This window comes from Nocardia sp. NPDC052112, from assembly GCF_040680135.1.
Lineage (GTDB): Bacteria > Actinomycetota > Actinomycetes > Mycobacteriales > Mycobacteriaceae > Nocardia.
The window spans coordinates 1-57,671 of sequence record NZ_JBFAWD010000029.1 but is presented as its reverse complement, the minus strand read 5'-3'; the positions used below and the strand labels follow the sequence as shown (position 1 = coordinate 57,671).

Genomic DNA, 57,671 nt, shown 5'->3' with positions numbered 1-57,671 from the left:
TCTAATCGAACGCAAGTTACCGTCAATCTTGACGGTAAAGAGTGGAGGAACCATGCTGCCAGCCGGATTGGACCCGCGCACGCCGGTACTCGTCGGCGTCGGCCAGATCGTGCACCGCACCGGCGAGCCCGGACGGCCCGGACCGGTCGAACTCGCCACCGAATCGCTGCGCCGCGCGGGTGCCGACAGCGGCACTGGGGATCGGCTACTGCGCTCGGCCGATCTGATCGCGGCCGTGGCCCCGGTCAGCGGGCCGTATCCGGATCTCGGTGCGTTGGTCGCGGCGGAACTGGGCGCCGCACCGAAGCGCACATTGCAGTCCGCGCGGTTCGGCGGTGACGCGCCACAGCGCCTGGTCAATACCGTTGCGCAGGCCATCGCCGACGGACGGTGCGAGGTCGCGCTGATCGTCGGTGCCGAATCGGTCGCATCCTGGAACGCGGCCACCCGCACCGGGGCCACACTCGATTGGCCCGAGCAGGGCGACGATGTGCGGCCGGCCGAGCTCATCGGCACCGAACGCGGACCCAATACCGAGATGGAGACGGCGGCGGGACTGTGGGGGCCGATCTATTTCTATGCGTTGATGGAGACCGCGCTGCGCGGACGGCTCGGTCTGAGCGAGGCCGCGCATCGCGAGCGGATCGGGGGGCTCTGGTCGCGGCTCTCGGCGGTGGCGGCTCGGAATCCGTATGCCTGGCAGCCCGCCGAACAGTCGGTCGAGGATCTGGTGACGCCGACGCGCTCGAATCGGCTGGTATCGACGCCCTATCCGAAACTGCTCGTCGCGAATCTGTCCGTGGATCAGGGTGCGGGGCTGATCCTGTGCAGTGCGGCCGCGGCGGATGCGGCGGGCGTGCCGCGGGAGCACTGGGTGTTTCCACACGGTGGGGCGAGCGCCACCGACGAGTGGTTTGTCTCCGAACGTGCGGATATGTCCAGTTCACCGGCCGTCGCCGCGACCGGACGGGCCGCATTGTCGGGCGCGGGTATCGGCATCGACGATGTCGCGCACATCGATCTGTACTCGTGCTTCCCGGTCGCGGTGCAGGTCGCGGCCGAGGCGCTCGGGCTGCCGATCGACGATCCCGCGCGGCCGCTTTCGGTCACCGGCGGACTCACCTTCGCGGGTGGACCCGGCAATAACTACGCGACCCACTCGATCGCGACGCTGGCCGGCCGGCTGCGCGATGACCCGTCGGCCTACGGTCTGGCGAGCGCACTCGGCTGGTACATCACCAAACATGCCATCGGCGTCTACTCCGCTCGCCCGCCCGCGCGACTCTTCCGTGCCGTAGCACCGGAAGTGCCGGTGGCACGCCGTGATACGGCGCCCGGCTACACCGGTGCGGCCACGGTCGAGGCCTATACCGTCGCCTATCGCAAGGGTCCCGCGCCCGACCACGCCGACGAACCCGAGGCCGTGGTGATCAGCGCGTTGACTCCGGCCGGTGCCCGCATACTGGTTCGGGCGTCAGATGCGGAAACCCTCGCGGTATTCACCGACGGCGACCCGATCGGCGCGGCGGCCGATGTGACCGCCGCAGATACGCTCACGTTGCTCACGGAAGGGACTGTCAAATGAATTCAGCGTCGCACAGCGACCCCGTGGGGGGTGCTGGCCGGGAGACGGGTGGGCCCGATTTGGTGCTGGTCGAGAAGCGCGATGCGATCACGGTATTGACCGTCAATCGTCCGGAAGCCCGCAATGCCATAAACCTGGCCACCGCACAGGCGATCGAGGCGGCCGTCGACGAATTCGACGCCGACGATGCCGCGCGCGTGCTCGTGCTCACCGGTGCGGGTGGCACCTTCAGCGCCGGAATGGATCTCGTCGCGGCCGCCAAGGGGGAGATGCCGATAACCAAGCGCGGTCCGCTGGGTATTGCCGCGAAACCGCCGGTCAAGCCGATGATTTCGGCCGTCGAGGGATTCGCGCTTGCCGGTGGTTTCGAACTCGCGCTCTCCGGTGATCTCATTGTCGCCGCGAACAATGCCCAGTTCGGTATTCCCGAGGTCAAGCGCGGTCTGGTCGCCGCGGGCGGCGGCGTATTGCGGCTGACCCAGCGGCTGCCGCGCCCCGTTGCCGCGGAGCTGGCGCTCACCGGTGCGCGGATCGATGCCGAACGGCTCTATCAGCTCGGACTGGTCAACCGGCTCACCGAACCCGGTGCGGCACTGGCCGGTGCACTGGCATTGGCGGCCGAAATCGTCGCGGCCGCACCGCTTTCGGTGGCGGCGAGTAAGCGGATCATGGATGAATCGCCGGACTGGTCCGTCGCGGAGGGTTTCGCCAAACAGGGCGAGATCGCGCTGCCCGCGCTGTTCTCCAAGGATGCCGCCGAGGGTGCGCTTGCTTTCGCACAGAAGCGCGAACCTCAGTGGCAGGGACGCTGATCCGATGCCCGAACGCGTCCGGGAGACGCAGGCGCAGCGGCGCTCGCGCATGCGTACGCGGCTTCTGGACGCGGCGGTGGAAAGTCTGGTCGAGGTCGGCTACGCGGGTACCACCACGCTCGAGGTGCAGAAGCGGGCCGGGGTGCCGCGCGGCACGCTGCAACACCACTTCCCGACCAAGGCCGATCTGCTCGCCGGTGCGGTCGGACATCTGGCCGAGCGTCGATTCGCGCAGCTGACAACGGAATTCGAGGCGATCCCGGCCGATGCCGACTGCCTCGAAACGGCGGTCGAGCTGACCATGCGCATGTTCACCGGGCCGACATTCTGGGCGGCACTGGAAATGTGGGTCGCCGCGCGCACCGATCCCGAATTGCTCACGGCTTTCCTGCCGCTGGAGCATCGACTGTTCGACCTGATGCACAACAGCATTCGCGACATCTTCCGGCACGAGTTCCCGAACGACCCCCGCGTGCCGACCATTACCGAATTCACCATCGAGATCATGACCGGTCTCGCCATGCGGGTGCTGCTCACCGGCGATCTGGACCGCAACCGAATCCTGCAGCACCGCTGGGGAAATGCGGTCCGGATCCTGCTCGGCACGGCCGATCCGGCCACGCTGACCGATCCGCGACCGGTCAGGGATGCGGGCTGATCGTATCGAGCAAGGCCTGCGCGCATCCGGCCGGATCGTCGAAGAACGGCGTGTGGCCGCTGCCGTGCAGGGTGATGTGGCGGGCATTGGGGAGCACGGTGCGTGCGCGTGCGCGCTGGGTGGCGTAGGTCAGCAGGATGTCGCGGTTGCCCCACGCGATCGTGACGGGAATATCGGCCAGTGCGCCGATCTCGTGCAGCTTCGCATCGTCGAAGGACGCGAGGGCGGGTTCGAAGCCGGGTGCGTTGGCGGCGTCGCGGGCGGTATCGATGGCTACCTGCGGATCGATCGCCCACGGCTTGCCGAAGATCAGGGTCAGGAATACCGTGCGGCCCACGGCGGTACCCAGCACGGCGGGCAACTGCCGACGCAGCGTACGCGCCAGTTGGCGGGACTTGCCCAGTGACTGCTGGCACCACACGCGGCCGGGAGTGTCCCAGAATCCGATCGGGGAGAATGCCGTCACCGAGCGGGCCAGCCCGCGCGCGCCGAGGTTGAGCGCGATGAGCCCGCCCATCGAATTGCCCCCCAGATGCGGACGCTCGATGCCCAGTTCGGTGAGAAAGTCGAGCAGTGCGTCGGTGAGGGTGTCGACGGTGGTGCGCGCGATCGGTGCCGAACCCGCGAAGCCGGGCAGATCGACGGCGATGACGTCGAAGGATTCGGCGAGCTTGTCGATGATCGGCTCCCACACCTGCCAGCGGCTGCCGACCCCGTGCACCAGAACCAGCGGTTCCCCAGCGCCGGTCCGGTGGTGGTTCAACGTCGTCATAGCTGCGACCGTAACAGCCGGGACCGGTCGTCGGACCGAGATTTCCGGCCATGCCCCGGGCCGGATTTCCGCTGGCAGTCGGCGGAAACGTGGGTACGATAAATGGTATGGCAACGCGTAAGGTCACTCTTTCGCTGGACGAGGCATCCTGGGCCTTCGCCGAACAGGCGGCGGCCCGCGCGGGGATGTCACCGTCGGCGTGGATATCGAAGGCAGCGCGTCGTGAAGCCGTGCGGACCGGTGTCGGTCCGGTACCCGATGTGACGGCCCTGGCCGCGGCGGACGAGGCGGAGCTGGCCGCCGCCGAGGAGGCGATGCGTGCGCAGGGGTGAACTGTGGATCTATCACCCACACGGTTCGCCGCGGCGCCGTACTGTCGTGCTCATCAGCAGTGATGGCATCAATGAATCATCGAGGCAGTGGCTGGTCGCCGCCGAGGTGGTCGACGAGGATCCTCAGGACATTCTGGCTGTGCCCGTCGAGCGGCACGGTTGGGTGCATGCCGGGAATATCGGTCGCATCTATCGGGGCTGGTTGGCCGAGCCCATCGATGCGATGGAGGCGGATGCGCTGGACCGGTTGGACACCGCACTGCGCGCGGCCATGGACCTGTGACCCACTTCTGGATTGGGAAGCCGATCGCTCGGCTACCGTTCGGCGTCGTACGGCATTATCGTTGCGGCGCCACCGCGGTGGCCGGATATACAGACTGAATCGAGAAGAGGAATCAGGTGCGGACCTTCCTGATCGCCGCAGCGCTCGTCGCGCTGCCGGTACTGGCGGCGTGCGGTAACGACAAGGCCGCGGACCAGCCCGCGGTAACCCAAGCGGACCTCTCCAAATCGCTACAGGACAAGGGACTCAAGGATAAGAGCCTGGCCGACTGTGCCGCCAAACTCTATGTGGACCAAGGCATTTCGCAGGAGGGCCTGCGCAAGATGATCAGTGACGAATACGACACCAAGGTTGCCGACCCCAATAACTTCGGCATGAGCCAATCCGACGCCGACAAGGCGCGCGAAGCCAATACCAAGATCTTCACCGAATGCCGCGCGAAATAGCGAGTTGATCAGCCTACATGCGCCCCGCACCCGCCGGGTTCGGGGCGCATGGCCGAGCGCCTCCGATTCGAATTGCCGATCGGCACAGGCGATGGCATCCGCATCGCGGGTCGGCCGGCCTGATCGCTGAACTGCCGCCGATCGCACCGGGGCTGCGAAATCCCTTGCATAGGAACTAACTTCGTCGAGCTGACCACCGGTCCGGCTGTGTGTTCGGTCGATCCGGCAGCGCTGCCTCCAACGGGCAAGCCCGCTCGAATGACAGAATCCGCTGGTAGTGAACGGCTTTCGCCGACACGCCGGATAAGAAAAGACCCCCGGCAAGCTGCCAGGGGCCTCGTCCGAGCCGATGACGGGAATCGAACCCGCGCTGTCTGCTTGGGAAGCAGAAGTTCTACCATTGAACTACATCGGCACTGCGCTATGCGCGTCCGCGACTCTATCAGACCTGGCCATATACCGGTCAACTTCTTCGGGCCGGACCTGGTCGGGCTTTTGTACACCGGCCGAGATCCGCTAGACCACCCGCTCGAGTGCGCGCAGGTCCGCGTCCAGCTTTCGGAACAACCAGTAGACGGCGACGAACGCGAGTCCCGAGGCCGCGCACAACCCCAGCACCGAATCGCGCACGAGCGGAAGCTCCTCGGGTTCGAGGAAGCTGAATCCGGCCAGTACCGCGACCAGCGGCACCGACGCCGTTACCGCAAGATAGGCCGTGGTTCTTCGACGCAGCGCACGAAGATCGGTGGAATCGCGCGCTGTCGTACGGCCGTGGCGCAAATAGATGGGATAGACACAGCGGACGACGTAGAACGTCGAAAGGAAGAATGTGTAGGCAACCGAGATGGTGCCCGACACCAGCACGGTCAGCGCCGCATGGACCAGCAGCCGCACCGGAAGGTCGGTTAACCAATGGACCAGCAGCACCCCCGTCACAGTTGCGAGAACCGCGGCCAGCAGGGTGTTCATCGCGCACAGGTCGCCCCAGAACAGCGTTCGCGACCGCACCTGCGCGAGCATTGCCTCGTCGTAACGTTTACCTTCGCGCAAGCCGCGCGGAACCGCGATCAGATGACGTGACATGTATGCGTAGATGGCGACGGCCAGCGGCAAGGCGCAGAGCAGGAAGACGATGACGCCGTTGTCGAGCCGCGAGTTGGTGACATCGGGCAGGCGCTCTCTGATCAGATCCTGGACATGCGCGGCCATGTAGATCGTCGCCAGGGTGACACCGAACATCGACGACAGCCACAAAATGGGGGTGGGCCATCGCGAAAGTCGTTCCCGCCAACTGTTCGGCGGCGGATAGACGAGGTCACGGGCCCTGTCCTCGAGGCATAGGTCGAACTGCTGGGCCAATTCCGAACCGCACGAGTAGCGGCCTTCGCGATCGGGCGACAGACATTTCAACAGCACTCGGCACAGCGCCATGGGGCAGTCCGGCGGCAGATCAGACAGGAAGGTCGGATCGATGGGTCTGCGCCGCAGTTCGAGCATGCGGGCCAGTGATGTCTCCGATTCGCCCGCGCATGCTTCGTCCGCGAATGGACGCCGTCCGGTGAGCAACTCCCACAGCATGACCGCCAGCGCGAAAATATCGCTTCGGGTGTCGAGGTCGGCGGCGGTCGCCGACAAATCCGGATGGCAGGCTTCGAGCTGCTCGGGCGACATGTACGCCAGTGATCCGCCGAAGTACGCCAGGGGATTCGTGCCCTTGATGCGAGTGCTGAAGCTGACGTTGAAGTCGGCCAACTTCGGAATCCCCTCGGCGCTCAGCAGCACGTTCGCGGGTTTGATGTCTCGATGCAGCACCCCGCGTTCGGAGGCATGCTCGAGTGCGTCCGCGAGTCGGCGGCCCAGCCAGGCGACGGTCTCCGGCCACGTCAATGCGGCGGTCCGGGTTCGAATCGCCGATTCGGTGGGCCGGACCTCGCCCTTATCGGCAAGTACCTTGTCGACGGCATCCAGCAAGAGTTGCCCACTGCGTCGTGCCGCGGGCGTCGAGCGCTGTAAGCGCAGCACGTCGAGCAGCGTGCCGCCGGGTAGGTACTGCATATAGAGCAGCTTCAGGTCGCCATCGGCGATGAATCGCTGGTCGTAGATGCGCACGATATATTCGTGGTCCAGTTGGGCGAGGGTCTGGGGCTCGTTGCCGTGGTTGTGCGAGATCTTGACCGCGACCAGTCGCTGCATCGACTGTTGCCGAGCGAGGTACACCTGGGCGAAGGCGCCCGACCCGATCCGCATCAGGAGGTCGAAATCGTCGATATGGTCGCCGACACCGATGGCGTCGAGTGCGATTTGGGCACTTGGCCGTGCGATCATCGTGCTTTGGTAGTCACTGGTTTCCCGCGTGTGCCCGGGGTGCGCCGCCGTGGCGACGTCGGCGGCCATGGTGGCCGCCTCGGTTGCCGGCGAACTGCGGCGCCGAGCGTGGAATTCCTCGTAGACCAGTTCCGGCGGCAGCGGACCATCGCGCAGCTCGCCGAATTCCGCGCGGTAATCGACAAGTCGTTTGGGGAAGTGGTAGCGAAGCCAACGGTATTCGAGGTCGATCTTGATCAGTTCGATCAGTATCGTGCGCCGCTCGGCCGGTGACCGGGGCAGGTACGCCGACAGGTCGGGTGGCGACCCGGACGCCCAAGCCTTGGAAAACCGGGCAACAACAGCGGCCAGCGCGGTTCGGGTTCGTTCAGCTGTATCGACCGAATCGATCTGCTCGAACATCGGCAGCTCCGAGATCAGCCTCGGGCGATCACACGGTAGTGGCGGCCTCTCAGTCGCTCCACACTATCTCCCTTCCACCAACCTCCCTGCTCAAGCGTATCGCTCCGATGCCGAACGGTTGGGTGGTTGCCGTCGCGACCGGTCCGCATGCGGCGGCGTAGGGCCGGTTTCGGGCAGGCGCTACGCTCGTCGCCGTGCTGCTTTCCGATCGTGACATCCGTGCGGAGATCGCCGCTGGGCGTCTCGGCGTCGAGCCGCTCCTGGAAGACCTGATCCAGCCGTCGAGTATCGATGTCCGGTTGGATCGGCTGTTCCGGGTATTCGACAACACCCGCTACACCCATATCGATCCAGCGCAACGTCAGGATGAGCTGACCAGCCTGGTCGAGCCCGACGAGGGTGAGCCGTTCGTGCTGCATCCCGGTGAATTCGCACTCGGCTCCACGCTCGAGGTATGCACGTTGCCGGACGATCTGGCCGGTCGGCTCGAGGGCAAGTCGAGCCTGGGTCGGCTGGGTCTGCTCACCCATTCGACGGCGGGGTTCATCGACCCTGGCTTCAGTGGACATATCACGCTGGAACTGTCGAATGTCGCGAATCTGCCGATCACCCTGTGGCCGGGTATGAAGATCGGTCAGCTGTGCCTATTGCGCCTGACCAGCCCGGCCGAGAACCCCTATGGCAGCGCCACCACGGGATCGAAGTATCAGGGCCAGCGCGGACCGACCCCCTCCAGGTCCTACCTCAACTTCCCGCTGTCCACCTAGAAGTGCTGACGAGACCTGGCCGGAATCCACAACAGCGCCAGCACGATCACCGATATCGTCCAGCCCACCAGCAATGCCGCGTGCGCGCCGCCGGTGGGGAACAGGACCCAGACCACGAACCGACCGATGAACTGGCCGCCGAGCAGTAGTGAAATGGTGATCCGCGCCCAGTTCCGCCCGCGCAGTACCGGCAGTACGAGCAGGGCGTAGACCGGACCGCTGATCAGGTGGAATACCGTGCCGATATGCCACTCGAACGGCGGCCACAGCAGCACGATGATGTGATCGATCGCATGGATGCCGATCCCGAGGGCGGCGATTCGCACGGCTGTCGGTATCCCGGACATGGCCGCGACGCTACGGCGCGAACGGAGCTCCGTATTGGACAAAAGGGCCACGGACCAGTGGCCGCTCAGCGTGAATCCGCAAGGCGGAGTAGCCGTCCCGGCGTCGTGCCGGCGAAGCGCAGGAACTCCCGGTTCATATGGGACTGGTCGTAGTACCCGAATTCCTGGGCAAGAGCGCCGATCTCGACCGCCGAGCCGGCGGTCAATGCCGCCAGCGCTCCCGAAAACCGCAGCAGCGCCCCGTATGTCTTCGGCGACAACCCGACTTGCTCGGCGAAAACCCGGCGGAAATGCCGTCGACTCCAACCGCATTCGGTGGCCAGCTCGGGAATGGTCAAGCCGCCATCGGATCGGCGCAGCTGTCGCACCACGCCCGCGATCATCGGATCGATCGCAGCATCAGCCGATCGCTCCCGCAGATACCCGGCAACCAGCTCGAATCGCTCCGACCAGCAAGGACTTTCGGCCAGCCGCTCGGTGAACCGACCAACCGACCGTCCGAAGAACTCGGCCAAATCCACTGCGATATTGCGTATTTCATCGAGTGGAACCCCCAAAAGCCGCCGTGCCGCCAACGGTTCCAATTGCAGTTGCACGCTGCGCATTCGGCCGAAGTGTTCGGCCGACCCGGCCCGATCGTGCAATCCGATCACCAATCCGGTCGGATCCATCGCGCGCCCAGCGAACGTACCCTCCAGCGCGAAGACGATCTTCACCGTACCGCCCGGAATCTTGCGCCTGCGTATGGGTTTCGGCTCCAGCACATCGAAACCGAAGCATCGGATCACGTCGAGTCCGGGTAGGGCGGGGCCGTGGACGATGTGCCGGGCGTCGACCTGATAGGTCCCACGCAATTCCAGTGCCCTTTCACTGCCCATTCGCCCAGGCTAGAACGCGCGGAACCGGCTCGGAACACCCACCGGGTCCGCCCCTGTCGACTGCCGGTAGAGGGGCGGACCCGGTAGGCCCGGCGCCGGAGCGGCGGCGGGGACCGACGACGCATTCAGTCCCCGCCGCCCGCCCCCACCGCGAGTGCCGTCGTGATGACGACGGATAACGGTGGGAGCGTGTCGCCGCGACTCGGTGGATCGACCCAGAAGCACCCTTCCCGGGTCCACCGTCCGAGCCCGGTCGGCAACATCACGGCACTGCCGATGGCCGGTATGCCTATATCGAGACGGTTCAGCACCTCCAATACCTGCGCGCCTGGTCGGCTGTCCGGTTCGGCGAGGAAGCTCCACCGGATCTGCCTGGCCAGCATGGGGCCCCTCGTCCCCTGCTGTTCCAGTGCGACCCTGACCTTTTCGGCCCGAGTCGTCGGCAAATGGACAACACAGACCCGGCCGGTGATGGGCAGCATCACGAATCCGCCGCGTTCGGTGACCGGCAATCCGAACTCGTGCCGGTAATAGGCCACCCAATCGTCGACTGTTCTGAGTTTCTCCACATTCACGGCCAACTCCTTGCCTCCTCGTGTCCAAGGGTCCTGTCCCGGATGGCGTTTCGGGAATCGCCCACCCGCCCGCATTCCACTGCCCTTCCGCTGCCTCTGATAGCGGAAAGCTTTTGCGTATGGCCGCAGTCACATTCCACTCGTACTCTGGGAAGAAGTTCGTTCGGAAGGGATGACATCGTGGTCCGGCAGTGGTCAGGTAGGGAGGCCCGTGCCCTCCGCGATGCCAGGCGGATGAGTATCCGGGAGTTCGCGGCGCATCTGGGAGTGCACGAGCGGCTCGTATCGAAGTGGGAGGCCGGCGGTGCTCGGGTGCACCCACGTCCGATCAACCAAGCCGCCCTCGATACCTCCCTGGCCAGGTCCGACGAAGTTGTGCGGGCACGGTTCGCGGCCATGCTCGATCAGCCCGTATTCGATCGACCGGCCGTGCCCGAATTCGACAGGCGGGCCGAGTCCTCGGCCCGCGCCAATTATTCGAGTGACGCGGACCTTTTGGCTCTCATAGACGCCGGTGCGATGAGAGGTGATGCGTTAGCGGCGATTTCGGAGAGGGATCTGATCATGGCGGCTGCCCACGAGGCGAGCGAGCACGCCGGCCAGGCCGAGAGCACCAATGTGGGTGCCACCACCTTGGAACAGCTCGATGCTGATGTCACGCGCATCGCGAACGAATATGTACACGTCCCACCGGTACCGATGATGGTGGAGATGCTGCGAGTGCGACGCCGGGTGTACCGGCTGTTGGAGGGGCACCAGCGCCCCGCCGATACCAGCCACCTGTATCTGCTCGCCGGCACGCTGTCGGGTTTGCTCGCCAATGCGAGCACCGACCTCGGCTATCTCGATGCCGCGGGCGAGCAGATCAGAGCGGCCTGGGCCTATTCGGAATTGTGTGGCCACAACGGGTTGCGCGCCTGGACCCGCGGTATGCACGCGCTGATCGAATACTGGTCCGATCGGCCGCGCCGGGGCGTGCTGCTGGCGCAGAGTGGACAGGAGTTCGCCGAATCGGCCACGGCCAAGGTTCGACTATTGAATATCGAGGCCAGAATCTGGTCCCGGTTGGGCAGTGACGCCGATGCCGATCGCTGCATTCGGGCCGCCGACGATGCCCGCGAGGCGGCCGACACCGACTCGCTACACGACGAGGTCGGCGGCGTCTTCGGCTTCAACGAGGCCAAGGCCCATTACTACGCGGGCGCGACCTATATCCATCTCGGCCAGGCAGAGCCCGCCTTGGTCGCGACGCAACAGGCCATCGAGTTGTACGCGAACGGCCCGTCCGAGCGGCGTTCCTACGGCACCGAGGCCATGGCCAGGGTGGACAGCGCCGCGGCGCATCTGATCAACGGCAGCCTGGACGGTGCGGCCGCCTCCTTGGTTCCGGTGCTCGGTCTCGCCGAGGACAAGCGCATCGCGCAACTGGAGGAACGGCTCATCGGGTTGCGGCGGCGGATCGCCGGACCGGAATTCCGCGACGCCGTCGAGGCGCGGGTCCTCGACGAGAAGATCGAAGAGTTCTGCGGATCCACCGCGGCCAAGGGCATCCCGCCTGGCAACTCGTCGTCTTGATTCGGCGGAGCGCACTGGATCGACCCGCGGCGACAAGCACTGTCGACCACCACGGAGCGAGTCTTACAAGCCGCCCGTCTCCGGTCCGAGGCATCGAAGCGCATGCGCCGCATGTGCGAATCTGAATGCGCGCATCGGCTGCCGAACGCCCCACCCTCCCCGACCACCACGGAGCGAGTCTTTCGAGCGACCCGTTCGCGGCCCGTCTCGCGTCCGAGTCGTCGAAGCGCATGCGACGAAGTCGCGAGTCTCGACGGCTCGGACGCGAGACTGAAGGGGGCCGCGAACACGCCGCGGCCACGCGGCCAATAACACAGATGGCACCATAGGCAGGGTGAGTCCTAGCCATCTACCGCACCATCCGCCGCGCGTGCTGGAGCAATCCACGAAGCTGCAGAACGTCCTCTACGAAATTCGTGGACCGGTGGGTGCGCATGCGGCACGGCTGGAGGCGGAGGGGCATCGCATCCTCAAGCTGAATATCGGCAATCCCGCGCCGTTCGGATTCGAGGCGCCCGACGTGATCATGCGCGACATCATCGCCGCGCTGCCGTATGCCCAGGGCTACTCCGAATCGAAGGGCATCCTCTCGGCCCGGCGCGCCATCGTGACCCGCTATGAGCTGGTCCCCGGCTTTCCCGAACTCGATGTCGACGGTGTCTACCTGGGTAACGGTGTCTCCGAGCTGATCACCATCACCATGCAGGCGCTGCTCGACAACGGTGACGAGGTGCTCATCCCGGCACCCGATTATCCGCTGTGGACCGCCATGACCAGCCTGGCCGGCGGCACCCCGGTGCACTACCTATGTGACGAATCCAACGGCTGGCAGCCCGATATCGCCGATATCGAGTCGAAGATCACCGACAAGACCAAGGCGCTGTTGGTCATCAATCCGAATAACCCGACCGGCGCGGTGTACTCCACCGAGGTGCTGCAGCAGCTGGTCGACCTCGCGCGCAAACATCAACTGCTGCTGCTCGCCGACGAGATCTACGACAAGATTCTCTACGACGATGCCAAGCACATTTCGCTGGCGACGCTCGCGCCCGATCTGCTCTGCCTCACCTTCAACGGACTCTCCAAGGCCTACCGGGTCGCGGGCTACCGCTCCGGCTGGTTGGCGATCACCGGCCCCAAGGAGCATGCGGCTGGTTTCCTCGAGGGTATCGATCTGCTGGCCTCGACCAGGCTTTGCCCGAATGTGCCTGCGCAGCACGCGATTCAGGTGGCACTCGGCGGACACCAGAGCATCGAGGATCTGATCCTGCCGGGCGGGCGACTGCTGGAGCAGCGCGATGTCGCGTGGGAGCGACTGAATATGATCCCGGGTGTTTCCTGTGTGAAGCCGAAGGGTGCGCTCTACGCATTCCCGAAGCTGGATCCGAACGTCTATGAAATCCACGATGATTCGAAACTGATCCTGGATCTGCTGCTGCAGGAGAAGATCTTGATGGTGCAGGGCACCGGGTTCAACTGGCCGAATCATGATCATGTGCGGATCGTCACGCTGCCGTGGGCACGGGATCTCGCGGTGGCCATCGAGCGTTTCGGGAACTTCCTCTCGAGTTACCGGCAGTAGCGGCCGGGTGGTCCGAACCCACTCGCCAGCGTGCGCTGGGCTACCGGATCGCCCCGCTTCCGGGTCCAAAACCGACCCTGCGTACGGATATTTGCGAGTTTTGGTTACTAGCTAGCGCTAAACGAGACTTTTTGTGTACAGTGTCTCTTGGCACTTCGAGTGCCCGGTCAAGTTGTCTACCCCCCCTGGACAACCTGACCTCGGGTTAGGCTGCCTACCCCCCTGGGCGCCGACCTGCGGGCGGCGGAGACATCCCCCTGCTCTCCGCCGCCCCCTCCCGATTTCCCCCGGATACAGCATCGCGAAGCGATTCGATGAGGGGTGACGGGGTGGGCGTCTTTTATGGCTCCCGTTGTTCGCTGCCGGTCCGCGAAGCCGATCTTGAAAATGAAATCCTTTAAGCTCGCACCCGGGACTGCAGATGAAAAGGTAGGAGTCCGGTGAGCCAGCGACCGACAACACCGCGCGCGTCGCGCACAATGGGGCCGAGCGTCGAGGCGGCGTCATGAGCGATCACCACCATCACCACGACCACTCTGCTCCGATCGCGATCGGCGCGACCGCCGCCCGTGTTGTTGTCGGGCTGCTCGCCGCGATCGGTGTCGTGGTCGTCATTGCCGCGATCGTGCTGTGGCCGAGCAGCCAGCACATCGATATCCCGCTGCCGATGCAGAACGCGGGCGGTGGCGCGGTGCAGACCGAGGCCGGAACGGTCGTGATGCAAGACGTCGGTGCGTGCGGCAGCAGTTCGATCGGCAAGGTGTTCATCGACAAGCCCGAGCAGCCGCGCGCCGCCGGCTATACCTGTCAGCGCAGTCTGATCAGCATCGATTCGGGTCCGCACAAGGGCAATCACACCCTGTTCGAAATCGCGCCCGGCCCAGGACAACCCGACCTGCACGCCGGTGATCACATCCGGATCGTCCGGCAGACCGATCCGAGCGGGATGCCGTTGTACTCGTTCGAGGACTATTCGCGCGGGCTGCCGCTGACCCTGATCGTGCTGGCGTTCGTGATCGTGGTCATTGTGGTGGCGCGCTGGCGTGGGTTGCGGGCACTGCTCGGGCTGGTCTTCGCTTTCGCGGTGCTCGTGCTGTTCATGCTGCCCGCGTTGTTGGACGGCAAGCCCGCTATTCCAGTCGCGTTGGTCGCGGGCGCGATGATCCTGTACGCCGTGCTGTATCTCGCGCACGGCGTGAATCTGCGCACCAGTTCGGCGTTGCTCGGCACGCTGACATCGATGATCGTCGCGGCGGTGCTGTCCTGGATCGCCATCGAGATCACCCATCTGACCGGACTGTCCGAGGAACAGAACACCAACGTCGCCACCTACATTCAGCACGTCAGCATTACCGGCCTGCTGCTGGCGGGCTTCATTATCGGTTCGCTCGGCGTGCTCAACGATGTCACGATCACCCAGGCTTCGGCCGCCTTCGAACTCGCGGCCATCGACGAAGCCGCCTCGCGCCGCGAGGTTTTCGCCGCGGCCATGCGCGTCGGCCGGGACCACATCGCGAGCACGGTCTATACCCTGGTGCTGGCATATGCGGGTGGGGCGCTTCCGCTGCTGCTGCTATTCAGCGTAGCGGGCCGTTCGATCCGCGACGTCCTGACCGGTGACGCCGTCGCCATCGAAATCGCCCGCTCCTCCGTCGGCGGTATCGCGCTGGCCCTTTCGGTCCCGTTGACCACCGCCATCGCCGTCATGCTCGCCCGTCCCTTCGGACACAAGCCCGAGCCCGCGACGCCCACCCGACATTCACGTCACGCGAAGTCCGAGTCGTCCGCCTCGGCCCGGCGCTCCGGTGGTGCGACGCGCCCGGCGAAGGCGTCGAGCGGCGCGGTCACCACCGATACGACAGATACCGGACGTCGTCGGCGGATCTCGGATCAATCCTGGGACGAGTCGGGCACCGGCTCGAACAGGCAGGTCTCCTGGAACGACCAGCCCGCGAATCCCCGCGCATACGACCGTGATCGCGGTTATCGCAGCGCCGATGCATCGGACTATGAACGTGATTACGACACCGACCCGCGCGGCTACCGTCGCCCCGACCCTCGCGGGTATGGCGGCGCGTGGGGCGACGAGGGTCATCGGCACTGATTGCGAGTGTCGTCAACCACGCATACGCGTCGCGACCAAAGCCGGTAGGAGCCGCTCAGCGCGGCGCGGGTGCCGGGAAGGGGAAGATCTCGGGCGGAATGGTCGGCACCACGATCGGTGGAAGGCCAGGTACGACAATGGTATTCGGGCCGGGTGTGGGCGGGGCGTCGGTGGTTGTCGTGCCGCGGCGCGGGGGCGGGGCGGCCAGCGATTCGTTGGACTCGGTGGTGCTGGCCGGAGCGACGGCGATCTGTGGATCGAGGGTGGTGGTGCGGGGCGGGCTGGTCGGGGCGACCGAGGTGGGACGGTCACTGCTCTGCGAATCGCGCGTGAGAACCTGTGGACCGTAACCGAGTCCGAGGCCGATCGCGGCGACGACGGCCAGTGCGCTGACGGTTAGTACCGCACCATTGATTTCCCGCTTGCCGCGGCATCGCTTGGGCGGTGCGGACAGCCAGGCAGGCGCGAGCTCATCGTCATCGAGCATCGAATCCGCGGCGGGCGCGTGCTGCCGCGGGGTCGGGATGACCGTGCGCACCGGACGCGCCAGCAGGGCGGCACCGCGGGTGACCACCGTCTCCGGGCTGTCGGGAACGATGACCGGCACACCCATCCAGCGTTCGAGCACCTTGGCGATCAGCGGAATTCGCGCACAACCGCCGATCGCGAGCACACCGTGCACCGGGCGATCCGAGCGCACGATGACATCGCGCGCCATCCGCGCCGACGATTCGATCGCCAGCATGATGAGGGATTCGAAGTTCTCCTGGGCCAGCAGCACCAGACCCTGTTCGCTGGGTAGTGCCACGGCGGTATTCGAGGACAGTTGCTCCTTGGCCTCGCGGCACAGTGCGTCCAGGGCGGCCAGCCCCGCCGAATCCGGCGGATGCGCGATCCGGCCCGACGCGATCTGCTGTTCGCGGATCAGCGAATCCAGATAGTCGCCGCTGATATCACTGGTGCGTTCGCTGTGTCGGATCTCACGGGTCTGAGTGTCGACGACACTGACTGTCAGTCCGGAGCTGCCGAGATCGTAGACGACGAGCGAGGAGATGCCGCGAATATCCCCGGTGGCCTGCGCGAATTCGACCGCGGCGACGGTTTCGGGCACCAGTTCGTAGTTGGTGAGCTGCTGGCGTGCCATGGCCGCGCGCAGCGCCTTGGCGTGCTGCTCACTGCGGTAGGCGATCGCGGTGGCCTCGATGCCGGGCATGGATTCCAGCGTCACGCCGATCGCCTCGGCGGCCAGCTCCTCCACCTGGTGTTCGACGACCGGAATGGTCTGCAGATCGAAGGAATGCGGTGCGATGGGGCCGTGGGGGCTCGCAGTGTGTGGTCGCGCCATACGGACGGCGCCGGCCCCCACCGAAACTCCCAGAACCGAACTCATCAGCTGCCCATCCCGTTTCACACATCACGACATGCGAGCCTGCGCCGTCCGCCGGTGGATCGGCCCGCTCTCGGGACCCTACCGTCGACGTCCGACAGACCCGAAGGCAGGACCTGATCGTCCCGGCGTCGCCCCCGCGTCGCAGGCAACTCTACGGCGTGCCGAGTCCGGCGTACACCCATCCGGCATCTCTCCAGGTGGCACGATTGAGACAGTTCCGACCGTCGATGATCGACCGCTTGCGAACCACCGGATCGAGGTCTTGCGGACGCAATGCGACGAATTCGTCCCACTCGGTCAGCACCAGCACCACATCGGCGCGATCACACGCCTCGGTCACCGAGGTCGCGTAATTCAAGGTGGGGAAGACCCGGCGCGAATTCTCCGCCGCCTTCGGGTCGTACACCGTCACCACCGCGCCGTGCAGCTGGATCATCCCGGCCACATTGAGCGCGGGTGAGTCACGCACATCATCGGATTCGGGTTTGAAGGCCGCGCCGAGCACCGCCACATTGGCGCCGAGCAGCGATCCGCCGCAGGCCCGTGTGGCCATATCGACCATCTTGGTGCGGCGGCGCATATTGATGTTGTCGACCTCGCGCAGGAAGGCCACCGCGTGATCGGCGCCGAGTTCGCCGGAGCGGGCCATGAACGCGCGGATGTCCTTGGGTAGGCAGCCGCCGCCGAAACCCAGTCCGGCATTGAGGAATCGGCGGCCGATACGCGCGTCGTAGCCGAGTGCGTCGGCCAGCATGGTCACATCCGCACCGGTCGCCTCGCAGACCTCGGAGACGGCGTTGATGAAGGAAATCTTGGTCGCGAGAAAGGCATTCGCGGAGACCTTGACCAATTCGGCGGTGGCCAGATCGGTCAGCAGGAACGGCACCTCGGCCGCGATCAGATCCGCGTAGATCTCGCGCACCAGATCCTCGACCCAAGCCGCGCCCGCGCGCTCTCGATCCACACCGAGCACCAGTCGATCCGGCCGCAGCGTGTCCTTCACCGCGAAACCTTCTCGCAGGAATTCCGGATTCCAGGCCACCTCGACCTCGGCACCGGTGAGTGCGCGGGCCCGCGCACCCAATGCCGCGGCGGTCCCGACCGGCACCGTCGACTTTCCGACGATCACCGACGGCCGCTCCAGCAGCGGTGCGAGCGTATCGACCACGGCGTGCACATATTTCAGGTCCGCGGCGTACTCGCCCTTCTTCTGCGGCGTCCCCACCCCGAGGAAATGCACCTGGGCATGGTCGGCCGCCTCCGCGTACGAGGTGGTGAACCGCAGCCGACCGGCGTCCAGGTTCCGGCGTAGCACCTCCTCGAGCCCGGGTTCGTAAAATGGCACCACACCATCGGACAGCTTCGCGACCTTGCCCGGATCGATATCCACGCCGATCACATCGTGTCCGAGCTCGGCCATGCACGCCGCGTGCGTGGCCCCGAGGTACCCGGTTCCGAAGACTGTGCATCGCATGATCGATTGATAGGTCCCGCCGATGGCCGCCCCACGTCAGCGAGGCAATGGCCTCGGCAACAGCAGATGTACAGGTGGCGACATGAATTGCCGATAGCCGTGCTGACCTGCGCGAACTCATCTGGTGACGGCCCGGTTACGATCGATCTCGTGCGACGCCAGCGCAAAATCCGGGCCCGCAGCGCCTGGGCGGCATTCGGCGTTGCGGTGGTGGCGCTGGTCGTGGGTCTGTGGCCGGTCTATGTCCGGCCGCAGGTCGATGCGCCCGCGAAAGCCGATGCGATTCTGGTGCTCGGCGGCGCGCACGATGGCCGCGAAAAGCTGGGACTGCGGCTGGCCAGCGCGGGTTACGCGCCACGGGTGCTGTTCTCCGACCCGTATGAAAACAGCCCGCTGATGAATCGAATCTGCCACAGCCACTACAGCTTTCAGGTCACCTGCTTCGATCCGTCGCCGCGCACCACACGCGGTGAGGGCCGCGAACTCGCCGACCTCGCCGCATCGGAAGGTTGGCGTCGAGTCATCGTCATCACGTTCACTCCGCATATCTCGCGGGCCCGCTACATCCTCGGGAAATGCTGGGACGGTCAGGTGCTGATGGTGGACTCGCGGCCGCGTCTATCGATCGTGAGGTGGGCCTACGACTACATCTACCAGTCCACCGGATATCTCAAGGCAGCCTTCGAAGACTGTTAGCACACGCAAGTGCAGGCAGGTGGCATCAGTTTGATTTCCGGGGTGAGACCGACGTACATTGCGTCTCGTGGGGCCGCACGGCGACCCGATGCAATGACCCGGGAGGGTAGATGGATTACGACTGGTCAGCGGCCGATCTGGCCTTTCGCGACGAGGTTCGCGCATTTCTCGACGAGAAGCTGACGCCGCAGCTGCGACGAGCCGGGCGCTTGGCGACAAGCGTGTACCCGGACCACGAGGCGAGCATGCGGTGGCAGCAGATCCTGCACGAGCACGGCTGGGCCGCACCGGCCTGGCCGGTGGCACACGGCGGATGCGATTGGAGCCTTACCCGGCACTACATTTTCCATCGCGAGTCGACATTGGCCGGTGCGCCGTCGCTCTCGCCGATGGGCATCCGGATGGTCGCGCCCGCGATAGTCGCTTTCGGTACGCCCGAACAGCAGGCCTTTTATCTGCCACGCATCCTGACCGGGGAAATCTTCTTCTGCCAGGGCTACTCGGAACCGGAGGCCGGTTCGGACCTGGCCGCGCTGACCATGGCAGCCGTCGACGACGGTGCCGATTTCGTCTGCACCGGCAGCAAGATCTGGACAACCCATGCCACCGAGGCGAATTGGATCTTCTGCCTGGTCCGGACCTCACGTGCGGGGAAGAAGCAGCAGGGCATCACCTTCCTGCTCATCGATATGACCACGCCGGGCATCGAGATTCGCCCGCTGGTGATGACCTCCGGCGAACAGGTGCAGAACCAGGTCTTCTTCGACAACGTCCGGGTGCCGAAGTCGAATGTGCTCGGTCGGATCGATGACGGCTGGACCGTGGCGAAATATCTGCTCGTGCACGAGCGCGGCGGTGCGGCCGCGCCGATGTTGCAGGTCATGGCCCAGGATGTGGCCACCGCGGCGGCCGAGCAGACCGGGCCGGACGGCAATCGGCTGATCGATGACGCGGCGTTCGCGGCGAAGTTGGCGGAGGCTCGAATTCGCACCGAGGTACTCGAAATCCTGGAGTACCGCACGCTTTCGGCGATGGCGAAGGGCAAGACCCCGGGTCCGGCATCCTCGATGCTCAAGATCCTGGCCACCGAATTGAGCCAGCGGCTCACGGAATTGGCGCTGGAGGCAGCCGGTCCGCGCGGGCGGGTCTATCAGCCGCATGCCACCGCGCCAGGTGGGCCGATCGCCGAATTCACCCCGCCCGCCGACGGTTATCGCAGCGGCGCGGACTGGCAGGCCGTCGCGCCACTGCGCTACTTCAACGACCGGGCGGGCTCGATCTACGCGGGCAGCAACGAAATTCAGCGAAATATCCTCGCCAAGGCAGCATTGGGGCTCTGATGGACTTCACCTTCACCGATGAGCAGGAACTGCTGCGCGACGCGGTGGCCGGATTCCTCGGCGCCCGTTACGAATTGGCCGAAAGCCGAGACGCCGCGAAATCCGATGCCGGTTGGCAACCGAGCGTGTGGCGCGGATTGGCCGAGGAGCTGGACATTCTCGGCGCCACCCTGCCCGAGCGGGTCGATGGTATGGGCGGCGGTCCGATCGAGCTGATGATCATCACCGAGGAACTCGGCCGCGCGCTGGTCGTCGAGCCGTATGTCGACACCGTGGTGGTCGGCGCCGGTCTGTTGAATCGCGCCGGTGGTGAGCGCGCGGATTCGGTACTGCGCCAGATCGTTTCCGGTGCGGCGCGGACCGCGTTCGCGGCGCTGGAGCCGAACTCGGGTCAGACGCTGCACGACATATCGACCACCGCGCGTCGCGATGGTGACGCGTGGGTGCTCGATGGTGTCAAAACCGTTGTGACCAGTGCGCCGTTGGCGACGCATCTGCTCATTACCGCGCGCACCGCCGGTGCTCGGCGCGATAAGGACGGCATCTCGCTATTCCTCACCGCATTCGATGCCGGCAATCCCCCAGCCGGTGTCGCGGTGCATTCGTATCGGACGATCGACGACCGGGTCGGCTCCGATATCACGTTCACGGGTTTCCGATTGCCCGCCGATGGGTTGTTGGGCACCGAGGGTGCCGCGTGGGACGCGATCGATGCCACGGTGGACGAGGCGACCGCGGCCATCGCATCCGAGGCCGTCGGGTGCATGCGAAAGGTATTGGCGGACACCGTCGACTATGCCAAACAGCGGCAGCAGTTCGGTCAGCCGATCGGCGGTTTCCAGGTGCTCCAGCATCGCATGGTCGATATGTTCATCGAGCTCGAGCAGGCCATTGCCGCGGTGTATCTGGCCGTGTACTCATTGGGTGCGCCAGCGGCGGACCGGGCGCGTGCGGTCTCGGCCGCGAAGGTCACCATCGGTCGGGCCGCGCGCTTCATCGGCCAGAATGCCGTGCAACTGCACGGTGCGATGGGGATGACCGAGGAGCTCGCGATCGGCCACTACTTCAAGCGCCTGACCGCGATCGAATACGAATTCGGTTCCAGTGACCAGCATCTCGCTCGCTATGTGGCACTGACGAGGCCGTAGACGTGACGGACGGGTGCGCCCCGAAAACGTGGCGAGTGAGCGGGCGGCGCGATGCGATGCCCCGACCGCTCAAACGTAGTGAGTACGAGATCGTATTTATCACCATCGAAGCGCAGAAGGGCTGGACCGACTGCCTCGCGGCTGCACGTAACGCCATGGTCGAGGTGTGGTAGCCGCTCACGCGTGAACCGGAAGTGCGATCAACGCGGCTCTATTCGCTGAAGGGCGAGTTGCACTACGGCGTCAACCAGGGGCGAACCTTCGAGCGGTATCGGCACAAGTTCACCGACAGTGGCAGACTCGGGTATTTCGTCGAATAACGAACCGCTGTGGTGCTTCGCGCGAGACAGCGATCGGCCCGGGTGCGCACTACTGCGCACCCGGGCCGATCGCTTATTTCCGCTTACCCGTCAGTTCTTGCGGCCGGGGGCCTTGGCGCCGGATTTGAAGCCGAGGCCGCCGGGCTTGGCGGGTGGGGGTGCTACCGGGGGGGAGCCGTTGCCGTTGGCGGGCTGGTCCGGTTCGTCGGCGGGTTGCGTTGCGGCCTCCGGGGTTGCGGGGGTCGGTTCGGCGGGGGCCGATGGTGCCGGGGAGGCCGCGCCGGGGGCCTTCGGGCCGGGCCGTTTGAAGCCGGACTTCATGGCCAGGCCCTTGGCGGGGATGGACGGCTTGGTTTCGGTTGGGGTCGAAACCGGTTCGGTGGCGGGGGTTTCCGCTGCCGGGGCCGCTTCGGCGGGGGCCGAGGCTTCCGGTGCCTTGGCTCCGGGTGCTTTTGCCGCGCCCTTCATGGCGAGCCCCTTGCCCGGTGCCTTCGCCGGACCCTTCATTGCCAGACCCTTGACCGGCGGTGCTGCCGGGGCCTCGGCGGCGGGTGCTGCTTCGGTGGCGGCGTCAGGAGTTGCCTTGGCTCCAGGTGCTTTCGCGGCACCCTTCATGCCGAGGCCCTTGCCCGGTGCCTTGGCGGGGCCCTTCATCGCGAGGCCCTTGACAGGTGCGGCCGGAGCAGCCTCCTCGGCGGGAGTCGCCTTGGCTCCCGGTGCTTTGGCGGCACCCTTCATGCCGAGACCGCCACCGGGTGCCTTCGCGGCACCCTTCATACCCAAACCTCCGGGTGCCTTGGCGGCACCCTTCATGCCGAGTCCACCACCGGCCGGAGCCGCCTTCGGTTCGGCGGGCGCCGCGGCGGCGGGGGCCGGTTCGGGTTCGGCGGCAACCGGTTCCGGCTCGGGGGCCTGCTTCGGTTGCTGCACCACGGTCAGGTTCTCGGTGAGCTTCGACGGGTCGACCCGGTCGATGGCGTCGAGCATCAACTGCGCGACATCGACGACCTCGACGCCCTGGCCGACCTCGCCGCCGTCCTTGCGGGCGGTGACACCGTCGGTGAGCATGACGCGGCAGAACGGGCAGCCGGTCGCGATCTTGGACGGTTCATTGCCACCGTTCAAGGTGGACAGCGCCTCGTCGACGCGATCGATATTGATGCGCTTACCGAGTTGCTCTTCCATCCACATCCGCGCGCCACCGGCACCACAGCACATGGAACGTTCGCCGTGGCGCGGCATTTCGACGAGGGTGGAGCCGGAGGCCTCCATCAACTCGCGCGGTGCGTTGTAGACCTTGTTGTGTCGGCCCAGGTAGCACGGGTCGTGGTAGGTGACATTCTGCGATACCGAGGCAACCGGGATCAGCTGCTTGGTACGCACCAGCCGGTTCAGCAGCTGGGTGTGGTGCACCACCTCGTATGTGCCACCGACCTGGGGGTATTCGTTGTTCAACGCGTTGAAGCAGTGCGCACAGGTCACGACGATCTTCTTGCGCGACTGCTCGACACCCTCGAACACCGAGTTCAGCAGTTCGATGTTCTGCTGCGCGAGCTGCTGGAAGAGGAATTCGTTACCTGCCCGGCGCGCGGAGTCACCGGTGCACGTCTCGTCGGCGCCGAGCACCATGAACTTGACGCCCGCGGTGGCCAACAGCTCCGCGACGGCCTTGGTGGTGCGCTTGGCGCGGTCCTCGTACGCACCCGCGCAGCCGACCCAGAACAGGTACTCGTACCCGTCGAAGGAGTCCGCGTCCTGGCCGAAGACCGGGATCTGGAAGTCGAGTTCGTTGATCCAGTTCAGCCGGTCCTTGGCGTTCTGGCCCCACGGATTGCCCTTGTTCTCCAGGTTCTTGAACAATCCGGCCAACTCGGAGGGGAACTCCGACTCGATCAACACCTGGTAGCGCCGCATATCGATGATGTGGTCGACGTGCTCGATATCGACCGGGCACTGCTCGACACACGCACCACAGGTGGTGCAGCTCCACAGCACCTCGGGATCGATGATGCCGTTGACCTCCGCATCGCCGACCAGCGGACGCTCCGCCTCGGCCTTTGCCACCTCGGAGATCTTGGCCAGCTTCTTCTCATTGGGCTTGCCGTCGCCGTCGACCAAGCCGATCTCGTCGCCGCCCATATCTTTGCGGCCACCGGCCAGCAGATAGGGCGCCTTGGCGACGCCGTGGTCGCGCAGCGACATGATCAGCAGCTTGGGCGACAACGGTTTACCGGTATTCCAGGCCGGGCACTGCGACTGGCAGCGACCGCATTCGGTGCAGGTGGTGAAGTCCAGCCAGCCCTTCCAGGAGAAGTCCTCGACCCGGCCGGCGCCGAAGGTATCGACATCCGGGTCGGCGGTCTCCATATCGACCGGCTTGCCCTTGGACATCATGGGCTTCGCGGCACCCAGTGCGACGCCGCCGTCGTCCTCACGCTTGAAGTAGATATTGAAGAAGGCCGCGAACCGGTGCCAGGCCACACCCCAGTTGATATTGCGACCGACCAGCAGCAGGAAGGTGCTGCCCGAAACCATCTTGATGAACGCGAAGACGGCAACCATCGCCACACTGGACGGCAGCAGCTCGGCCACCTGCATGGTGAAGAAGTCGGTCCACACCTCGGAGTGGCCGTAGGTGGCGATCTTGCCCGCCTTCACCATGACCATGCCGATGCCCTCGAGGAACACGATGGCCTCGATGACATACGCCGGTCCGAATCGGGAGCCGCTGAATCGCGACAGCCGCGCGGGCACTCGTGGGTGGTTGAGCTGGCGAATGGCGATCAGCACCAGGATGCCGATCACGGTGCCGATGCCGAGCAGTTCGTCCCACAGATGGTAGATGCCCCAGCTGCCGATGATCGGCCAGTGGAATTCGGGATCGAAGGTCTGTCCGTATGCCTCGAAGTACAGGATGAAACCGCCGAGGAAGCCGATCATCACCAGCCAATGCGCCCAGCCCACCGTGCGGAATTTGTTCATCCGGGTGTGGGCCAGAAATTCGACGATCATCGTCTTCAGGCGCGGGAAGAATGGTCGCCAGCGATCCGGCGCGGGTTGGCCGATCATGATCGCGCGGGTCATTGTGCCGACGCCACCGACGAATGATGCCCAACCCAACAGGCTGAACGCCACACCAATCGTGCCCAGCGTCACTGTCAGGGCATTCATGTCGCGACCTTTCTTTAGAGGCAACACGAGCGTGGGCGGCGATCTGTCCGCCCGGTTGGCTCGTATCCTAACTGCCAGTAAGTTACCCACCGGTAACTTAATTGTCTATCGTACGATCGGCGGTTGGTTCGTGCCCCTTCTTCCTGGGGCTTGACGCGAATTCCGCCTGTGAGGGATCTCACGAAGATCGTGCGATCCAGGTGTGGGTTCGGGCGACAACCACCGTAAACACTGCACGGTGCCCGCTCGGCGCTAAGGACAGGCTTAGTCACGCTCAGATCACAGTGTGAAAAACCGATCTCGCATCTTCATGTCGGTTCGATTACGCTCACGACGTTCTGTTTGCTGTGCTTGTCTTCACACTGCTCGGGGAGAATCCGGGGTCCGACCACCTCGGGTTGATGAGCGCTCTCGCGTGTACGGAGGCGGCTCGCGGACAACCTGATGATGGATTGGAAACTGAATGAATCTCCGCAGCACCACCGCGGCTGCCACGATAGTCATCGGCGCCATGACTGTCGGATTCGGAGTTGCTCACGCCGAGCCGACCCCCGCGGTCGCTCAACCGATCAGCTACTCCGTCAAGCTCGTGGACAAGACTGTCGTCACGACGCTCAAGGGGGGAACATTCGAGCTGACGAAGTCCGACGAGGAATTGACGGAACCGGACCTCTACACCGTCAAGGACGAGCTCGGTAACGCCGTCGTCTCGGTGCCGCTCGACGTCAATGTCGACCAGACCCCGGTCGATGTCAAGCCGGTCGTCAAGGACGACGGTAAGGTCCTCGAACTGACCCCTGACCAGAGTGTCAAGCTCGATCAGAAGGTGAATACGGTCAACGCCGTCGCCAAGCCGATCGCCTCCCCGGAGGAAGACCAGAAGGCGATGAACGAGTTCTCCACTCAGTTCGGCATCGCCACGGCGGTCGGCGGCTTCGTCGGCACCGCCGTCGGTGTCGTCGCCGGTGGCGTCATCGGCTGCATCCTCGGCCTGCCGTTTCTCGGTGTCGGCTGCATTCCGGCCGCGATCGCGGGCGCCGGGATCGGTGGCATCCTCGGCACCCTCGCCGTCGGTGGTCCGATCCTGACCCTCGCGGGCATCGACCTGGTCAACACCCTGCAGGCGTCGCCCGGCACCACCAAGTTCGCCGACAAGGCGGTACCGGCCCAGCAGCCGGCGTCGGCCCAGCAGCCTGTGCCGGCCCAGCAGCCGAACTGATCTCGATCGAACTCGACCGGTCCGCTCCCACCAGGAGCGGGCCGGTTGTGTTTTCAGGCCTGGCGTAGGTGCAGATCCAAAGTACCGCTGAAGGTTTCCTCGTCCCTGCGCCGCCCGAAGCGGCCGAAGGAACGCTCAGCCATCTCGAACGAACCGTCCTCGCGCACCAGCAGGACCGTGCTCGCCCTGGTCCCGTGCAATGCGTTGGCGATGAATCTGGCCGAAAGCGTGCGCTCGCGTCGCAGCGGAACACCGGTGTGCGGCAGCAGATCGTCTGGCGCCTCAGTGCGATCTGCCAGCACCTCGAAGTAGCGCTCCACATTGCCGGGATCCGATTCGACCACCGCGCGCAGATCGGTGAGGCCGCCGCGCACCTTGGGCCAAATGGGTTGCGGCGCTTCGAATGCGGCCGAGGAGCCCGGTGCGGCCGAGGTGATGGACATGCCGTTGGATACGCCGTGGAAGCCCGGCGTCAGCTCGCGGGGCGGTAGCGCACTGCGGTTGGAATGCCACCACAGCGATTCGAGATCCGAGACCAGCACGTTGTAGCCGTTGTAGTCGTCGGGGGCGGCCGTGACATCGAGTACGTACTTTTCCGGGCCGGGTAGTTCACCGGTTCGCCGGTCACCGGTGCCGCGCAGGAAATCCATCAGCAGCGCCCCGCGCGAACGTGCGTCGCCGCGTTCGTCTTTCGGATTGCGCACATTGGTCACGGTGGCAAAACGGTTGCGGCCCTTGTCTTCCCGAGACAATCCGAGCCAGGTACCCGGCGGATCGCCCGCAACCTTGCGCAGCGCACCGAGATCGCGTCCGGCCAGTAGCCCGGGTACCTCGGACCACCATCGCATCGACTCGGTCGGGCGGGAGTAGAACTCGTCGCGGTTGGCCGCGACGATCAACCGATACTCCGGATGGGCCCGCCAACCGATCAACACCAAACACATGTATTCCAGGATGCCGGAAGGTCGCCGGGCCCCACAGGGCATTGGTGCGCACTCGGGCAACGCAAGTTCAGTGGATCGCGTCGAGGACAGCGAAAAGGCCGACAGCGTCGCCGCTGCCGGCCTTTCGAGGGGCTGGTGTCAGTTGTTGACCTTCAGGCCCGGATTGTCCGAAAGGACCACGCTGACCGGCTGTGCGAACAGCTGGGGCGTATTGCCGGTGAGGGCGCCGATCAGATTCGGGATCTCGCAGATCGGGAAGTCGGCCACCGACGATGCGCTGGAGATACCGAGTGCCATCCGGCCCGAGACGATCGCACCGCCACTGTCACCCGGCAGGGCGCAGATATTGGCCGAGAAGGCCTGGGTGAGCTCCCGGTCGCCGACCTGCACGGTCTGGTCCACCGCGTTCACGATGCCGCAGCTGAAGCCGGTACGCGCACCGGACTTGCAGACCGGAGCACCGACCACCGGAACGGCGACGCCCTCGACCGCGACCGGCTGGCCGGGCTGGCGCACGAAGTTGTTCGTGAACCGGTCCCTGGCCTGATCGTTGATCCGGATGATCGAGTAGTCCTGGGCGCCGAGCACCGACTTCTGGAACGTGCCCACCTGCGCACCCGGCCGATCACCGGCCAGCTCGTAGACGCCGGCAGCATTTCCGGAGCCCGCCGACGCGATGTCGGGGTTGCAGTGGCCCGCGGTGATATTCACGACGTTGCCGTTCCGGTCGGTGCCGTTGAAGCCGAGCGAGCAGCGCAGCGACGTCCGCCCGGCGATCGAGGCGAAGCCGTCGCCACCGGCCAGTGGACCGGTCTGCATGGCACCCGCGACCGGAGTGGTCTGCAACTGCTCACCGGCGACCGGCGGGGCCGTCACGATGACCCGCGCGGGATCGACGAAGTTCGGCATCGGCAGGCCGGCCTGCTCGACCCGGACCGCGATGCTGTTGTTGACGGGATCGACCACCACGCCGCGCACCAGCGCGGAGACCGCCTCGGGCTGCCCCTCCAGCCAGCGCTCGAACGCGCTCTTCTCACCACGCAGCGCCGCCTCGCTCTTGGCGACATTGTGGACCTCGAAGCCGGCCGACGTGGCCGCCTGCCGGGCCTCATCGGCGCCGGGGCCCTGTGCCAGGGCCACGACCGCCCTGCCACCGTCGTCGAGCCACGAACCCGCGAAGACCTGCGGGAACTGGCGCTGCGCCGTGGTGGCGAAGGCCGCGAGCTGCTGGGCCAGATCGGCCCGGTGCAGGTACTCCTCGGGGGAGATCTTCAGATCGCGGCTGACCGCGGCGATCAGGTCGGCGGGCAGGGCCGGCTGGTCGGGTTGTGCGTTCGCTACTGCCGCCGTTGGACCGAACAGCAGAATCGCCGCCGAAGCGGCGATTACTGCTTTTCGGACCCGGGTCTGTCGCGCAGCTGATCGGAACTGACCTATACGTGGCAGGAGCATGCCCATACCTTAAAGTGTCGGGCCGGTTATGCCTACTCGAGTCGGGATGTTGTTCGGCCCACTAACCGACCGGCCGTCGGTTTGTCGGAAATACGGTGTCCGACAAGCCCTCTCACCCGGCGTTCGGACGGGTCCGCAGCGCTATGCCGGTGCCGACGCCGCCGCCCGCGGACGCGTCGATATCGGCCAGGATCGAACGGATCGGAATTCCGAGCGTCGCGGTGCCGCCGTACTGCGCGAGGGCGATATTGGCCTCGTTGCAGTCGGGTGCGTCGGCCGCATTGGAACCGCTGGTGATGCCGAGGGCCAATGTGCCCGAGACGATCGCGCCGCCGCTGTCGCCGCCCAACGTGCAGGCCGAGCTGGCGAAACCACGCACGGTCTTGCTCACGCCCTCGGCGGTGTACAGCTGGGTTTCGACCCGATCGGCCACCACGAACCCGCAGGTGAAGGTGGAGGACTGGCCCGACTTGCAGACCGGTGCGCCGGTGACCGGCTCGGCGGTACCGGTGATGGTCAGTGTGGTGCCGTTGGCGCCGCGCACCGACGGCTGGTCCATGCCCGCGTTGACCGAGCGCTCGTTGAGCTTGATGACCGAGTAGTCGAGTGCGGTCGGGCCGCCGAGGCGCGCCGTGACGAAGTTGCCGAGCTCGATGCTGTTCGGGATGTCCTTGATATTGGGCAGGTAGACCGCGGCGTGCTGGTCGTCCTTTTCCAGGTTGGGGTCGCAGTGGCCCGCGCTGATATTCAGCGCGTTACCCGCCGAGTCCACACTGTTGAAGCCGAACGAGCAGACATCGACGCCGCGCAGCGAGGTGTCCTTCAGCGAGGTCGGCGCGGTGATATAGGTGTCGCCGCCCATCGGCCGGCGCTCGACAGGGCCGCCGCTGTTGGGCGAGAGGATGACCTTGACGTTGGCGACCAGCGTCGGCAGGTTCAGCGCGTGGCCGACCGGCGTATTGGCGACCGACAGCACCAGCTGGCTGTTGAGGAAGTCGACCGCGACGGAGTTGATCGACTGGGAGATCTCCTTGGGCAGCGTGTTGATCCACTGATTCAGGTGCACCAGCGAGTTTTCCAGGCTGTTCGCCGAGATCGGGGCCAGATGGGTCTGGTAGCCGTCGGCCGCGGCGATCTTGGCGGCGTCGACCGAGGTGACCGCGACGACCGGTTTACCGTCGCTGCCCAGCCAGGCGCCGGCGTAGGTGTCGGGACGTTCGTTGCGGAACGATTCCGCGTATTCGCTGAGTTCCTGAGCCTCGGCGGAGCGTTCCAGATACTCCGCGGGCGTCATCTTCAGATCGCGGGAGATGGCTTCCACGAGATCGGGCGGCAAGTTCTCGGCGGAAAGCTGCCCTGGTGCCGCCGGTTCGGCCGAGGCGGCGGTGGTGACGAGCAGGGGTGCGATGAAAACGGTCGCGGCGAATCCGATCGTGGCAGCCTTGACCGCGGCGCTGCGCGCCACCAACTTGCGCATGAAGTCCCTTCGTCGGCACGGGTGTGCCAGCTACATCCGTGGGCCATGGCCTGAATCCGTTGGCGCACAGTCTTCGTCCAGCAACAGACCTGATGGCCGCAAATCCTCCGACTACACCGGTCAGCCGATCACTTTAAGGCACAAACCCGGGTAGGTCGCTGCGAAATCAACCAGGAGGTGCCATCTCGTACGGAAATGGCTGCTGCCACGGCAGCTGCGTCCAGGTCGGCGGCGTCCACATGGGGAAGCCGGGCCGGGTGGTCGTGGTCCGGCCCGGTCGGGTGGTGGTCGGTGGTGTCGTGGTGGTCGGTGCCGGCGTGGTGGTCGGTGGTGTCGTGGTCGGCGGCTCGGTGGTCTCCGGTTCGCTGCTGGTGATGACCACGGGCGGTTCGGCGGTCGGCGGCTCGGTGGTCTCCGGTTCGGTCGTCAGGTCCACCGGCGGCTGCGGGGTCGGGCTCGTGGAGACCTGGTCGGATTTGGCGTCGCGCACCGGCGGCACCGGGGTCGAGCCCGGATCACGGAACAGCACGGCTACGCCGATGCCGCCGAGTATCAGGCCGATACCGACCGCGACCGCGATCAGCAGCGGTGTGCCGCGGTCTTTCTTGTTCTTGGGGGTTGCGGCGGGGGGCGGCTCCGGTGTGGTCGCCTCGACCGCGGTCGGCGCGACCAGCGGTGCGGCGACCGGCATCGCCGCCGAATAGGCCTGCCGCTGGACCTCGGGCGTCGGCACCGCCGGGATGACATCGGTGACGACGGTCGAGTTCTCGGCATTGCTCGGATCCGGCGGGGTCGCGCCCGCCGGGGTCGCCAGCACCGCGGCCAATGCCGCGCGCGCGGCGTCGTAGGCATAGGACAGCTCCGGTGCGACGGCATCGCTGCCAGGGAGGTCGCCCTCGCTGACCAGCAATACCGACTTCAGACCCAGGTAATCCAGTGCGTCGCGGAGCGAGAGCACGTACTCCGACGGCCAGCCCGCCGGATAGGTCGCGTAGAACTCGGCGGCGCCGTTGAGATGTTCGGCGGTCAGATTGATCAGGCAGAACAGTGCGGTCGCGACCAGATCCTCGGCCCGGTACGCCGCACCGTCGTCGACGGAGATACCGGCCGGATCGCCGACCGACGAGGCGAAACCGGTGATCGAATGCGTTTGACCGGCCGGGACCGGTCCACCGAGAACGGTGTCGCCGTCATCGGACATGTGCAGGATCGACTCGCGCACGACGAACGTCGGTTCGCCGTTATCGGTGATTATGGCCGCTGTGCAGTTGTCCTCGGCGATGCGCAGGCCCACCCCAGTGGCCATCCTCAAATACCTCGCTTCGGCGTCACGGATCGGCCCGCACCCCGATCACACCAGCAGCGAGCCGTGTCCCATGGCGCGGAGCATCGACAATAACTCCGAACGGGAACGAGCACCGATCCGGCGTCGGATACGCGCGACATGATGTTCTACCGTCTTGGCGGAAATATACAGGCGAGCGCCGATCTCCCGGTACGTCAAACCGAGTAGGACCAGTTCGGCGACCTCGCGTTCGCGTTCGCTGAGAATCGCCGCGTCGGCAACCGGTCCCGGCGTGGTGGCCGGCCCGTCGCCCGACGCCGCGGTGGGTGCGGTCGGGCGGACCGCGGACTCCTGCGGGCGGGCGTCGGCCCGGACGGTCCTGGCCAATTTCAGCAGTGCGGTCGCGGTCGCGGAATCGGCCGCGGCGAGCGCGGCCTCGCTCGCGAGCCGGGCGGCATCCCAGGTCAGGCCGATCTCGCTGAGTCCGGCCACCGCCGACTGCACCGGGGCCACGGCGACCTGACCGCGCAGCACCAGCACCCAGGTGCGGCCGGCGTCGGCGAGGATCGCGCCATGGCGGTCACCGGCCTCGGCCGCGGCCTTGAGCAGCCGCGCGTGCGGGAGCAGTTCCTCCGGGCTCTCGTGGGCGATCGCGGCCTGCACGCCGTACCAGTGGAAGGCATTGGCCCAGGCGGGTGCATGGTCGAGTCGGCGCAGCAGCGCGAGGCAGGCATCGACCAGCGGGGCGATCCGGCGCTCGTCGCGCAGCCGGATGCCCGCGAGCCACAGTTCGCCGATCGGCAGCAGGGTCAACAGGTCGGCGTCCACATCGTCGAAGAGCGGATAGGCGGCCTGCCAGGCGCGGGTGAGTGCGGCGTGGTCACCGCCGCGGCGGGCCAGACCGACCGCGACACCGTGTGCGAGCAGGCGGTCACGGATATCGAGTGAGTCCATTTGCAGCGCGGCGACGGTGGTCGCGGCGGCCTGCTCGTCGCCCCCGAGCATCGCGGCCCAGGCGGTGAGCACCTGCAACTGATGGCAGCGCAGGCCGCTGGTGGCGGCCCGGCGCAGCGCCTCACCGGCGCGGCGCGGCTCGCCTGTGCTCAGGCACAGCAGTGTCGCGATGGAGACCGCGGTACACGGCAGGAACCGATCGGTGCCCGCATCGGCCTGCGCGGCCTGGATGAGCGCGGATACGGCTGCGGCGGTACCGGTTTCGTGGTCGACGATGGTGCGTGAGAGTGCGGTGGCGATCAGGCGGGCGTGCGCATTGGCCTCGGTGGGTGGCCACTGCGTCGCCGATTCGGAAAGCTGCGCGGCGGCGGCCACATCACCGGCGAGATACTGCACGGTCGCGCCGACCGCCCAATCCGCGCCGACCCGATGTGCGCCGAGCCAGGAATACAGCTGAGCGGCTCGCCCGACCAGACCGCGGCGGGTCAGCACCGCGGCGCAGATGCGCACGGCCGCAGTGAGTTCCGCGCCGGTGACGCCCGGACGGGCCAGCAGCGGTTCGGCCAGTCGCATGGCCGTATCGCCGTCGCCGGTGCATGCGGCCGCCTCCGCCCAGCGCAATGCGATCAGGTCGGGATCGGCACCGGCCGCCGCCGCGGCGGCGTAGTAGCGCACGGCCTCGCGTCCCGCCTTTTCGGCCGCGGCGCAGAGGAATTCGGCGAGGCGCTGGTCGCGGACACCGGATTCGGCGAGCAGCAGCGCGGTATGATCGCGCAGCAGGCCCGCGTCCAGTCGCGCGTTGAGCAAACGGCGCTGCACGGCCACGAAACGGCGATCGCCGAGCAGTGTGCGCAGCGGTGCGATGGCGGGCTCGAGCAGCAGATCGGCATCGGTGACCAGCGCGCTGGCCCTGGCCCGGTCGATAAGGTCTTGGGCCGCGGCGGTATCCACGCCGAGCACCTCGGTGAGTTCGGTGGAGTCCAGGCCGGTCCCGGTGGTCGCCACGACCAGGGTTTCCAGCAGATCCGGCTCGAGATTGTCCAGCAGTGCGCGGGCCCAAGCGGCGACGGAGTCGTCGACGGCGCGGATTCCGGCATCGAGGCGGGCCGAGCAGGCGGCGGTCAGCGCGGCGACCACGCCACCGCGGCTGCCCGCGGTCTGGCGATGGATGTGCTGGGCGACCGGGCGCGGGACCGCCATGCCCAGCTCGCGGGCGAATGGTGCGATATCGGAGACGCCGAGTGCCCGCAGATCGGCCACCCGGCCGCGGCGGGCGATGGTGTCGGCGAGGGTGCGCAGCTGCGGATCGTGCGGACGCGGCTGGGTCGCGACAATGACGGTATAGCGGCCGGATTCGATGGTCGCGCAGAGGGATTCGAGATCCGATCCGCTCAGGGTGTGGGCGTTGTCGATGATCAGGGCCGGGCGCGGAGTGCGTGGGTGCGCGCCATCGGCGCGGTGGATCGTCCGGTCATCGGTCGCGTTATTCGGGCGTTGGATGGTGCTGGCTTTTTCGGCGGTTCGGGCCCGATGTCCGTCATGTCCGTCGCCGGTGATGTGGGCCGCGCCGTTGCCCGGTCTTCGGTTGTTGTGCGAATCGCCGTGGCCGGGTCGGCGTCCGTCACCGTGGTGGCCGTCCGCCAGCGCATGCGCTCCGTCGAGCGAATCGGCGTGCAGCACCAAGTGTTCGGGCATCACGGGATCGTCTTGGAACGGGATGCCGTGGGCGCGCAGCCGAGCCCGGATCACCGAGAGCAGGGTGGATTTGCCGGAGCCGGAGCGGCCCCGTATCAGATAGACGACCGGTTCCCGGTCCGCGGAGTCCAACTCGCGGAAGATCTCGCGCGCGCAGGGCAGCGTGTCGAAGGCGATATCACCCATTTATCTGCCTCCGGGGATCTTGGGCAGTGCGGATACGACGCCGCCGACGGTGTCGCCGAGCGTGTCCACGGCACCGGTCGGCAGCGACGGCACAGTCGGGACCTGCACCTGCGTCTGCGGAGCGGGCTGTGTCTGTGTCTGTGTCGCGGGCTGTGTCTGTGTTGCCGGAGCTTCCGCCGACGGCTGCGTGGCCGGTTGGCCGGAAGCGGCTTGGCTCTGGGCGGGCTGGCCGTCGGTGGACTGGCCGGGGGTGGGCTGGCTGCTCACCACGGCGACGGTGCTCGTTGCTGCGGAATCCGATTGTCCCGCAGCTGGTTTCGGCTTCGGGCTGCCGACGGGTGAATCCTTCGCCGATGTCGGCGCCGAGCCGGTGGAGTTGCCGTCATCGGTCGCCGCGACGACGGATGCGCCCGGTGTGGTCGTCGGATCGCCGCTCGCCGGTGGGTTCGGGCCGGATTGCGCGCCGGTGCCGATAGCGACTGTGCCGGTCGCGAGTGCGCCGAGCACCAATGCCGCGCCGGCGATGATGGCGGCGCGCTGGCGGCCGCTGAGCCTGCGGCGGGAGCGGGCGCTCGTACCGGGCAAGCTCTTGCTGGACACGGTCTCGACGTTGGAAAGGCCGCTCGTTACGGCACCGCTGGTCGGGCGGGCGCTCTTCCCGGACTTTTCGATCTTCTCGATCGGCCGCGGCACGGTGGGCAGTTCCTCGGTTGTCGCGTTGGAGCCCATGGCCGCCATCGGTGTGCGGTCCACAGTGACGGACAGCAGGTCCACGCCCAGCTCGGCGGCGCCGAGCGCGCTGGTGAGCCGCGGCTGCGGCGCCGCGACGACCGGGAGTCCGAATTCGGTGGAGATCAACTCGGCCACCAGCGGGATCGCGCCGCCGCCGCCGGTCAGCAGTACCCGGCCGATATCGCCGATATCGACTCCAGCGCGATGTATCGCGTCACGAATGAGATCGAGTGAGGTAAGCAAGGGGCCGCGCAGTAGGTCTTCGAGTTCGCCGCGGACCAGTCGGATGTTTTCGGCATGGTGATCGGCCGGGTTCAAACGGACCGGAACAACCGTCGCGGTATTTGTGGAAAGCTCTTCTTTCGCATATCGGCAGCGATCGCGCAATGCCGACAATTCCCGTTCGACCACCGGGTCGAACGGATCGAAATCATTTCCACCCAAAGCGTTAGCCAGGACGTAGCGCATGGTCAACAGATCGAATTCGGCGCCGGCGACATCGGTGCTGCGCAATGGAGCGCCGAGCACAGCCGCCTGCGCACCGGTACGGACCACCGAGACGGTAAGACCGGATGCGCCGAGGTCGTAAACGACAACCGTGTCGTCGCCGAGCGGGCCCTGCGCGGCCGCCAGCCAACGCACCGACGCGGTGGGCTCGGGAACCAGCGTCACCTCGCGCAGACCCGCCCGATCCAAGGCGGCCCGCTGCACATCGACGGTGTGTCGCGACCACCACGCCGGATGGCAGGCGACGATGGCAGGGGCGGCGCCCGCGCCGATCTCATCGATCAGGCAGCGGACGGCGGTGGCCACGAGATCCGCTGCGGAGTGGGCGGTTCCGTCCTCGGCGAGGATATCCACCGGATCGCCGACCCGCGCGAGGAAGCCCTCGAGTACTACGTCACTGGAGTGCCTGCCGGTGGGGCGGGCACCGCTGCCGAAGGTGGGTGCCGCCTGCGGGGTGAGGTGCAACACGCTCGGATGGGTGATGACAGTGTCGCCGGAGTGGCCACTGTCATAGTCGCTGCCGTCCTCCGGCGTCGCCACGGCGACCGAATTCGACGCTCCGACAGTGATGCCGAGCGCCAGACGCTCTGTCATTCGAGAACCCCGTTCGAAAACTGTGTGGCCCGGTAGTCGCTGTTGTGTAGATGGGAAGCCGGAGTGGACCTGCCAGCCGCAACACTTCTGTCGGTTGCTGGGCATCAGCCGTTACTCGGTCGGAGAAGGTGCGGGGAAATTCCCCTAATGGTTCGGGTCCCCCTAACCAGAACCGGCGGTGCGTAGTAGGGGTGCGCCCCGTTTCGGAGTAACGCCGAGCGTCCCTAGCGTGAAATGCATTCCAACGACTGCGGATCGCCAGGGTCCGCTCATCCAGGAGATGATTTCGATGACACCCAACGCGATTCTCGAGTTCATTCTCAACCTGCTCCGTGACCATGAGGCCGCGGTGGGTTATTGCGCCAACCCCGGACAGGCGCTGGCAGCTGCCGGTTTGCCCGCCGTGACGCCGGAGGATATCGCCGCCGTCGCCCCCATGGTCGCCGAATCGGCCCTGATCGCGGGCGGCTCCCAGCTGTCGGCGATTGTGGCGGCCGGTGGTACGGGGGCCGTCGATGCCGGTGCCGCGACCAGTGCCAATGCCGCCGCCGCGGTCGGACTCGGTGCGGCCGCCGACTCCGGTGTGGATCTCGGCACCGATATCGACCTCGGCGCGGACCTCGGCGTCGGCGCCGGGCTCGACCTGGGTGCCGGGCTCAATGGTGCGATCGGTGCCGGCCTACAGGCCGGAGCCGACCTCGGTGCCGGCCTCGGCAGCATTATCGGTGCGGGCGCGGATCTGACCGCCGGTCTCGGCGGCGCCATCGGCGCCGGCGTGCAGGCCGTGACCGGTCTCGGCGGTGCGTTGGGCGGTGCGCTCGGTGCGGGTGAGCAGGTCGGTGCCGATCTGACCACTGGTCTGGAGGGTGCGCTCGGAGCCGGAGCGCAGATCGGCACGGGTCTGGACGTCGCTCTCGGTGCGGGCCTGGACGGCGGCGCGCAGGTGATTTCGGGCCTGGAGGCGGGCCTCGGCGGCGCAGCGGGCGGCGGTCTCGGCGCCGGGCTGAACGGTGTCGTCGGAGCAGGCACCCAATTGGAGGCCGACCTCGGCGGTGCCGTAGGTGCCGGTGCGCAAGCGGGTGCCGATCTGGGTGCGAGTCTTTCGACCGGCGTCAGCAGCGTCGTCGATGCGGGTACCCACGCCGCAACGGGTCTCGACGCTGAGCTCGGTGCTGGTCTGGGCGGTGTTGTCGATGCGGGCGCCCACGCCGCAACGGGTCTCGAGGCCGGCCTCGGTGGTGCGGTCGGTGCGGGTGGTCAGGTCGGTGCTGGACTCGGAGGTGCCGTCGGCGCAGGGGCGCAAGCGATTTCGGGCCTGGAGGCGGGCCTCGGCGGCGCGGTGGATGCCGGTGCGCAGTCAGCCGGTGGTTTGGATGCCGGGTTGTCCACGGGAATTGGTGGTGCGCTCGGCGGTGGTGCGCAGTTGGGTTCTGAGCTCGGTGGCAGTTTGTCGACTGCTCTGGGTGGCGTGGCAGGCGGCGGTGCCCAGGCGGGCGCTGATCTGTCCACAGGTGTCAGTGGCGCGGTCGGCGGCGGCGCGGATCTGGGGACCGATCTCGGTGCCAGCCTGTCCACCGGTCTCGGCGGCGCTGTCGATGCCGGTGCACATACGGGTGCTGACCTGGGCGGCAGCTTGTCTACCGGTCTGGGTGGTGCGCTCGGCGGTGGTGCGCAGTTGGGTTCTGAGCTCGGTGGCAGTTCGTCGACTGCTCTGGGAGACGCGGGTGCCCAGGCGGGTGCGGATCTGTCCACAGGGCTGAGCGGTGCAATCGGTGGTGGTGCGCAGGCCGGTGCGGATTTGGGTAGCGGCTTGTCTACCGGTCTGGGTGGTGCGGTCGGTGGTGGTGCGCAGTTGGGTTCTGAGCTCGGTGGCAATGTGACGAGTGGTTTGGAGGGCGCGGCGGGTGCCGGTGCCCACGCGGGGTCGGAACTCGGTGGTGGCTTGTCGGCAGGGCTCGGCGGTGCTGTTGATGGGGGTGCGCAGGCGGCGAGCGGTCTCGGAGCGGGGTTGTCCACCGGGATCGGTGGGGCTGCGCAGACCGGTGCGGGGCTTGGGGGCGGGGTGTCCGCCGGGGTGAATGGTGTTGTTGATGCTGGGGCGCAGGCGACTTCGGGAATCGAAGGGGCCTTCGATGCTGGGGCGCATGCGGGTAGTGAGCTCGGTGGTGGGCTGGAGTCCGGTTTGGGTGGTGCGCTCGAGGCCGGTGCTGGGCTCGGTGGTGGGGTTTCGAGTGGGGCTTCGTCCGCGATCGGTACCGGTGCTCAGGTGACAACGGGGCTGGAGTCGAGTTTGGCTACCGGTGCGGCGCTCGGTGCGGGTGCTCAACTCGGTGGTGGGTCGGCGAGCGGATTCGGTGGTGCACTCGGCGGTGGTGCGCAGATCGGATCGGGTCCCGGTGGCGCTGTTGACGCTGCTACGCAGGCAACGGGCGGGTTCGCCAGCGCCATCGGTGGCGCGAGTGGTCCGGGCGGCGGGTTGTCCACCGGACTGGGTGGTGCGGTCGGTGCCGGGACGCAGGCCGGTGCGGATCTGTCCACAGGTGTCAGTGGCGGTGCACAGGCCGGTGCCGATCTCGGTGGCAGCTTGGCATCCGGACTGAGCGGTGCGCTCGGTGCCGGTGCGCAGGCGGGTGCCGATCTCGGTGCGGGGCTGTCCTCGGGTGTGGGTGGTGCGGTCGGTGCCGGTGCGCACGCGGGTTCGGAACTCGGTGCGGGGCTGTCCTCGGGTGTGGGTGGTGCGGTCGGTGCCGGTGCGCACGCGGGTTCGGAACTCGGCGCGGGGCTGTCCTCGGGTTTGAGCGGTGCTGTTGATGCCGGAGGCCACACCGCTACCGGTCTGGAGACCGGGCTGTCCACCGGAGTTGGTGCGGCCACCGGGCTCGGTGGCAGTGTTTCTACCGGGGCGCAGGGTGCGGTCGATGCCGGGACACATCTCGGGTCGGGGCTGTCGACCGGAGTTGGTGGCGGTGTTTCTACCGGGGCACAGGGCACGGTTGACGCTGGAACACATCTCGGAACAGGTCTGGATACCGGCCTTTCCAGCGGAATCAATGGCGGCGTCCAAGCCGGCAGCGGACTGGAGACCAGCCTCGGCGGTGCCATCGATGGTGGTGCGCATGCCGGAACCGGTTTGGCGACAGGGCTTTCCACGGGCGGCACGGCGGATGCGGGGCTCAGCGGCGGACTCTCGTCGAGTGTCGATTCCACGGTGCACTCGAGTGTCGGTGGCGCGGCGCAGGGTAGCGCGGGCGGTGCCGCGGATCTGGGCGGTCACGCCGGTTCGGCACTGACCGGCGGCGCCTCCTCGACCGTCGGGTCCACCGCGAATACCTGGTCGTCGTTGGACGTTTCGAATGCCTTCGGTTCCGGACTCGACAGTTCGGCCGGTTCGCAGCTGGACACGTCGGTCACCGGACACAGCGATTCCAGCCTGTTCACCGATACTCACGGGGGTACCGATCTGGCCGGACATGCCGGCGCCGATCTCGGCGGCGACGCCTTCCTGCACTAAGAGGTATCTGCGCCAGCAGATATTTGTACGAAAGAGGTTCGATGGGGACACCCGCAGTGAATGCTCAACCGCCCGCGGTACCGCTGCTGACGGTACTCGGTGAAACCATCGCCGCGGCGCGCGCCGCGGGTCGCAATGATCTGGTCGGTCGCCTGGAGATGGCGGGCGAGCGGGTCCGCGATCCGCGGCGCCGCATCATCATCGTCGGACAACTCGGTCAGGGCAAGAGCTGTTTCATCAATGCCCTGTTGAATCTCGAGATCTGCCCGGTCGGCGATGACGCGACCACCGCCGTCCCGACCTTGCTCGCCCACGGTCCCGAACCGCACGCCGAACTGGTGTTGGCCGGTCCGAGCGGCACCGAGGAGGCGCGAGTTCCACTGCCGATCGACGAGATCGGCACGATCACCGCCCGCACACCGCAGGCACATGGCCGACGGGTGCTGCGCATCGAGGCCCAGCTCCCGCATCCGCTGCTTGCCGATGGCATCGTCCTGGTGGACACTCCGGGCGTCGGCGGGCACGGGAGTTCCTATGCGGCAGGCGTGCTCGGCCTGGTCGCCACTGCCGACGCGGTTCTGGTGCTTTCGGATGCCTCCACCGAACTCACCGAACCGGAACTGATCTTTCTGCGGCAGGTTCGCGAACTGTGTCCGACCACCGCACTGCTGCTCACCAAGACCGACCTGTATCCGCATTGGCGCCAGGTACACGAGGCCGACCACGGCCATCTGAGCCGTGCGCGAGTCGAGGTGCCGATCATCCCGGTTTCCGCGGTACTGCGCAGGCACGCGATGCTGTTACAGGACGAACAGCTCGGCCGCGAATCCGGCTTCGGGGTGCTGTATCAGTTCCTGCGCGATCAGGTGGTGGCCCGCGACCAGGCGGCGACCCTGGTCGCGGTGGCTCACGACATCCAGTCGGCCGCAGAGCATTTGGCGCTCGCGCTCGGTAGTGAACTGGTCGCGCTGCGCGATCCCCGCCAAGGCGCGATGGCGGTCCGCGAGCTCCAGTTGGCGAAGGCCACCGCCGAGGATCTGCACCGGCGCACTTCGGCCTGGCAGCTGACCCTCTCCGACGGCATCACCGACCTGGCCGGCGATGTCGATCACGATCTGCGCGAACGTCTGCGCGAGATCGCCAGAACCGGTGAGGAATGGATCGATAAACACGATCCGGGCCGCCATTGGGACCGGATCGCCGAATGGCTCACCGGCGATATCGACTCCGCGCTCGGTGACAATCTTCTCTGGACGCATACCCGCGCCGTGGAACTCGCCGAGCGGGTCGCCGAACACTTCACCGAGATCGGCATGATGGAACTGCCCGATGTCAGCTCCGGCCTGCATGCCGAGGACAGCCGCGCCGGCGGGGGTACCCTCGCCGATCTCGAGCCCGATATCAGCTTCGGCAGCAAAATCCTGGTCGGCATGCGCGGCTCCTACGGCGGTGTGCTGATGGTCGGGCTCGCGACCACTTTCGCCGGCCTCGCGATGCTCAACCCGATCTCTATCGGCGCCGGCGTCCTGGTGGGCGGCAAGGCCTTCCGCGATGACAAGCAGGCCAGGCTGGCCCGGCGCCGCAACGAGGCCAAGGTCGCCATCCGGCGCTTCATCGACGACGTCGCGTTCCAGGCGGGCAAGGAATCCAAGGACCGCCTGCACCGCATCCATCGGGCATTGCGCGATCACTACACCGGCGTCGCCGAGCGCAGCCTGCGCTCCATCGACGATTCGCTGCGGGCCGCGCAGGAGGCGGCGAATATGGAAACGGCCCGCCGGACCGAGCGCTGTGCGGTGCTCGACCGGCAGCTGCACATGGTCGCGGAGCTGCGACGCTATGCGGATGCTATGCAACCTGCCATCACCGCGCCGCGGAAAGGGGCCGCCGGTACGGTTACCCCGTGAGAAGAGACGTGACCCGGCATGATGCTCGGCGGGCGCCCGGCATCGTCGCCGAGGCGCATCAGCTGGTCGCCGCGGCCAGGCAGGCATTTCCCCGCGAGCCGCGACCGCGGGCGCTGCTGGCCGACTGTGCTCGCCGCCTGGATCAACCGCTGCGGGTGGCGCTGGCGGGTTCGTTGAAGGCGGGCAAGTCGACCCTGCTCAACTCGCTGGTCGGCCAGGATATCGCCCCGACCGACGCGACCGAATGCACACGCGTGGTCACGTGGTACCGCAACGGCTCGACTCCGAGCGTTACGGCGCATGCCCTGGACGGCTCGACCGCGAATGTGGTGGTGCGCCGCGGCAGCGGCACGCACGGGCTCACCTTCGATTTGGAACGACTGAACTGGAATGCGCCGGGACCGCGCGAGGTCGACCATCTCGAGGTCGAGTGGCCCGCCGCCGCACTGGCGAACACCACCATCATCGATACTCCGGGGACATCGTCGCTGTCGCGGGAGGTGTCATTGCGGACCGCGCGACTGCTCACACCTGGTGACGCCGACGGCGACCGCGGTACGGCGGCGGTCTCGATTCCGGGTGCGGACGCGGTGGTCTATCTGTTGCGCCGCCTCGACGACGCCGATATCCGGTTCCTCGAGCAGGTCGGCGCCGGAACTGCTGGTGCACAGGGTATTTCGGGTCCGCTGGGGGTAATCGGTGTGGTCTCGCGTGCCGATGAGATCGGCGCGGGCCGCATCGACGCACTGCATTCGGCTCGCGATGTCGCGGCGCGTTTCGCGGGCGAGTTGGAGCGAACGGGACTGTGCCAGGCTGTAATTCCGGTCGCTGGTCTGCTCGCCTTCGCCGCGGCCACCCTGCGTCAGCAGGAATTCACCGCCTTCGAGGCGCTGGCCAGGGTGCCGGTCGACGAGCTGAGTGCGGCACTGCTGTCGGCGGATCGGTTCGCGCGTCCCGATATCGCGCTCCCGGTCCCGCCCGAACTCCGCGGCCAGCTCGCGGCGCGTTTCGGGCTGTTCGGAATTCGGATGGCGGTCACCTTGATCCGACTCGGCGTGCGCGACTCCGCCACGCTGGCAGCGGAATTGACCGACCGCAGCGGTGTGGACGAACTCCGCTCCGTTCTCGACGTCCAGTTCGGCCAGCGCGCCGACCAGCTCAAGGCGCATTCGGCCCTGACCGCCTTGGCCAGGGTCCTCACCGCATACCCGGGCACTCCCGCCGACCAGCTGCTGCCCCGAGTCCGCACGCTGCTCGCGGACGTGCACGGTTTCGCCGAACTCCGCCTCCTCGGTCGCCTGCGCACCGATGAATTGGCCCTGCCCGCCGCGGATCTCGCCGAATTGCACCGGCTGATCGGCGGCTCCGGTGTGGCCCCGCATCTGCGCCTCGGCCTGCCCTTCGACACCGACCCGGCGGTACAGCGCGCCCACGCCCTCGCCGCCGTGCGCAAATGGCGTGCCCGTGCCCGCCATCCGCTGGCCGACCAGTTCACCACCACCGCCTGCCTCACCGCGGCCCGTAGTGCCGAAGGAACGTTGCGCCTGCTGCCGGAGTAATCATCGGCGCGCGCGATCTCTGACCGGCTGCGGTCGGCTGATATCGATTGTGCGGCGGACGTTGGCGGACTTTGATCTGTCCCGGACACCCGCTGCTGGTGCTGCGAGTGGATCAGTTCGCGTGCACCCAGGTCACATGGCCACATCACCAGGCTTGCGACCGGCGCGGCCGCAGATCGGGCGCGCCGGGGGCACGACTGCGCCAGTGGGCACTGGCGGTTTCCGCCTTCGAATCCGAGCAACTCGACTACGACTACCGCGATATCGAACAGCAGAAAAAGATCCTCGCCGACCGGTTCGCGGATCAAGGCTGGGAGGTGCCGAAACTACTCGCACATCTCGACGCCGCCGAGGATTTCTACTTCGACGCCATGGCCCAGATCCGCATGGACGACTGGTCGAAGGGCCGCGTCGCACTGGTGGGCGATGCCGGCTATTGCGCATCACCGCTGTCCGGCCAGGGCGCGGACCTTTCACTGGTCGGCGCATACATCCTGGCCGGTGAACTCGCCGCCGCGGGTGGTGATCACACCATCGCATTCACCCGCTACCGCGCGGAAATGCTGCCGATGGTGCAGGCCTGCCAGACCTTCGCCGAGGGGGTCGCAAATGGTATGCACCGCCGAGCGATTCGATGATCCGCATGCGCAATCTCAATGTCCGGCTGCTGCCGTATCTGCCATGGCGGGGTCTTATCGGCGGTGCGCCGCAGAAGGTCGCACGTATGGTCGTCGCCAAGGATTACGCGGTGTGATTCCGCCGCGGGTGTGGACCCGCGACCCCTGGGTACGTCCCGGATATCGAACCCAGGAGCATGCGATGACTCGAGCAGATGTGGTGAAGGCTTTGCTGGACCGGGCGGGTACCGGCTATGCGGCCGAGGCCGGTATCACCCTGGCGGATACACCCGCTCCGCTGTTCCAACTTCTCATGCTCGCCGAATTGCTCAGCACCCGGATCTCCGCCGATATCGCCGTCGCCGCGGCCAAGGAACTGGTGAGCACCGGATATCGCACCGCGGATCGGGTCGCGGACGCCGATTGGCAGGAGCTCGTCGACGCACTCGACCGCGCCCGTTACAAGCGCTATGACGAGAGTACGGCCTCGCGCTTGGGCGCGAACGCGTCACGCGTGCTGGACCGCTACGGCGGCGATCTGCGCAAGCTCGCCGACGAAGCCGAACACGACCCGACCCGCGCCGCCGAACTGCTGCAACAGTTCCAGGGCATCGGCCCGACCGGCAGCGATATCTTTCTGCGCGAGGTCCAGGATGTGTGGACCTGGGTCCGACCGCACTTCGACGAACGCGCGCTGCGCGGTGCCGAACGCGTCCGGCTGCCGACCGATCCGAACCGCCTGGCCGATCTGGCACCCCGAAACCACGTCGCCGACCTCGCCGGCGCACTGGTCCGTGTCGCACTGGACCGCGAGATCGCCGATCAGGTGCTCGCCACCACCTGAGGATCAGGTGATCTGCACCTTTACCCGCAGACCGGCCGCGGCGATCATATTGACCAGCGCGTCCAGGCTGAACAGCTGCGTTCGGCCGCCGAGCAGATCGGAGATCCGCGCGGTGGTCACGCCTAGGTGCTCGGCGGCGACCTCCGGACTCCAACCGTTGGCTGCGATCCGGTCGGTCAGTTCGAATATCAACTGCGACCGCAGCCGCATATTCTCGACGTCGCCGCGGATGTCGTCGATCGCATCCCACACGATGTCGAAGATCTTCTCGGCCATGCTTAGCCCACCTTCTCGAGCTGTTCGAGGACGTATGTGCGCTGCTGGTGTACAAGTGGAGAGACCGTGCCCATCGTCGCAGCAGGTGCGGCCAAACGGCGGCAACTCCGCCGAACCCGCGTATTTCCGGACCCGGCGAAGGAAGGTCGTGAGGTGATGTCGGACCGTGACACGCAACCATTCGCCCAGGTGAGCCTGGCCGCGGGAGCGTTATTCGTGCGCGGTGAGGAGCTGCTGCTCGTCCATTCGGTCGATCGTTGTGATTGGCACATTCCAGGCGGCATAGTCGGGCCCGGCGAATCTCCAGCCGCGGCCTGTCGCCGGGTGATCCGCGATGAACTCGGCCTGGACAGCCCGCCGCAGCGACTGCTGGTGCACGACTGGGCGCAGAAGCCCGCGGGCGACAAGATCGTCTACATCTTCGACTGCGGTGAAGTCGGCGACGAATCGGCCATCCGACTGCGGGAAGGCGAACTGGACCGCTGGCAGTGGGTCCGCGTCGACACCGTGGACACCTTCGCCGGACCCGAGTTGGCCCGCCGCATCTGGCAGGCCTTCCGTGCCCGCATGGAGGGGCACGCCGTCTACCTCGAACACGGCCTGCCCGCGCTCGGCTACCCGGACACCGCGGCGGCCGCGCCCTCGTGGCTCGATAGGCAGCCCGACCGCGACCGGCATCTCGGCTGAGCGTCAGGGTGTCGTCGCGGCACTGGCCGGGTCGATGAGGATCTTCGCGTGCTGTTCCGGATCGGCCAGCGCGGTGAACGCATTATCGATACCGTCCAGCCCGACGGTGCCGGTGATCAAGCGAGCCGGATCGACCTTTCCGTCGGCGATCATATGCAGTGTGTCGCGGAATTCACCAGGGTCGTAGCCGAAGGCGAAGCGGAGTTCGATTTCCTTGTTGATGGCCATCGCCGGTTGGAAGCGATCGGTCTCCATGCAGACGCCGACCACGACAACGCGCGACAGTGGCGGCGCGGCCGCGAGGATCTGATCGATAATGCCCGGCACGCCAACGCATTCGAAGACGACCGGACCGACCGGACCCGCATTGAGCGAGTGCGCCAGCCGGAAGACATACCACCACGGCAGATTCGGGACCCGGCGTAGGCGTTCCATGGTGTCGAAGCCGAGGCTGAGAATGTCGGTGACACCATTGATCCGCCCGCGCTTCGGCGCTGCCTCCCACGGTGATTCCGTCGCGGGATCGACGACGATATCGGCGCCGCAGCCGACGGCGAGTTCGCGGCGGCGCGGTGAGAAATCACTGGCGACGACGGTGCGCACGCCCGCCGCCTTCAACATGCTGATGACCGCCAAACCGATAGGGCCGCAGCCGATTACGAATGCCGCCTGGCCCTTGCTGACGCGCCCCTTGCGCACCGCGTGCCAGGCCACGGCCATCGGTTCGGTGAGTGCGGCATGTTCGGCCGAAAGTCCGTTCGGGATAGGCATTGTCATGGATTCCTGCACCACCACCTGCTCGGCATAGGCACCGGGCGCGGCCGTCGAGAGCCCGGTCAGCTGCGGTGCGCCGTCGTGCCGCACGATCGGCAGCGCCACCACCGGTGTACCCGCCCGCCAGCGTTTGCGGCAGTCCGGCCCGTAATCGACTATCTCGCCGCTGAATTCGTGTCCGAGCACCACACTCTGATCCGAGCGCATGAATTGGTCGTATCCGGTGCGTGCGGCCAACCCGGCCATCTCGTCGGCGTGGGTGCGGGCATGCAGATCGGACCCGCAGATGCCGCATCGCGACACATTGATCAGCAGCTGCCCGCGCCCGGGTGTCGGTGTCGGCAATTCCTCGACCGAGAACTTGGTATTGGTGACGACGGCGGCCCTCATTGACGGACTCCTCGGATCGGCGGCGCACGGTGGGGCGGCTGCAGCCTCCCCTTGCCGCCACCCTACTGCCGCGCCCGTCGGACGCAGCGGAAATGGCGCGTCTGGATCAGACAGTCGCGTTGTCGAGGGTTGGCGGGCGCGAATCCGAACCCGCACGCGCTTCGATCGCCGCCCTGGCGGAGCCGGCTGATCCGTGGGTGGCGATCTCGGAGCCGGATGTGGAAGGCGGTCAGCTGGTGCGAGCAAACGACGGCGGTTCCCGCGCGCGAATGCGGGAACCGCCGTTTCGGTATTACTGGCGTTCCAGCGTCGGGATCACCACATTGTTCAGGTATTCCTCGATGCCGCGTCCGCCGCGCCGGGCTTCGTGCACGGTGACTTGCTGTACCGCTGCCTTCTGCTTCAGTGCCGCGCGCGAATCCGATTCCACGCCACCGCCGATGATCAGGTCGGTGATCTCGCCGGTATCGAGTACGCGCAGCGCTTCGGCGTCGGAGGTGGTACCCACGGTGGCAAAACCATTGGCCCGCAACAATTCGGCGGCGGTGTCGACGACGTGCTGTGCGCGGCCGATCGCAAGTACTTTCATCTCAGGCTCCTGTCGGTGCCAGTTCCAGCGGATCGTCGATTTCGTGCTGTTCGAGCCGTGCATCCTTGGGGAGCGCGAGGAAGCCGAGGCACATGAGGGCCAGTAGGCCGATCCCATACCACAGCGTGTAGCGGAAGGTGTTGGCGAAATTCACCGCGTTGGCCCGTTCACCCGCATCGGTGAGCACCTGGGCCACGGCGTAATTGCCCGCATCGGAACCCCGGCAACTGGCCGGGATGGCCGTCGGGTCGACCTGTGCCGACCGATCGTGAACGCAGGCAAGGAAATTCGCGACGATCTGGTCCTGTGCCGGTTCCGGAAGACCGATCGTCGCGAGTTCGATGCGCACCTGCGGCGTAACCGCCTCGACCCCGCGCGCCGAATCGTGGTCCAGTTGACCGAAGAACACGACGCCGACCAGCGCGACGCCGAGCGCGGTGCCGAGTTGCTGTCCGGTATTGAGTAGTCCGGATGCCGCCCCTGCCTCGCGCGCGGGTACCTGACCGAGCAGCAGGTCGATGGTCGGGGCGACCACCATGCCGAAGCCGACACCGGTGATGATCAGCGGAATCACCATCTGCCATGACGCGATCCCCGCACCGTAATGCGCGGCCAGCCCGCCGTACAGCGCGAATCCACCGGCGTTCACGACACCGCCCGCGACGAGGACGATGCGTCCGAACCGCGGCGCGAGCACGCTTACCGAAACCCCGGCCCCGATGCCCGCGCCGACCGCGAAGAAAACCGCCGTGAGTCCGGCTCGCATCGCCGACCAGCCCAGTCCGGCCTGCATGAACAGCGTCCAGATCAGGAAGAACCCGCCGAGCCCGATCCAGAACAGCAACCAACTCGCGAGGCCGACGGTGAACGGCCGGGATCGGAACAGCTCCAGATCGATCAGCGGGGATCCGACCGTCCGTGCGCGCCGCCGCTCGAAGGCCACGAATGCGCCGAAGACCACCGCGGCGCTCGCCATCATGATGAAAGTCCATGCGGGCCAACCCAATCGGCGGCCCTCGGTGAGCGGATAGGCCAGCAGCAGCACCGCGGAGATCGCCAGCGCCGCGCCGACCGGATCCAGGCGTGGTGCGGCCGCCGAGCGCGAATCCTGCATGACGATGGTCGCGGCGATCAGCGCCGCGATCCCGACCGGAATATTGACCAGGAAGATCGGCCGCCAGTCCAGATCGAACAGATTCCATTGCACCAGCAGTCCGCCGAGCGACAGTCCGACCGCCGAGGCGGAGCCGCCGACACCGCTGTAGATCGCGATGGCTTTGGCGCGCTCTTGCTTCGGGAAGGTGGCCCGGATGATGGCGAGGATCTGTGGCACCATCAGCGCGGCCATCGCGCCCTGGACGAACCGGGCGGTAATCAGCATGGTCGGATCGGAGCTGATGCCGCATGCGGCCGAGGCCAGCGTGAATCCGGCCATGCCGATCAGGAAGATCCGCTTGCGACCGTAGCTGTCACCGAGTCGGCCGCCGGTGATCAGCACCGCGGCGAAGGCCAGCACATAGGCTGCGATGATCCATTCGATCTGCGAATACTGTGCGCCCAGATCGGTCTGAATGCTCGGCGCCGCGACATTGACGATGGTGACGTCGAGCAGATCCATGAATCCAGCGGCCAGCACGACCGCGAAGGCGATCCAGCGGCGCGGATCGAGGTTTTGGGGCGCGTCCGCACCCGGGGAGATGTCGGTATCCACGAGAAGGCTCTTTTCGGATCGGTGGAGTAGAACGACATCTCAAACTATGCACCTGAAGTGATTATCAATCAAGTGTGCAATCACTAAGAGTGCATTGATTGGGGTATGCTTCGTGGGTGACCGATGTCGATCCGACCTACGTACCGCTGTCCGAGCACTCCGCCTTCCTGCTCGGACAGCTCGGATTCCACGTCGCGCAGCGCTTCACCGATCTGCTCGCGCCGCTCGGCATCAGCCCGCGCCACTACGGCACGCTGCGGATATTGAGCGCCAATGACGGCCAATCGCAGCAGCAGCTGTGCGAGGCGCAGCGAATCCACCGCAATGTGATGGTCGGGCTGGTGGACGAACTGGAGAAGCGCGGACTCGTCGAGCGGCGCAGACATCCGACCGACCGCCGAGCGCACGCGGTGTATCTACTTCCCGCGGCGCACACCTTGCTCGTCGAGGCCGAGGAGATCGTGAGCGGATTGGATGCGGACGTCACGGCGGTGCTCGAGCCCGGGGAACGCGCCACCCTGGTCGAGCTTCTGCAGCGTACGGCGGCAGCGAACGGACTGATCCCGGGCATCCACCCGGGCTTGTCCCGCCCAGCGGAAAAGTGCTGACCCCAGCGCTCAGATCAGTACGCCGGGATTGAGAATTCCGGTCGGATCCAGGGCGGATTTGGCCGCCCGCAACGCGTTCGCGAACGGGTCGGGGCGCTGGCGGTCATACCAGGGGCGGTGATCGCGTCCCACCGCGTGATGGTGGGTGATGGTTCCGCCCGCAGCCGAGAGTGCCTCGGAGACAGCGGCTTTTATGTCATCCCACTGCGCGAGCGTACTGCCCCAGCGACCGGCGGCGTAGATGCCGAAATAGGGCGCCGGACCGTCCGGATACACGTGGGTGAAGCGGCAGGTCACTACGCCGGTGGCGCCGACGGACCGGATGGCAGCATTCGCCGCGTCGGTCACCGCTGCGTTCAGATTGTCGAATTTGTCCCAGGTGCAGGCGGTTTCGAAGGTCTCGGTGATCATCGACTGGGCTGCGAGCGCGTCGCGTTGATAGGGCATCCGCAGGAACGACGAACGCCAGGTGTCGGCCGCGCCCGAACCTTCTCGGTGCGTGGTCGATTCGGTGTAGCGCGCGGGTTCGGGAAGCGTGCCGCCGTGGTCGGCGACCAGCTCGAGCGCGCGTTCCATCCAGGTGCGGGTGGGGTGGTCGGCGGATTCGAAGCCGAGCACCAGCACACCGCCGCCGGTCGCGGCACCGGCATTGAGAAATGCCTCGGCGGGATCGAGCAGTCGGCAGTTGGTCGGGTAGAGGCCGGACTGCGCGACGGCCCTGGTGGCGGCCACCGCCTGTGTGTAGTCGGTGAAGTGCACAGAAGCCGTTGCGCGCCAGCGTGGCCGGTCCTGCAATCGCATCCATGCCTCGGTGATTATCCCCAGTGTCCCTTCGGATCCGAGGAACATACGGTCCGGCGACGGCCCAGCTCCGGATCCGGGTAGCTGCCTCGATTCGCTTGTGCCCGTTGGAGTCACCACCCGCATCGACTCGACCAGGTCATCGATATGGGTGTACAGCGTCGCGAAATGTCCACCGGCCCTGGTGGCCAGCCAGCCGCCGAGTGTCGAGAATTCGAACGACTGCGGGAAATGCCGCAGCGTCAGATCGGCGCCGCGCAGTTGATCCTCCAGTGCCGGACCGAAGACGCCGGCCTGGATTCGCGCCGCCCGGCTGGTGTGGTCGATCTCGAGCACCCGATCGAGCCCGCTCAGGTCCAGGCTGATAGCCCCTGCGAATTCGCCCGCCGCGTCACCGGAGTCGCTGCCCGCGGCGGCTCTTCGCGCTGCGGATCCGGCCGATCGTGCTGATCCCGACGGCAACCTGGGCTCGACCCCGCCCACCACGGAAGTGCCACCGCCGAACGGGATTACCGCGATGCCCTTCCCGGACGCCCAGTCCAGCACGTCGACGATCTCGCCTTCCGTGCGTGGCCGGACGACCAGATCCGGCGCATTGGGCACCACGCCGAGCAGATTGCGCACCACATCGCGAAAAGCCTGACCGTGTGCGTGCGTCGCCCGATCGGCCGGATCCGTCGACACCAGCTCGGCGAGCGAATCAGGCACGCACACCCGCGGTTCGGGCAGCCCGAGCGATTCGACCGACGGCGGCTCGTGTGGTGTGAGGTCCGCGCCGGGCACTATCGCCGCGACCCGCGCCGTCAGCGCCGCCCGCTCCGCGCCGACGACGGCATCCTCTACATTGCCCCAGCCCCACCACGACCGCGTCTTCGTCGCCACATCGACTCCTCTCGGCGGATCGACGGCCATCGCCGCCGCCGTCGCCGCCATCCTCGTGGACCACCGGATCCACGGGCAACCCGTAGCGGGCGGATCGAGCGAGGGTTGATCACAAGTGCTCAACATTGCTGGCTCGGGGTGTCGGGCCTGACGAGAATGGCGGGCGACGACCCATTCTTCGGGCATCGGGAATAGACCGCGTGGGCCGTCGGTTGAGCTGTTCGACAATGTTGAGTGTGATCGGCTCAAGTTTCAGTTGACGCCCGGTGTCGAATGGGTGCAGGATTGAGCCGACCACGCTCAGCGTTGCTGGGACCGTGCTCCGTGAGGTGCTTGGGGCGAGGTCTCGCGACACCCGCATCGGCAGTCCCCGGGCGGATGTCGCAGGGCGGGTAGCTCGCCCGAAACCGCGAATACCCAGCACCGACACAAGTAGTTACGTCAACTAGGAGGAACCACCATGGCTCGTGCGGTCGGAATCGACCTCGGGACCACGAACTCGGTCGTCGCCGTTCTCGAAGGCGGCGAGCCGGTCGTCGTCGCGAACTCTGAAGGATCGCGCACCACCCCATCGATCGTCGCGTTCGCCAAGAACGGAGAGGTTCTGGTCGGCCAGCCCGCCAAGAACCAGGCGGTCACCAATGTCGACCGCACCATCCGCTCGGTCAAGCGCCACATCGGCACCGATTGGTCGGTGGCCATCGACGACAAGAAGTACACCGCGCAGGAGATCAGCGCGCGCGTGCTGATGAAGCTCAAGCGGGACGCCGAGGCCTACCTGGGCGAGGAGATCACCGACGCGGTCATCACCGTGCCCGCGTACTTCGAGGACTCGCAGCGCCAGGCCACCAAGGAAGCCGGTCAGATCGCCGGTCTGAACGTGCTGCGCATCGTCAACGAGCCCACCGCGGCCGCACTCGCGTACGGCCTGGACAAGGGCGACAAGGAACAGACCATCCTGGTCTTCGACCTCGGTGGCGGCACCTTCGACGTCTCGTTGCTGGAAATCGGCGAGGGCGTCGTCGAGGTCCGCGCCACCTCCGGCGACAACCACCTCGGTGGTGACGACTGGGACGAGCGCGTCGTGAGCTGGCTGGTCGACAAGTTCAAGGCCAGCGCGGGCATCGACCTGACCAAGGACAAGATGGCCATGCAGCGCCTGCGTGAGGCGGCGGAAAAGGCCAAGATCGAGCTGAGCTCCTCGCAGAGCACCTCGATCAACCTGCCCTACATCACCGTCGACGCGGACAAGAACCCGCTGTTCCTCGACGAGCAGCTGACCCGCGCCGAATTCCAGAAGATCACCTCGGACCTGCTCGACCGCACCCGCGCGCCGTTCCAGTCCGTGATCAAGGACGCGGGCATCAACGTGGCCGACATCGATCACGTCGTGCTCGTCGGTGGTTCGACCCGTATGCCCGCGGTCAGCGATCTGGTCCGCGAGCTGACCGGTGGCAAGGAGCCCAACAAGGGCGTGAACCCGGACGAGGTCGTCGCCGTCGGCGCCGCACTGCAGGCCGGTGTGCTCAAGGGTGAGGTCAAGGACGTCCTGCTGCTCGATGTCACCCCGCTGTCGCTGGGTATCGAGACCAAGGGCGGCGTGATGACCAAGCTCATCGAGCGCAACACCACCATCCCGACCAAGCGGTCGGAGACCTTCACCACGGCCGACGACAACCAGCCGTCGGTGCAGATCCAGGTGTTCCAGGGTGAGCGCGAGATCGCCTCGCACAACAAGCTGCTCGGCTCCTTCGAGCTGACCGGCATCCCGCCGGCCCCGCGCGGCGTGCCGCAGATCGAGGTCACCTTCGATATCGACGCCAACGGCATCGTGCACGTGACCGCGAAGGACAAGGGCACCGGCAAGGAGAACACGATCAAGATCCAGGACGGCTCCGGCCTGTCCAAGGAGGAGATCGATCGGATGGTCAAGGACGCCGAGGCGCACGCCGCCGAGGACAAGGCCCGCCGTGAGGAGGCCGAGACCCGCAACCAGGCCGAGTCGCTGGTGCACCAGACCGAGAAGTTCATCAAGGAGAACGAGGACAAGGTCCCCGCGGACGTCAAGACCAAGGTCGAGGCAGCCATCGCCGAGGCCAATGAGGCGCTCAAGGGCACCGATATCGCGGCCGTGAAGTCCGCGGTGGAGAAGCTCGCGACGGAATCGCAGGCGCTGGGTCAGGCGATCTACGAGGCGTCGGCCGCCGAGCAGGCCGCGTCCGGCAACGGCGCGTCGAGCGCCGCCAGCGATGACCAGGTCGTGGATGCCGAGGTTGTGGACGAGCCGGTCGACACGGAGAAGAAGTGAGCGAGGCGAACTCCGAACAGGAGCCGATCACCTTCGTCGACAATCGCAAGATCGATCCGGAGACGGGGGAAATCCGGGAGCCGGCGGCGGCGCAATCCGCCGCCGGGCCCGGCCCGGAAGCCGGGAACGGCACCGAACCCCTCATCGAGACCGATGAGGGCGCCGAGATCTTGGCCGAGACCATCACCAAGGAGCTGGCCGAGCGCACCGCCGACCTGCAGCGGCTGACCGCCGAATACGCCAACTACCGGCGGCGGGTCGAGCGCGACCGGCAGGCCACCATCGATGCGGCCAAGGCCGCGGTGGTCTCCGAATTGCTCGGTGTCCTCGATGATCTCGATCGTGCGCGGGCGCACGGCGATCTCGAATCCGGACCGCTCAAGTCGGTCGCGGACAAGCTCGCCGACGCGCTGCACAAGCAGGGTCTGCAGGAATTCGGTACGGAGGGTGAGCCTTTCGACCCGACCCTGCACGAGGCCGTGCAGCACGAGGGCTCCGGACACGATCCGGTGATCGGCCTTGTCATGCGCAAGGGCTATCGGTTCGGCGAACGAGTGCTTCGGCACGCGCTCGTCGGGGTAACCGATGGCGTGGCCGATCTGGTCGAAGAAGAGGCATCGGATGCTGATGCCAATGCGAACAACCAATAAGAATCCGAGAGGAGGAGATGCCCGGTGAGCCAACGGGAGTGGATCGAAAAGGACTTCTACAAGGAGCTGGGTGTCTCCTCCAGCGCCTCGCAGGACGAGATCAAAAAGGCGTACCGCAAGCTCGCCCGTGACTTGCATCCGGATGCCAATCCCGGCGATACCAAGGCCGAGGAGCGGTTCAAGTCCGTCAGTGAGGCACATGCCGTGCTGTCGGATCCGGCCAAGCGCAAGGAATACGACGAGACCCGAAAGCTGTTCGCCGGCGGTGGATACGGGCGCGGTGGCTTCACTCCCGGTGCGGGTGGCGGCTTCTCGCAGGACTTCAATATCGGGGATATCTTCGGCCAGGCGAATGCCGGCGACGGTGGCCTCGGTGACCTGCTCGGCGGCCTGTTCAATCGGGGCGGCACACGCACCGCGAGCCGCCCCCGCCGCGGCGCCGATGTGGAGACCGAGACGACCCTCGGCTTCCGCGAGGCCGCACAGGGTGTCACGGTTCCGCTGCGGATGACGAGTCCGTCGCCGTGTACGACCTGTCACGGCAGCGGCGCCAAGCCGGGGACCAGTCCGCGAGTCTGCCCCGTCTGCAATGGAAACGGCGTGATCAGCCGCAACCAGGGTGCGTTCGGCTTCAGCGAGCCGTGCGACGAATGCCGTGGTACCGGTTCGATCATCGACGATCCGTGCGTCGACTGCCACGGCAGCGGCATCCAGAATCGGACTCGCACCATCACGGTGCGAATTCCGCCTGGTGTCAGCGATGGGCAGAAGATCCGGCTGGCCGGACAGGGCGAGGCCGGACTGCGTGGTGCGCCCTCGGGTGACCTCTACGTGACCGTGCACGTCAGCCAGGACAAGGTCTTCGGCCGCAACGGCGACGACCTGACCCTGGTACTGCCGGTCAGTTACAGTGAATTGGTGCTGGGCACAACGGTTTCCGTGCCCACGCTGGAGGGGCGCGTCGGCGTCAAGGTGCCGCCGGGCACCGCGGACGGTCGCATCCTGCGGGTGCGTGGCCGTGGCGTGCCCAAGCGCGGTCCCAGCGGCGGGGCGGGCGATCTGCTCGTCACCGTCAAGGTGGCCGTGCCGCAGAAGCTGGACGACAATGCCGCCGAGGCGCTCAAGCGCTACGCGGAGGCGGAGAAGACCAGTGGGTTCGATCCACGTGCGGGATGGGCAGGTGCGTGATGTCCGATAATCCGAGGCAGGCATCAGGCGGGTCGGCGCGGGCGGAGTTCTTCATGATCTCCGTGGCGGCCCAGTTGGCGGGTATGCACGCGCAGACATTGCGCACATATGACCGCCTCGGACTGGTGACGCCGCAACGGACTTCGGGTGGCGGTCGACGTTATTCGGCACGGGACGTCGAACTGCTCCGCGAGGTGCAGCGGCTGTCCCAAGACGAGGGCGTCAACCTGGCGGGCATCAAGCGCATCATCGAACTCACCAATCAGGTCGAGGAACTGCAACAGCGCGTTGCCGAGATGTCGGCCGAGCTGGATCGGCTGCGCGCGGGGTATCGCCCCGATCTCGCACCGCCGCAACGCAGTACCGCACTGGTGGTGTGGCAGCCGCGCAATAGGCGCTCATAAAGCGCGACAGCACCGCAAGGGCTCCGGAATCGGTTTTCGACCGAACCCGGAGCCTTTTGTCATTTCGTGCCGATAAGCGAATCCATCAGGGCGCAGCGCCGAATCGGGTTGTTGTCTCGAATAACTGCTGGCAGTGCTCGAGCAAACTCCTGATTCGGGTTTCGTTACCCGACAATCGGTTCGGTCGCCCAGCGGTGTCGGCATGCGATTCGATAGGGTTGCCGGTAATGTGCTGAACTGCGAAGTTTGCTGGGTCCGTTGGGCTGGCAAACAATCAGCCGAACCGGGCCCCCGACTCCGTCGGTCGCCAGGCCGCCCGATGCCTGCGGTTTGCTCGAGCCGGACGGATGATCCCGAATTGTGGGTTGCCGCAAGATCGCTCACGGAGTTCGAACGGGATGAATCTTGCAAACCGGGCCTTGCGAATCCGGTGAGTATGTGACGGATTTCACTGCCTTGTTCGTTCTTTCGGTTTGTTTTCAAGGACTTTCGTGGTGCGGGTCCTCGTTTCGAGGGAATTACATGCGTGATGTTTATCCGAGTGATTCCGTAGCTGGCAAACCTCGCCTACACTCGTTCGCATTGGCTGCTGTCGAGTGTCCCGCAGCACTTCACTCGCCGGCACGGGTTTGTGTTCGAGTGCAAAAGGGGTTGTGACACAAATGGATTCGCGGACTGTCGCTTTGATCAGAACGACGTTCAAGGCGGTTGCTGCGGAGGAGGATGGTCCGGCCAAGCTAGCCAGTTCGTTCTACGCGATCCTGTTCACGGACTATCCCGCCGCCCGGGATTTCTTCCCCGCAGCAATGGATTCCCAGCGTGACCGATTGGTCAAGGCCATCTCGTATGCGCTGGATCGGCTGGAGGAGCCGAATAAGCTCTTGCCATTCCTCGCCCAACTCGGGCGCGATCACCGCAAGTACGGGGTGCAGGCGGCGCATTACACCGCCGTGGCCACCTCCTTGAAGACCGCGATGCGGATCTTCGCGGGCACCGAGATGTGGACCGACGAGGTAGACCGGGCCTGGGATGAGGGCCTGAAGGTCATCGGCGAAACCATGATCGGCGCAGCCGAAGAGGAATCGACGCCACCGGTCTGGACCGGGACCGTCGTCGAGCGCCGCGAGGTGCTGCGCAATCTCGCCGTCGTGCGACTGCAATTGAGTCAGCCGATGCAGTACGCCGCCGGTCAGTACATCAGCGTGCAGATTCCGGCGCGTCCGCGCATGTGGCGCTATCTGTCCCCGGCGGTGCCCGCGAACGCGAACGGCGAGATCGAATTCCATATTCGCGGGGTACTCGGCGGCTGGGTCAGCCCGGCCATTGTCGGCCATACCGACATCGGGGACCAGTGGCTGCTCGGCTCACCGCTCGGCGGACTCGGCGTGCCGCGCAATGTGAAACGCAAAATGCTGATGGTCGGTTGCGGTACCGGCATCGCACCCCTGCGTGCCCAGCTCATGGCGATGGCGCAGCGGCGCGTCAATCCGCGGGTGCATCTGTTCGTCGGCGGCCACCATCCCTGCGACCTCTACGATCTGGAGATCCTGAGTCAACTGGCCACCGCCAATAAATGGCTCACCGTCACGCCGGTCACCGAAAGCGATGAAAACCCTTGGTGGTACCTGGATTCCGGCGAATCGGAGTACACCTGGCCGGGTCTGGAAACCCGAATGACCGGCCAGATCGGCAAGGTCGTCGCGAGCTACGGCTCCTGGGCCGACCGGGATGTGCAGATCGTCGGATCACCGTCGATGGTGCAGACCACGAAGTTCCGGTTGATGGCCGCCGGAACGCAAACCAAGAACATCCGCCACGACCCGCTCTTCTGAGTTGTTGGCCGCGCCTTCGGCGCGGCGTGTTCGCGGCCCCCTTCTGTCTCGCGTCCGAGCCGTCGAGACTCGCGACTTCGTCGCATGCGCTTCGACGACTCGGACG

45 protein-coding genes, 1 tRNA gene and 1 pseudogene are annotated in these 57,671 nt (G+C 66.4%); 27 read left to right on the top strand and 20 right to left on the bottom strand.

All coding sequences use genetic code 11. From position 1 onward, the window contains the following. The first annotated feature begins 52 nt into the window (after positions 1 to 52). The 3 genes from AB0L58_RS36615 to AB0L58_RS36605 are packed head-to-tail and all read left to right on the top strand — an operon-like array spanning position 53 to position 3,055. Positions 53 to 1,585, top strand: coding sequence for an acetyl-CoA acetyltransferase (locus tag AB0L58_RS36615; RefSeq protein ID WP_364394628.1), 1,533 nt, complete (start codon positions 53 to 55; stop codon positions 1,583 to 1,585). After that, complete coding sequence (locus tag AB0L58_RS36610; RefSeq protein WP_364394626.1) at positions 1,582 to 2,397, top strand: crotonase/enoyl-CoA hydratase family protein; 816 nt, start codon at positions 1,582 to 1,584, stop codon at positions 2,395 to 2,397. The genes AB0L58_RS36615 and AB0L58_RS36610 overlap by 4 nt, the downstream gene beginning before the upstream one ends. A gap of 4 nt (positions 2,398 to 2,401) precedes the next feature. After that, on the top strand, positions 2,402 to 3,055 hold the full coding sequence (locus tag AB0L58_RS36605; protein ID WP_364394624.1) for a TetR/AcrR family transcriptional regulator: 654 nt from the start codon (positions 2,402 to 2,404) through the stop codon (positions 3,053 to 3,055). On the opposite strand, the gene AB0L58_RS36600 is transcribed toward AB0L58_RS36605, so the two are convergent. Next, on the bottom strand, positions 3,039 to 3,827 hold the full coding sequence (locus tag AB0L58_RS36600) for an alpha/beta hydrolase (protein WP_364394622.1): 789 nt from the start codon (positions 3,825 to 3,827) through the stop codon (positions 3,039 to 3,041). The two genes, AB0L58_RS36605 and AB0L58_RS36600, sit on opposite strands and share 17 nt — an antisense overlap. A 107-nt stretch (positions 3,828 to 3,934) precedes the next feature. Here AB0L58_RS36600 and AB0L58_RS36595 point away from each other — a divergent pair, with 107 nt between their 5' ends. From AB0L58_RS36595 to AB0L58_RS36585, 3 genes are all read left to right on the top strand, one after another. After that, the gene (locus AB0L58_RS36595; protein WP_357475788.1) at positions 3,935 to 4,159 is read left to right on the top strand and encodes a hypothetical protein; all 225 of its coding nucleotides are present in this window, start codon (positions 3,935 to 3,937) and stop codon (positions 4,157 to 4,159) included. Continuing rightward, positions 4,146 to 4,442, top strand: coding sequence for a hypothetical protein (locus AB0L58_RS36590; RefSeq protein WP_364394620.1), 297 nt, complete (start codon positions 4,146 to 4,148; stop codon positions 4,440 to 4,442). Before AB0L58_RS36595 ends, AB0L58_RS36590 begins: the two co-directional genes overlap by 14 nt. Positions 4,443 to 4,558: 116 nt before the next feature. Then, positions 4,559 to 4,888 carry a hypothetical protein gene (locus AB0L58_RS36585; RefSeq protein WP_364394618.1) on the top strand — a complete coding sequence of 110 codons (330 nt, stop codon included), beginning with the start codon at positions 4,559 to 4,561 and terminating at the stop codon, positions 4,886 to 4,888. A gap of 344 nt (positions 4,889 to 5,232) precedes the next feature. Here the strand turns inward: AB0L58_RS36585 and AB0L58_RS36580 are convergent. Together AB0L58_RS36580 and AB0L58_RS36575 are read right to left on the bottom strand one after the other, a co-directional pair. Then, a tRNA-Gly gene (locus AB0L58_RS36580) sits at positions 5,233 to 5,303 on the bottom strand. A gap of 101 nt (positions 5,304 to 5,404) precedes the next feature. Next, positions 5,405 to 7,615 (bottom strand): serine/threonine-protein kinase, encoded by a 2,211-nt coding sequence (locus AB0L58_RS36575; RefSeq protein WP_364394616.1) that lies wholly within the window; start codon positions 7,613 to 7,615, stop codon positions 5,405 to 5,407. A 194-nt stretch (positions 7,616 to 7,809) separates the two neighbouring features. Here AB0L58_RS36575 and dcd point away from each other — a divergent pair, with 194 nt between their 5' ends. Then, entirely contained in the window at positions 7,810 to 8,382 is a 573-nt protein-coding gene (gene dcd, locus AB0L58_RS36570; RefSeq protein WP_364394614.1) for a dCTP deaminase, read from the top strand. Here dcd and AB0L58_RS36565 read toward each other — a convergent pair. From AB0L58_RS36565 to AB0L58_RS36555, 3 genes are all read right to left on the bottom strand, one after another. Continuing rightward, on the bottom strand, positions 8,379 to 8,729 hold the full coding sequence (locus AB0L58_RS36565; protein WP_364394612.1) for a hypothetical protein: 351 nt from the start codon (positions 8,727 to 8,729) through the stop codon (positions 8,379 to 8,381). The two genes, dcd and AB0L58_RS36565, sit on opposite strands and share 4 nt — an antisense overlap. 65 nt (positions 8,730 to 8,794) lie before the next feature. Beyond that, positions 8,795 to 9,607: a helix-turn-helix domain-containing protein gene (locus AB0L58_RS36560; protein ID WP_364394610.1), complete on the bottom strand. Its 813-nt coding sequence runs from the start codon at positions 9,605 to 9,607 to the stop codon at positions 8,795 to 8,797. 125 nt (positions 9,608 to 9,732) lie between these two features. Beyond that, entirely contained in the window at positions 9,733 to 10,182 is a 450-nt protein-coding gene (locus AB0L58_RS36555; protein ID WP_364394608.1) for a hypothetical protein, read from the bottom strand. A gap of 234 nt (positions 10,183 to 10,416) precedes the next feature. Here AB0L58_RS36555 and AB0L58_RS36550 point away from each other — a divergent pair, with 234 nt between their 5' ends. The 3 genes and pseudogenes from AB0L58_RS36550 to AB0L58_RS36540 all read left to right on the top strand — a co-directional run. Continuing rightward, positions 10,417 to 11,757, top strand: a complete 1,341-nt coding sequence (locus tag AB0L58_RS36550) for an XRE family transcriptional regulator (protein WP_364394606.1) — start codon at positions 10,417 to 10,419, stop codon at positions 11,755 to 11,757. A gap of 325 nt (positions 11,758 to 12,082) precedes the next feature. After that, complete coding sequence (locus tag AB0L58_RS36545; RefSeq protein ID WP_364394700.1) at positions 12,083 to 13,339, top strand: pyridoxal phosphate-dependent aminotransferase; 1,257 nt, start codon at positions 12,083 to 12,085, stop codon at positions 13,337 to 13,339. A 505-nt stretch (positions 13,340 to 13,844) separates the two neighbouring features. Beyond that, a pseudogene (locus AB0L58_RS36540) lies at positions 13,845 to 15,065 on the top strand (YibE/F family protein); the annotation flags it as partial. A 433-nt stretch (positions 15,066 to 15,498) separates the two neighbouring features. Here AB0L58_RS36540 and AB0L58_RS36535 read toward each other — a convergent pair. After that, positions 15,499 to 16,833 carry an Hsp70 family protein gene (locus AB0L58_RS36535; protein ID WP_364394604.1) on the bottom strand — a complete coding sequence of 445 codons (1,335 nt, stop codon included), beginning with the start codon at positions 16,831 to 16,833 and terminating at the stop codon, positions 15,499 to 15,501. Positions 16,834 to 16,984: 151 nt separating this feature from the next. Next, the gene (locus tag AB0L58_RS36530) at positions 16,985 to 18,307 is read right to left on the bottom strand and encodes a UDP-glucose/GDP-mannose dehydrogenase family protein (RefSeq protein WP_364394602.1); all 1,323 of its coding nucleotides are present in this window, start codon (positions 18,305 to 18,307) and stop codon (positions 16,985 to 16,987) included. Positions 18,308 to 18,457: 150 nt separating this feature from the next. Here AB0L58_RS36530 and AB0L58_RS36525 point away from each other — a divergent pair, with 150 nt between their 5' ends. The 4 genes from AB0L58_RS36525 to AB0L58_RS36510 all read left to right on the top strand — a co-directional run bounded on the left by AB0L58_RS36525 (position 18,458) and on the right by AB0L58_RS36510 (position 21,811). Continuing rightward, the gene (locus AB0L58_RS36525; protein ID WP_364394600.1) at positions 18,458 to 19,003 is read left to right on the top strand and encodes a YdcF family protein; all 546 of its coding nucleotides are present in this window, start codon (positions 18,458 to 18,460) and stop codon (positions 19,001 to 19,003) included. Positions 19,004 to 19,113: 110 nt separating this feature from the next. Continuing rightward, positions 19,114 to 20,343, top strand: coding sequence for an acyl-CoA dehydrogenase family protein (locus AB0L58_RS36520; RefSeq protein WP_364394598.1), 1,230 nt, complete (start codon positions 19,114 to 19,116; stop codon positions 20,341 to 20,343). After that, positions 20,343 to 21,491, top strand: a complete 1,149-nt coding sequence (locus AB0L58_RS36515; protein ID WP_364394596.1) for an acyl-CoA dehydrogenase family protein — start codon at positions 20,343 to 20,345, stop codon at positions 21,489 to 21,491. Before AB0L58_RS36520 ends, AB0L58_RS36515 begins: the two co-directional genes overlap by 1 nt. Positions 21,492 to 21,685: 194 nt before the next feature. Continuing rightward, positions 21,686 to 21,811, top strand: coding sequence for a hypothetical protein (locus AB0L58_RS36510; protein WP_364394594.1), 126 nt, complete (start codon positions 21,686 to 21,688; stop codon positions 21,809 to 21,811). 90 nt (positions 21,812 to 21,901) lie between these two features. Here the strand turns inward: AB0L58_RS36510 and AB0L58_RS36505 are convergent, their stop codons facing one another. Further along, on the bottom strand, positions 21,902 to 24,982 hold the full coding sequence (locus AB0L58_RS36505; protein WP_364394592.1) for a (Fe-S)-binding protein: 3,081 nt from the start codon (positions 24,980 to 24,982) through the stop codon (positions 21,902 to 21,904). Between the two features lie 463 nt (positions 24,983 to 25,445). On the opposite strand from AB0L58_RS36505, the gene AB0L58_RS36500 reads away from it, so the two are divergent. Then, positions 25,446 to 26,201, top strand: coding sequence for a hypothetical protein (locus tag AB0L58_RS36500; RefSeq protein ID WP_364394590.1), 756 nt, complete (start codon positions 25,446 to 25,448; stop codon positions 26,199 to 26,201). A gap of 53 nt (positions 26,202 to 26,254) precedes the next feature. Here the strand turns inward: AB0L58_RS36500 and AB0L58_RS36495 are convergent, their stop codons facing one another. The 6 genes from AB0L58_RS36495 to AB0L58_RS36470 all read right to left on the bottom strand — a co-directional run bounded on the left by AB0L58_RS36495 (position 26,255) and on the right by AB0L58_RS36470 (position 36,027). After that, positions 26,255 to 27,145 (bottom strand): NRDE family protein, encoded by an 891-nt coding sequence (locus tag AB0L58_RS36495; protein WP_364394588.1) that lies wholly within the window; start codon positions 27,143 to 27,145, stop codon positions 26,255 to 26,257. 138 nt (positions 27,146 to 27,283) lie between these two features. Then, positions 27,284 to 28,597 (bottom strand): S1 family peptidase, encoded by a 1,314-nt coding sequence (locus AB0L58_RS36490; protein ID WP_364394585.1) that lies wholly within the window; start codon positions 28,595 to 28,597, stop codon positions 27,284 to 27,286. Between the two features lie 112 nt (positions 28,598 to 28,709). Continuing rightward, positions 28,710 to 30,074, bottom strand: a complete 1,365-nt coding sequence (locus AB0L58_RS36485) for a S1 family peptidase (protein WP_364394583.1) — start codon at positions 30,072 to 30,074, stop codon at positions 28,710 to 28,712. Between the two features lie 166 nt (positions 30,075 to 30,240). Continuing rightward, on the bottom strand, positions 30,241 to 31,380 hold the full coding sequence (locus tag AB0L58_RS36480; RefSeq protein ID WP_364394581.1) for a hypothetical protein: 1,140 nt from the start codon (positions 31,378 to 31,380) through the stop codon (positions 30,241 to 30,243). A gap of 45 nt (positions 31,381 to 31,425) precedes the next feature. Continuing rightward, positions 31,426 to 34,194 (bottom strand): LuxR C-terminal-related transcriptional regulator, encoded by a 2,769-nt coding sequence (locus AB0L58_RS36475; protein ID WP_364394579.1) that lies wholly within the window; start codon positions 34,192 to 34,194, stop codon positions 31,426 to 31,428. Beyond that, positions 34,195 to 36,027 carry an Hsp70 family protein gene (locus AB0L58_RS36470; RefSeq protein WP_364394577.1) on the bottom strand — a complete coding sequence of 611 codons (1,833 nt, stop codon included), beginning with the start codon at positions 36,025 to 36,027 and terminating at the stop codon, positions 34,195 to 34,197. It abuts the gene before it with no gap. Positions 36,028 to 36,316: 289 nt separating this feature from the next. On the opposite strand from AB0L58_RS36470, the gene AB0L58_RS36465 reads away from it, so the two are divergent. The 5 genes from AB0L58_RS36465 to AB0L58_RS36445 all read left to right on the top strand — a co-directional run bounded on the left by AB0L58_RS36465 (position 36,317) and on the right by AB0L58_RS36445 (position 44,465). Further along, positions 36,317 to 39,538, top strand: coding sequence for an IniB N-terminal domain-containing protein (locus AB0L58_RS36465; RefSeq protein ID WP_364394575.1), 3,222 nt, complete (start codon positions 36,317 to 36,319; stop codon positions 39,536 to 39,538). Between the two features lie 41 nt (positions 39,539 to 39,579). Further along, positions 39,580 to 41,445, top strand: a complete 1,866-nt coding sequence (locus tag AB0L58_RS36460) for a dynamin family protein (protein ID WP_364394573.1) — start codon at positions 39,580 to 39,582, stop codon at positions 41,443 to 41,445. Beyond that, the gene (locus AB0L58_RS36455; RefSeq protein WP_364394571.1) at positions 41,442 to 43,004 is read left to right on the top strand and encodes a dynamin family protein; all 1,563 of its coding nucleotides are present in this window, start codon (positions 41,442 to 41,444) and stop codon (positions 43,002 to 43,004) included. The genes AB0L58_RS36460 and AB0L58_RS36455 overlap by 4 nt, the downstream gene beginning before the upstream one ends. Before the next feature lie 107 nt (positions 43,005 to 43,111). Then, positions 43,112 to 43,642, top strand: coding sequence for an FAD-dependent monooxygenase (locus AB0L58_RS36450; protein WP_364394569.1), 531 nt, complete (start codon positions 43,112 to 43,114; stop codon positions 43,640 to 43,642). A 181-nt stretch (positions 43,643 to 43,823) separates the two neighbouring features. After that, complete coding sequence (locus tag AB0L58_RS36445) at positions 43,824 to 44,465, top strand: endonuclease (RefSeq protein ID WP_364394567.1); 642 nt, start codon at positions 43,824 to 43,826, stop codon at positions 44,463 to 44,465. A gap of 3 nt (positions 44,466 to 44,468) precedes the next feature. Here AB0L58_RS36445 and AB0L58_RS36440 read toward each other — a convergent pair whose 3' ends face one another. After that, complete coding sequence (locus AB0L58_RS36440) at positions 44,469 to 44,741, bottom strand: XRE family transcriptional regulator (RefSeq protein ID WP_364394565.1); 273 nt, start codon at positions 44,739 to 44,741, stop codon at positions 44,469 to 44,471. A 66-nt stretch (positions 44,742 to 44,807) separates the two neighbouring features. Between AB0L58_RS36440 and AB0L58_RS36435 the strand changes: the two genes are divergently transcribed. Beyond that, the gene (locus AB0L58_RS36435; RefSeq protein ID WP_364394563.1) at positions 44,808 to 45,428 is read left to right on the top strand and encodes an NUDIX hydrolase; all 621 of its coding nucleotides are present in this window, start codon (positions 44,808 to 44,810) and stop codon (positions 45,426 to 45,428) included. Between the two features lie 3 nt (positions 45,429 to 45,431). Here AB0L58_RS36435 and AB0L58_RS36430 read toward each other — a convergent pair whose 3' ends face one another. The 3 genes from AB0L58_RS36430 to AB0L58_RS36420 all read right to left on the bottom strand — a co-directional run bounded on the left by AB0L58_RS36430 (position 45,432) and on the right by AB0L58_RS36420 (position 48,892). Further along, a complete protein-coding gene (locus AB0L58_RS36430) occupies positions 45,432 to 46,592 on the bottom strand; it encodes a zinc-binding dehydrogenase (RefSeq protein ID WP_364394561.1) in 1,161 nt (386 codons plus the stop codon). Positions 46,593 to 46,884: 292 nt separating this feature from the next. Next, positions 46,885 to 47,181 carry a hypothetical protein gene (locus AB0L58_RS36425; protein WP_364394559.1) on the bottom strand — a complete coding sequence of 99 codons (297 nt, stop codon included), beginning with the start codon at positions 47,179 to 47,181 and terminating at the stop codon, positions 46,885 to 46,887. Between the two features lies 1 nt (position 47,182). Further along, the gene (locus tag AB0L58_RS36420; RefSeq protein WP_364394557.1) at positions 47,183 to 48,892 is read right to left on the bottom strand and encodes an MFS transporter; all 1,710 of its coding nucleotides are present in this window, start codon (positions 48,890 to 48,892) and stop codon (positions 47,183 to 47,185) included. A 116-nt stretch (positions 48,893 to 49,008) separates the two neighbouring features. On the opposite strand from AB0L58_RS36420, the gene AB0L58_RS36415 reads away from it, so the two are divergent. Next, positions 49,009 to 49,500, top strand: a complete 492-nt coding sequence (locus AB0L58_RS36415; protein ID WP_364394555.1) for a MarR family winged helix-turn-helix transcriptional regulator — start codon at positions 49,009 to 49,011, stop codon at positions 49,498 to 49,500. 9 nt (positions 49,501 to 49,509) lie between these two features. Here the strand turns inward: AB0L58_RS36415 and AB0L58_RS36410 are convergent, their stop codons facing one another. Further along, the gene (locus AB0L58_RS36410) at positions 49,510 to 51,213 is read right to left on the bottom strand and encodes an FAD-binding oxidoreductase (protein ID WP_364394698.1); all 1,704 of its coding nucleotides are present in this window, start codon (positions 51,211 to 51,213) and stop codon (positions 49,510 to 49,512) included. A 430-nt stretch (positions 51,214 to 51,643) separates the two neighbouring features. Here AB0L58_RS36410 and dnaK point away from each other — a divergent pair, with 430 nt between their 5' ends. From dnaK to AB0L58_RS36385, 5 genes are all read left to right on the top strand, one after another. Beyond that, complete coding sequence (gene dnaK, locus AB0L58_RS36405) at positions 51,644 to 53,491, top strand: molecular chaperone DnaK (protein ID WP_364394553.1); 1,848 nt, start codon at positions 51,644 to 51,646, stop codon at positions 53,489 to 53,491. Further along, the gene (grpE, locus tag AB0L58_RS36400) at positions 53,488 to 54,141 is read left to right on the top strand and encodes a nucleotide exchange factor GrpE (protein ID WP_364394551.1); all 654 of its coding nucleotides are present in this window, start codon (positions 53,488 to 53,490) and stop codon (positions 54,139 to 54,141) included. The genes dnaK and grpE overlap by 4 nt, the downstream gene beginning before the upstream one ends. A 24-nt stretch (positions 54,142 to 54,165) precedes the next feature. Further along, entirely contained in the window at positions 54,166 to 55,329 is a 1,164-nt protein-coding gene (gene dnaJ / locus AB0L58_RS36395) for a molecular chaperone DnaJ (RefSeq protein ID WP_364394549.1), read from the top strand. After that, positions 55,329 to 55,733, top strand: coding sequence for a helix-turn-helix transcriptional regulator (locus tag AB0L58_RS36390; RefSeq protein WP_364394547.1), 405 nt, complete (start codon positions 55,329 to 55,331; stop codon positions 55,731 to 55,733). Before dnaJ ends, AB0L58_RS36390 begins: the two co-directional genes overlap by 1 nt. Before the next feature lie 662 nt (positions 55,734 to 56,395). Then, complete coding sequence (locus AB0L58_RS36385; protein WP_364394545.1) at positions 56,396 to 57,565, top strand: FAD-binding oxidoreductase; 1,170 nt, start codon at positions 56,396 to 56,398, stop codon at positions 57,563 to 57,565. Positions 57,566 to 57,671: the final 106 nt, after the last annotated feature.

Excerpts from the sequence above, each read along its gene's own strand:
- AB0L58_RS36505 (WP_364394592.1), bottom strand. The coding sequence starts at position 24,982 with ATGAATGCCCTGACAGTGACGCTGGGCACGATTGGTGTGGCGTTCAGC.
- AB0L58_RS36550 (WP_364394606.1), top strand. The coding sequence starts at position 10,417 with ATGAGTATCCGGGAGTTCGCGGCGCATCTGGGAGTGCACGAGCGGCTC.
- AB0L58_RS36495 (WP_364394588.1), bottom strand. The coding sequence starts at position 27,145 with ATGTGTTTGGTGTTGATCGGTTGGCGGGCCCATCCGGAGTATCGGTTG.
- AB0L58_RS36595 (WP_357475788.1), top strand. The coding sequence starts at position 3,935 with ATGGCAACGCGTAAGGTCACTCTTTCGCTGGACGAGGCATCCTGGGCC.
- AB0L58_RS36515 (WP_364394596.1), top strand. The coding sequence starts at position 20,343 with ATGGACTTCACCTTCACCGATGAGCAGGAACTGCTGCGCGACGCGGTG.
- AB0L58_RS36520 (WP_364394598.1), top strand. The coding sequence starts at position 19,114 with ATGGATTACGACTGGTCAGCGGCCGATCTGGCCTTTCGCGACGAGGTT.
- AB0L58_RS36500 (WP_364394590.1), top strand. The coding sequence starts at position 25,446 with ATGAATCTCCGCAGCACCACCGCGGCTGCCACGATAGTCATCGGCGCC.
- AB0L58_RS36600 (WP_364394622.1), bottom strand. The coding sequence starts at position 3,827 with ATGACGACGTTGAACCACCACCGGACCGGCGCTGGGGAACCGCTGGTT.
- AB0L58_RS36385 (WP_364394545.1), top strand. The coding sequence starts at position 56,396 with ATGGATTCGCGGACTGTCGCTTTGATCAGAACGACGTTCAAGGCGGTT.
- AB0L58_RS36475 (WP_364394579.1), bottom strand. The coding sequence starts at position 34,194 with ATGGGTGATATCGCCTTCGACACGCTGCCCTGCGCGCGCGAGATCTTC.
- AB0L58_RS36535 (WP_364394604.1), bottom strand. The coding sequence starts at position 16,833 with ATGAGTTCGGTTCTGGGAGTTTCGGTGGGGGCCGGCGCCGTCCGTATG.
- AB0L58_RS36575 (WP_364394616.1), bottom strand. The coding sequence starts at position 7,615 with ATGTTCGAGCAGATCGATTCGGTCGATACAGCTGAACGAACCCGAACC.
- AB0L58_RS36445 (WP_364394567.1), top strand. The coding sequence starts at position 43,824 with ATGACTCGAGCAGATGTGGTGAAGGCTTTGCTGGACCGGGCGGGTACC.
- AB0L58_RS36410 (WP_364394698.1), bottom strand. The coding sequence starts at position 51,213 with ATGGCCGTCGATCCGCCGAGAGGAGTCGATGTGGCGACGAAGACGCGG.
- AB0L58_RS36605 (WP_364394624.1), top strand. The coding sequence starts at position 2,402 with ATGCCCGAACGCGTCCGGGAGACGCAGGCGCAGCGGCGCTCGCGCATG.
- AB0L58_RS36615 (WP_364394628.1), top strand. The coding sequence starts at position 53 with ATGCTGCCAGCCGGATTGGACCCGCGCACGCCGGTACTCGTCGGCGTC.
- AB0L58_RS36560 (WP_364394610.1), bottom strand. The coding sequence starts at position 9,607 with ATGGGCAGTGAAAGGGCACTGGAATTGCGTGGGACCTATCAGGTCGAC.
- AB0L58_RS36440 (WP_364394565.1), bottom strand. The coding sequence starts at position 44,741 with ATGGCCGAGAAGATCTTCGACATCGTGTGGGATGCGATCGACGACATC.
- AB0L58_RS36465 (WP_364394575.1), top strand. The coding sequence starts at position 36,317 with ATGACACCCAACGCGATTCTCGAGTTCATTCTCAACCTGCTCCGTGAC.
- AB0L58_RS36390 (WP_364394547.1), top strand. The coding sequence starts at position 55,329 with ATGTCCGATAATCCGAGGCAGGCATCAGGCGGGTCGGCGCGGGCGGAG.
- AB0L58_RS36530 (WP_364394602.1), bottom strand. The coding sequence starts at position 18,307 with ATGCGATGCACAGTCTTCGGAACCGGGTACCTCGGGGCCACGCACGCG.
- AB0L58_RS36430 (WP_364394561.1), bottom strand. The coding sequence starts at position 46,592 with ATGAGGGCCGCCGTCGTCACCAATACCAAGTTCTCGGTCGAGGAATTG.
- AB0L58_RS36470 (WP_364394577.1), bottom strand. The coding sequence starts at position 36,027 with ATGACAGAGCGTCTGGCGCTCGGCATCACTGTCGGAGCGTCGAATTCG.
- AB0L58_RS36490 (WP_364394585.1), bottom strand. The coding sequence starts at position 28,597 with ATGCTCCTGCCACGTATAGGTCAGTTCCGATCAGCTGCGCGACAGACC.
- AB0L58_RS36565 (WP_364394612.1), bottom strand. The coding sequence starts at position 8,729 with ATGTCCGGGATACCGACAGCCGTGCGAATCGCCGCCCTCGGGATCGGC.
- AB0L58_RS36480 (WP_364394581.1), bottom strand. The coding sequence starts at position 31,380 with ATGGCCACTGGGGTGGGCCTGCGCATCGCCGAGGACAACTGCACAGCG.
- AB0L58_RS36485 (WP_364394583.1), bottom strand. The coding sequence starts at position 30,074 with ATGCGCAAGTTGGTGGCGCGCAGCGCCGCGGTCAAGGCTGCCACGATC.
- AB0L58_RS36425 (WP_364394559.1), bottom strand. The coding sequence starts at position 47,181 with ATGAAAGTACTTGCGATCGGCCGCGCACAGCACGTCGTCGACACCGCC.
- AB0L58_RS36460 (WP_364394573.1), top strand. The coding sequence starts at position 39,580 with ATGGGGACACCCGCAGTGAATGCTCAACCGCCCGCGGTACCGCTGCTG.
- dnaK (WP_364394553.1), top strand. The coding sequence starts at position 51,644 with ATGGCTCGTGCGGTCGGAATCGACCTCGGGACCACGAACTCGGTCGTC.
- AB0L58_RS36610 (WP_364394626.1), top strand. The coding sequence starts at position 1,582 with ATGAATTCAGCGTCGCACAGCGACCCCGTGGGGGGTGCTGGCCGGGAG.